General features: G+C 58.9%; 37 protein-coding genes, 4 tRNA genes and 1 riboswitch. Of the genes, 12 read left to right on the forward strand and 29 right to left on the reverse strand.

What is annotated here, in order from left to right; translation table 11 throughout:
• Positions 1-1,328 precede the first annotated feature (1,328 nt).
• Positions 1,329-2,150: a conserved phage C-terminal domain-containing protein gene (locus tag K419_RS0115445; RefSeq protein ID WP_026842376.1), complete on the forward strand. Its 822-nt coding sequence runs from the start codon at positions 1,329-1,331 to the stop codon at positions 2,148-2,150.
• 2,506 nt (positions 2,151-4,656) lie between these two features.
• On the opposite strand, the gene K419_RS0115450 is transcribed toward K419_RS0115445, so the two are convergent.
• The 9 genes from K419_RS0115450 to K419_RS0115490 all read right to left on the reverse strand — a co-directional run bounded on the left by K419_RS0115450 (position 4,657) and on the right by K419_RS0115490 (position 10,481).
• On the reverse strand, positions 4,657-6,153 hold the full coding sequence (locus K419_RS0115450) for a tyrosine-type recombinase/integrase (RefSeq protein WP_026842377.1): 1,497 nt from the start codon (positions 6,151-6,153) through the stop codon (positions 4,657-4,659).
• 126 nt (positions 6,154-6,279) lie between these two features.
• Positions 6,280-6,364, reverse strand: a tRNA-Leu gene (locus tag K419_RS0115455).
• 47 nt (positions 6,365-6,411) lie between these two features.
• A tRNA-His gene (locus K419_RS0115460) sits at positions 6,412-6,487 on the reverse strand.
• A gap of 12 nt (positions 6,488-6,499) precedes the next feature.
• A tRNA-Arg gene (locus K419_RS0115465) sits at positions 6,500-6,576 on the reverse strand.
• Between the two features lie 18 nt (positions 6,577-6,594).
• Positions 6,595-6,672, reverse strand: a tRNA-Pro gene (locus tag K419_RS0115470).
• A 181-nt stretch (positions 6,673-6,853) separates the two neighbouring features.
• Complete coding sequence (locus tag K419_RS0115475) at positions 6,854-7,459, reverse strand: XTP/dITP diphosphatase (RefSeq protein ID WP_026842378.1); 606 nt, start codon at positions 7,457-7,459, stop codon at positions 6,854-6,856.
• On the reverse strand, positions 7,456-8,172 hold the full coding sequence (gene rph, locus K419_RS0115480) for a ribonuclease PH (RefSeq protein WP_026842379.1): 717 nt from the start codon (positions 8,170-8,172) through the stop codon (positions 7,456-7,458). The genes K419_RS0115475 and rph overlap by 4 nt, the downstream gene beginning before the upstream one ends.
• 102 nt (positions 8,173-8,274) lie before the next feature.
• Complete coding sequence (locus tag K419_RS0115485; RefSeq protein WP_226377710.1) at positions 8,275-9,342, reverse strand: right-handed parallel beta-helix repeat-containing protein; 1,068 nt, start codon at positions 9,340-9,342, stop codon at positions 8,275-8,277.
• 68 nt (positions 9,343-9,410) lie between these two features.
• Complete coding sequence (locus K419_RS0115490) at positions 9,411-10,481, reverse strand: sensor domain-containing diguanylate cyclase (RefSeq protein ID WP_026842381.1); 1,071 nt, start codon at positions 10,479-10,481, stop codon at positions 9,411-9,413.
• Between the two features lie 236 nt (positions 10,482-10,717).
• On the opposite strand from K419_RS0115490, the gene K419_RS0115495 reads away from it, so the two are divergent.
• Together K419_RS0115495 and ygiD are read left to right on the forward strand one after the other, a co-directional pair.
• On the forward strand, positions 10,718-12,952 hold the full coding sequence (locus K419_RS0115495) for a vitamin B12-dependent ribonucleotide reductase (RefSeq protein ID WP_026842382.1): 2,235 nt from the start codon (positions 10,718-10,720) through the stop codon (positions 12,950-12,952).
• A 353-nt stretch (positions 12,953-13,305) separates the two neighbouring features.
• On the forward strand, positions 13,306-14,088 hold the full coding sequence (gene ygiD, locus K419_RS0115500; protein ID WP_026842383.1) for a 4,5-DOPA-extradiol-dioxygenase: 783 nt from the start codon (positions 13,306-13,308) through the stop codon (positions 14,086-14,088).
• Positions 14,089-14,314: 226 nt separating this feature from the next.
• Here ygiD and K419_RS0115505 read toward each other — a convergent pair whose 3' ends face one another.
• Positions 14,315-14,953 carry an NADPH-dependent F420 reductase gene (locus K419_RS0115505; RefSeq protein ID WP_026842384.1) on the reverse strand — a complete coding sequence of 213 codons (639 nt, stop codon included), beginning with the start codon at positions 14,951-14,953 and terminating at the stop codon, positions 14,315-14,317.
• A 381-nt stretch (positions 14,954-15,334) separates the two neighbouring features.
• Between K419_RS0115505 and K419_RS0115510 the strand changes: the two genes are divergently transcribed.
• The 4 genes from K419_RS0115510 (at position 15,335) to K419_RS0115520 (ending at position 18,819) form a co-directional block, all read left to right on the forward strand.
• Positions 15,335-15,694 carry a hypothetical protein gene (locus K419_RS0115510; protein ID WP_026842385.1) on the forward strand — a complete coding sequence of 120 codons (360 nt, stop codon included), beginning with the start codon at positions 15,335-15,337 and terminating at the stop codon, positions 15,692-15,694.
• Positions 15,695-15,825: 131 nt separating this feature from the next.
• A complete protein-coding gene (locus K419_RS0115515) occupies positions 15,826-17,067 on the forward strand; it encodes a DUF4403 family protein (RefSeq protein WP_226377713.1) in 1,242 nt (413 codons plus the stop codon).
• A gap of 97 nt (positions 17,068-17,164) precedes the next feature.
• On the forward strand, positions 17,165-17,407 hold the full coding sequence (locus tag K419_RS23610; protein WP_156912222.1) for a hypothetical protein: 243 nt from the start codon (positions 17,165-17,167) through the stop codon (positions 17,405-17,407).
• A gap of 272 nt (positions 17,408-17,679) precedes the next feature.
• Entirely contained in the window at positions 17,680-18,819 is a 1,140-nt protein-coding gene (locus tag K419_RS0115520; protein ID WP_226377711.1) for an SMP-30/gluconolactonase/LRE family protein, read from the forward strand.
• A gap of 73 nt (positions 18,820-18,892) precedes the next feature.
• Here K419_RS0115520 and K419_RS0115525 read toward each other — a convergent pair whose 3' ends face one another.
• The 3 genes from K419_RS0115525 to K419_RS0115540 all read right to left on the reverse strand — a co-directional run bounded on the left by K419_RS0115525 (position 18,893) and on the right by K419_RS0115540 (position 21,746).
• The gene (locus K419_RS0115525; RefSeq protein ID WP_026842388.1) at positions 18,893-19,903 is read right to left on the reverse strand and encodes a DUF3187 family protein; all 1,011 of its coding nucleotides are present in this window, start codon (positions 19,901-19,903) and stop codon (positions 18,893-18,895) included.
• Between the two features lie 99 nt (positions 19,904-20,002).
• On the reverse strand, positions 20,003-20,938 hold the full coding sequence (locus K419_RS0115530) for an aldo/keto reductase (RefSeq protein WP_026842389.1): 936 nt from the start codon (positions 20,936-20,938) through the stop codon (positions 20,003-20,005).
• Between the two features lie 286 nt (positions 20,939-21,224).
• Entirely contained in the window at positions 21,225-21,746 is a 522-nt protein-coding gene (locus K419_RS0115540) for a DUF4337 domain-containing protein (protein WP_026842390.1), read from the reverse strand.
• A gap of 347 nt (positions 21,747-22,093) precedes the next feature.
• On the opposite strand from K419_RS0115540, the gene K419_RS0115545 reads away from it, so the two are divergent.
• Positions 22,094-22,579: a ferritin-like domain-containing protein gene (locus tag K419_RS0115545; RefSeq protein ID WP_026842391.1), complete on the forward strand. Its 486-nt coding sequence runs from the start codon at positions 22,094-22,096 to the stop codon at positions 22,577-22,579.
• A 73-nt stretch (positions 22,580-22,652) separates the two neighbouring features.
• Here K419_RS0115545 and K419_RS0115550 read toward each other — a convergent pair whose 3' ends face one another.
• The 9 genes from K419_RS0115550 to K419_RS0115595 form a co-directional block, all read right to left on the reverse strand.
• Positions 22,653-22,925, reverse strand: a complete 273-nt coding sequence (locus K419_RS0115550; RefSeq protein WP_026842392.1) for a hypothetical protein — start codon at positions 22,923-22,925, stop codon at positions 22,653-22,655.
• Positions 22,926-22,953: 28 nt separating this feature from the next.
• Positions 22,954-23,142 carry a ferredoxin gene (locus K419_RS0115555; RefSeq protein WP_026842393.1) on the reverse strand — a complete coding sequence of 63 codons (189 nt, stop codon included), beginning with the start codon at positions 23,140-23,142 and terminating at the stop codon, positions 22,954-22,956.
• Positions 23,143-23,304: 162 nt separating this feature from the next.
• Entirely contained in the window at positions 23,305-23,601 is a 297-nt protein-coding gene (locus K419_RS0115560) for a DUF1540 domain-containing protein (RefSeq protein ID WP_012529616.1), read from the reverse strand.
• A gap of 168 nt (positions 23,602-23,769) precedes the next feature.
• Positions 23,770-24,063 carry a mercury methylation ferredoxin HgcB gene (gene hgcB, locus K419_RS0115565; protein ID WP_026842394.1) on the reverse strand — a complete coding sequence of 98 codons (294 nt, stop codon included), beginning with the start codon at positions 24,061-24,063 and terminating at the stop codon, positions 23,770-23,772.
• Positions 24,064-24,076: 13 nt separating this feature from the next.
• Positions 24,077-25,231, reverse strand: a complete 1,155-nt coding sequence (hgcA, locus tag K419_RS0115570) for a mercury methylation corrinoid protein HgcA (RefSeq protein WP_404813202.1) — start codon at positions 25,229-25,231, stop codon at positions 24,077-24,079.
• 197 nt (positions 25,232-25,428) lie between these two features.
• The gene (gene pyk, locus K419_RS0115580; protein WP_026842396.1) at positions 25,429-26,874 is read right to left on the reverse strand and encodes a pyruvate kinase; all 1,446 of its coding nucleotides are present in this window, start codon (positions 26,872-26,874) and stop codon (positions 25,429-25,431) included.
• A 114-nt stretch (positions 26,875-26,988) separates the two neighbouring features.
• Positions 26,989-27,585, reverse strand: a complete 597-nt coding sequence (locus K419_RS0115585) for a DNA-3-methyladenine glycosylase I (RefSeq protein ID WP_026842397.1) — start codon at positions 27,583-27,585, stop codon at positions 26,989-26,991.
• A 183-nt stretch (positions 27,586-27,768) separates the two neighbouring features.
• The gene (locus K419_RS0115590) at positions 27,769-28,470 is read right to left on the reverse strand and encodes a hypothetical protein (RefSeq protein WP_026842398.1); all 702 of its coding nucleotides are present in this window, start codon (positions 28,468-28,470) and stop codon (positions 27,769-27,771) included.
• 91 nt (positions 28,471-28,561) lie between these two features.
• Positions 28,562-28,638: riboswitch (cyclic di-GMP riboswitch) on the reverse strand.
• A gap of 231 nt (positions 28,639-28,869) precedes the next feature.
• A complete protein-coding gene (locus K419_RS0115595) occupies positions 28,870-31,203 on the reverse strand; it encodes an ATP-binding protein (RefSeq protein WP_026842399.1) in 2,334 nt (777 codons plus the stop codon).
• Between the two features lie 394 nt (positions 31,204-31,597).
• Between K419_RS0115595 and K419_RS0115600 the strand changes: the two genes are divergently transcribed.
• Both K419_RS0115600 and K419_RS0115605 read left to right on the forward strand, forming a co-directional pair.
• Complete coding sequence (locus tag K419_RS0115600; protein ID WP_226377712.1) at positions 31,598-33,415, forward strand: TonB-dependent receptor plug domain-containing protein; 1,818 nt, start codon at positions 31,598-31,600, stop codon at positions 33,413-33,415.
• Positions 33,415-34,263 carry an ABC transporter substrate-binding protein gene (locus K419_RS0115605; protein WP_026842401.1) on the forward strand — a complete coding sequence of 283 codons (849 nt, stop codon included), beginning with the start codon at positions 33,415-33,417 and terminating at the stop codon, positions 34,261-34,263. The genes K419_RS0115600 and K419_RS0115605 overlap by 1 nt, the downstream gene beginning before the upstream one ends.
• Position 34,264: 1 nt before the next feature.
• Here the strand turns inward: K419_RS0115605 and ald are convergent, their stop codons facing one another.
• Entirely contained in the window at positions 34,265-35,380 is a 1,116-nt protein-coding gene (ald, locus tag K419_RS0115610) for an alanine dehydrogenase (protein ID WP_026842402.1), read from the reverse strand.
• Positions 35,381-35,561: 181 nt separating this feature from the next.
• On the opposite strand from ald, the gene K419_RS0115615 reads away from it, so the two are divergent.
• Both K419_RS0115615 and K419_RS0115620 read left to right on the forward strand, forming a co-directional pair.
• Positions 35,562-36,035, forward strand: coding sequence for an Lrp/AsnC family transcriptional regulator (locus K419_RS0115615; protein ID WP_026842403.1), 474 nt, complete (start codon positions 35,562-35,564; stop codon positions 36,033-36,035).
• Positions 36,036-36,202: 167 nt separating this feature from the next.
• The gene (locus K419_RS0115620; RefSeq protein WP_026842404.1) at positions 36,203-37,426 is read left to right on the forward strand and encodes a zinc-dependent alcohol dehydrogenase; all 1,224 of its coding nucleotides are present in this window, start codon (positions 36,203-36,205) and stop codon (positions 37,424-37,426) included.
• Between the two features lie 75 nt (positions 37,427-37,501).
• Here the strand turns inward: K419_RS0115620 and K419_RS0115625 are convergent, their stop codons facing one another.
• The 6 genes from K419_RS0115625 to K419_RS0115655 form a co-directional block, all read right to left on the reverse strand.
• Positions 37,502-39,322: a KUP/HAK/KT family potassium transporter gene (locus K419_RS0115625; RefSeq protein ID WP_026842405.1), complete on the reverse strand. Its 1,821-nt coding sequence runs from the start codon at positions 39,320-39,322 to the stop codon at positions 37,502-37,504.
• A complete protein-coding gene (locus tag K419_RS0115630; RefSeq protein WP_026842406.1) occupies positions 39,319-40,026 on the reverse strand; it encodes a response regulator in 708 nt (235 codons plus the stop codon). Before K419_RS0115630 ends, K419_RS0115625 begins: the two co-directional genes overlap by 4 nt.
• Positions 40,023-41,093: a sensor histidine kinase gene (locus K419_RS0115635; protein WP_026842407.1), complete on the reverse strand. Its 1,071-nt coding sequence runs from the start codon at positions 41,091-41,093 to the stop codon at positions 40,023-40,025. Before K419_RS0115635 ends, K419_RS0115630 begins: the two co-directional genes overlap by 4 nt.
• Before the next feature lie 665 nt (positions 41,094-41,758).
• Positions 41,759-43,414 carry a hydroxylamine reductase gene (gene hcp, locus K419_RS0115645; protein WP_026842409.1) on the reverse strand — a complete coding sequence of 552 codons (1,656 nt, stop codon included), beginning with the start codon at positions 43,412-43,414 and terminating at the stop codon, positions 41,759-41,761.
• Between the two features lie 196 nt (positions 43,415-43,610).
• Positions 43,611-45,722: a methyl-accepting chemotaxis protein gene (locus K419_RS0115650; RefSeq protein ID WP_026842410.1), complete on the reverse strand. Its 2,112-nt coding sequence runs from the start codon at positions 45,720-45,722 to the stop codon at positions 43,611-43,613.
• A gap of 173 nt (positions 45,723-45,895) precedes the next feature.
• Positions 45,896-46,249: a hypothetical protein gene (locus K419_RS0115655; protein ID WP_012529598.1), complete on the reverse strand. Its 354-nt coding sequence runs from the start codon at positions 46,247-46,249 to the stop codon at positions 45,896-45,898.
• Positions 46,250-46,269 lie beyond the last annotated feature (20 nt).

A 46,269-nucleotide genomic window follows, 5' to 3' on the forward strand; every position in this document is an offset into this window, starting at 1 on the left:
TTGTAAAAGAGCAAAAATCACGACAACAGCAGTTCAGCAAACGTCAGCAAAGGCTGTTGCTGACATCCGCCGCTTTATTTCAACGGCCTGCTAGATTGTCTCTATGCGGGGCGGGGGTTGGTACATCGGCCTGTGCGCCTGGTGGGAGTCGGCTGAACATTTGGGATTATGTTCGGGAACCGTTTTTTCGGCGGTTGGGGGGGGAGGCCTAGTATAGTTGCGGTTTCAGCGTCGGGCCTTGTGCCTACTATTCATTTTTTGTAATTATATTATAGCGTCAGATTTGATATCTGTCAATTATAAATGTCATACTTATATATATTATACGTACAGTCACACCGCTCCATCACCAAAAGTCTCCCATCAGTTGCAGAAGACAAGGTCGCAGTAAAAATTAACTTACTGGAATGGCAAATGAAGGTCTTGCAGATAGGAGGGCAGGGAATCGAGGTATGGAGGCTCATTATGCGGGCTTTTGTCACTTCATTTTGTCTGCAGTGCTTTTCGCTGTCCCAGCATTTGCGTTTCATTCTGGTGGTGTCGGCGCCTGCGAAGGTTGCCATTCCATGCACAATTCGGTGGGTGGTTCGGTAAACGTGGTTAATGCCGCGCAGTATCACTCGGGGCCGTACCTGCTGAGGGCTCAAAATGCATCGTGTGCCTGCCTCAATTGCCACCAATCGCCCTACAACGTTGGCCCGCATTTTCTTATTTCAACAGTTGGGAATTTTTTCGTAGGGATTGATTCGGCTCCGGCCAACCTACCCCCCCAGTGGCGACTTTGGCTCGTTGAGGATGGGGGCTGGCGGAATTCCGAGATATTTTGCCTGCAAATAGCGACCGCCATGGCCACAACATCATTTGTGAGGATTTTGTATACACCCGGACGAGGTACAGAGTTTTGCGCCAGGCGACGATTACCCGGCAACTAGGTTGGCCTGCACCTCCTGTCACGCCCCCCCACGGCCATTTCCGACGACTGGCCGACGGGACATAAAAACAGCTAGGGATAATGCTGGCATCCCGCCTATCTGTCGCGCACCGGGTTCTTACGGCGAATCGCATCGACCTCACCGGTGTCCCATTCACCGATGGCAGATACTCATCAGCAGAAGTTTATCGACTCCATGGCACAGATTGCCAGCACTGGCGCAACTTTAGCATTGCGCTCCATTCGCTGCATTTACAGGCATTACAACACATATTGTTTATTTTGTCAAGCTAAGTTACTGATTTTATTATATTTTTATTGACATTCCGAAAAATATCAGTAACCATACGTCATACATTCAAATCAAATTTCCCCTCAAACATGAAAGGAGAAGAAGATGCATTGGAGAGAATTAATTGGACGGGACATCGATGGCCATTGGCAAATGGGACGCGAGATAGTCAAGTTTTGCGGTGATTATCATACAGCGTCTCTTCTATCACAACTGCTCTATTGGCGAGGAAAAACTAAAAACAAAGCGGGCTGGCTGTACAAAACCGACGAAGAATGGCTCGATGAATTATTTCTCTCAAGGGCTAAATTGGTCAAGGCCCGCAATAAACTAAGAGAAATGGGGGTGCTCGAAACCAAAACTGGCGGCAATCGGAACAAAACCCATTATCTGCTAAAAATTGATGCTCTCAAAGATCTTTTTCCACTTGCTGATACAGATAATAATAATGCTGTAAGACTTATAGTAAATTACCTGAACCATTTAACAGGATACAATTTCGAGGTATCTGATAGCAGTACTTACAATAAAATCAACCAAAGAGTTATTAGCCATGGCATAACCGCTTGTATAAACGTTGTATTTCACATGCACTGCGAATGGTCTTCATCCACGATGGAAAGAAATTTAAGACCATCTACGCTATTTGGAACAAAATTCACAGAATACTTAAGTATTTCTGATTACATTAAAAAAGAAGCTGATACAACCGCACTCATACTTGACGAAATAATGACGATAGAAAATGATTTTAATTTTTATGAATACGGAATCAGTATCATAACCGGTGAAAACTTTGTCGATATTGCCACCGACAATGAGGTAGACCCGGACATACCTCACCCCACCCACCAGGATAAATCCATTAGTAGCTATGATTATTGTTCAGGAGAATTCCTAGATGACGATTTTATAATTGGGCCTTAATGCCTAGAGTGGTTAATTGTTTCCACTGATTGGACACCAGCATTCCACACGACGGTTCACGGTAAAAATCATACTAGTTTGATATTTTTCGCAAACCAAGTTGCGTAATTCGTCAATCTGAATTGGCATTATAAACAAACTGGAATCGCATATTCCTGCAATCTATAGCAGAGAGTACTCCAGAAGATTACTGCAGATATTTCGCAGAGGAGTACAACAACACTGGCCGCTGATATTGTACACATTTATCTTTGTCGGCAAAAGCTAAACCGCAATGCCGGCAGAACATGATTTCGTCGCGAACAGCCCGGTTCTGCTTCGCCGGATTTCCAATTTTTAAAGCAAAAAACCAGTTAAGGAAAATCAACACCAGTTAAGTCAGTCTGGCCGATAAGGATAAAATCCTATAGGACAAACCTCCTTTATCGGCATAATCCTCATTATCGTGGGCGGAGGCTCTTGCGGAGCCCAGCTAATAATCAGAACAACCCAGAGACACAGACAAACCAAACAGCAAACACCAATAGCAAACACCAATAGCTCCGAGGTGGTATCATCTCGCAACGCTCGATATCGCCAACAGTTCGGCTACGCCGGATTCAGACAAAGCCAAAAAGGCCAGAAATGCCCTCTGATGGCATCAAAACAGCTCATGGCTGTATTGCACCTTGCCGTTGATTCAGAGCAACTTCTGGCCCATAGCGACGCATTGGACACCTCCAGCGATGATGCCATATCCCTCAACCTTCGATTGTCGGCATAAAAATCAAAATCTGTCGCCGCCGGGAAATTTGGTTGGCAGGCCAATCCGTTGCCTGAAATTCCTCATCAGCGGCCAATTCGCGTCACCAGAAGCACCAAAAGAACCACGGATAGCCTACGGTTTACGCTGGCTGCAAAAAAACGCTGTAGCGCAAATTTAAGCGTTTACTGAGCCGGCAAAAAAATGATCGCCGGGTTTGCGCCTTGCCGCCTTGCCGCCTTGCTGGTTTGCTGGTTTGCGAATTTGCGGACTATCTGGTTGCGAGATTTCTGGCAAGGGGGATTTTAACGTTTTGCAGGTCTGCGGGTTTCACCCGACTTGAAGTCCGGTTTTCCCCATGACGATTTCTTTGTCTAGCAAGAATAAATACAAAGTTTCTTTGTGTATGTATCGAAATAGCAAGAGTTGGGTCTGGCAAGGGTGACGAAAAACCTCGTAATTGCAAAGCAATAACGCAGGTCTTGTCAACCTCCCCATGACGATTTGCTAGTAAGAATTCTGCAAGGAACGTATTGGGAAATTCCTCGGGCAAGACTTGAAAAACAAAGCCTACCAAAAACGACCCCTCCCTTTTCGAGTCTGGGAGGGATGGCTATCTGCGAGAGGCCCAGAAACCGGGGTCTCGGAATCTGTCTCACCCCCCGCGGAGGCGGGACGGAGCTGCAATAAACTGTCGGAGACTCTCCTTAACTTCTGATGCAGCCACCCAGTCGGTGGCCACACCGGACAGATCCTGCGTCGAGTAACGCAGGCCAGCCTGTAAAAGCCTCACCATAAAGCCGCCGTTCCATATAGCCTGATTCACCATAAAGCTCGGGCCTCTAAGGGAAAGACTGGCGAGCGTGGAGCGTAATTTTTAAGAAAAAATCGTCTAAAAGTTTAGGTTAAACTCAACTTTTAGGCTTTTTTTCGTAAAAAAACAGCTCAGCGTAGCCAGTCCCGATAAATCCTCATGTTTTCGCTCGTGTTTTGACTCTAGGTTGTTGATCCTATTCGTGTTTTGACTCACCGGAGGAGTGGGCCTGGGCTGTTCACAAAGCCTGGCCAGCGACGGGCGAATCGAAGGCCCGCCAACGTAGCCCCCTGTGGGCGAGAATTCACCTCGAGTCATTTTCGGGTCTGCCTCTGTGAGTTTGCTCCATTTCGGGTTGAGCTTCTGGACGTAGCCGCCTGCTGGCGGAGTGGATCTTAGCGGTCACCTTGACAATATCGGACACTGACACTAAATAGCATCGAGCGAGGACTGGACAGAGGCCAGGAACCACAGACCGGAGATGCCCATACAGCCCAGACAGCGACCAACGGGAGCGCCCACCGGTCTGTGAATTCCGTGCCGGCGGCCAGAACGAGCGAGAGAATCAAAAGGAGGGTAAAGAGGAGGGGGCTTTAGGGCATGTCTTGGTGCCCCGCGAGGAAAAAAAGTCCTTCAATGTGCACAAAAGCTCCAGTTCGGAGCAAAAAATGGTTTTTGATGTGATCGAAATGCTAATAATAAGAAGAAAAGGGGTACATCAATAAACACATTATCCATGTTTCTCTATAAAGATGTTTTTGGTACCATTAAAATGCTGAAACGAGTACATCAAAGGCAACAAAACTGATCATTTTGCCCAAAATATAGTTTTTGATGGTATAGGCCAGATAAAACGAGCACATCAATGTGTCACAAATCGTACATTATAGCTTAAACGTTGTTTTTGATGGTACCAAGGCGTGTACTCAAACGGGAGCTTGTTGACGTTGTTATGGCTGTATTTTCCTCTCCTGCTGGGCGATGCATTCCCGTTCCTCTATTTGCTGCTGGGAGTACGAATCGTCGATTTCGTCCCAGATGTCCTCATTCACATAGCCCTGAAAAAACTCTTCCCGACGTTCCATCTCCGCTGCCCACTCGGCTTCCAGGTCAGGATCTTTAACGTGGTCAATCCAACTATCGAGCCGATTGAGCGGCTCAATGTGCGCCTGCGGTGACCGCAGACTCTCGATGTACCGCTCCGTTATTTGCAACGATGAGTGGCCCAGCAGTCTGCTAATAGTAACCGTCGGAGTTGTCTCGGCTAGCGCCGACCCGAAGACATGCCTCAAACCATGGAAAACTGCATCCAGAGATGTATCCACTGCGACCGGTTCAGGTAGAGGCTCCAATCCCTGCGCGACCAGTTCTGCATTGATTTTTGCGCGTTTGGTTACCGACTTTTTGTCCATCCGCACTCGCAACTTGGCTTCAGCGAGAATATTAAGCCAAGACTCATTTAGGGACTTCCATTGATGGGTTTGTCTTTTATTAGGAGTGGGATTGTAGAACACCCACGGGACATCTGGACGCCGGACAGCCAGCCGCTCCTCTAATATCCGTTTTATCGGCGCAGAAAGTGGAAGCACGTGCTCGCCTCCCCCAGGTTTTTTGGGCGGGGTCTTTATCTCGTTCCGCTGAAAATCTATTTGATCCCAGGTGAGGCCATAGATGCGCGATGCGCGGTAACCAGTCACGACAGCAAATCTAATAATATCGCATAGATGTAAATTTCTTTGGTGGGCGACATCCAACAGACTGTGCAGTTGCTCTTTTGTGTATGCCCTTTTAGTTTTGCTCGGTTCCGGCATCCTTTTAACGGACATATAAAGGTGATCGAGTTGCTCTTGAGGATAGGTTCCTTTGCTGACTGCGTAGCCAAGCGATTTTGTAATGTAGGTTCGGTAGCGGTTTTTGGTCGCGCCAGCTAGGCTGAGAGAGCTGAGGAATCTCGATACGACGTTAGAGTCGATGTCAGCGACCCGGTAGCTGCCGATGGGGATGCCAGGGATAATCTCAAATCGAGCGAACCTGTGAAGATTATACCGTTCTTCCGACATACTGGTAAGGTGAGAGATGGATGCAAGATAACCAACATGTTCCATATCCAACAATTCCTGATACGTCGCGTTGAGGAGCCGCTCAGCATCAGAGAGTTGTGCCTCGATAATGGCAACGTCGGGTCGCATATGAATCTTGCGAAGGGCCTTGGCTTCTGCCCTTTTTCGGGTCACGAGGATTTCTGCAACAGCAACGTTGTCCGTGTCGGCAGATTCCCGGATGCGTCTACCGACGTGGTCAGTGTAGGCAATCCAAAGCTTACCGTTGTTCCGCCAGACGCCGGCCGGGAGTTTGTCGACACCAGTCTTCTTTTTTGTTTTTTTGGGTGTTTTTAGGGTGGGGGACTTCTTTTTAGCAGAACCAATTTCGTGGGTTGAAGATGACATGATTTTACCCCTGAAAAGCAAAAAAAAAATCTACAGGAGAAAAATTGTCATAAAATTGTCATAATGTCAACGAAAGTTTCGTAGTAGATTCAAGCCATAACTTCAGCTAAACAATTGATTTCGAACTGGTGCGAGAGAGGGGACTTGAACCCCTATTCCGTGAGGAGCCAGATCCTAAGTCTGGTGCGTCTGCCAATTCCGCCACTCTCGCGAAGATAAAACAGCAAACCCCGCTATTAAACGGGGTCTGTGGTTATTTGGGGTGGATAGTGGGGATCGAACCCACGTATGAACGAGTCACAGTCGTTTGTGTTAACCGCTTCACCATATCCACCATATTCAATTTTGGTACGCCTGAGAGGGTTCGAACCTCTGACCTACGGCTTAGAAGGCCGTTGCTCTATCCAACTGAGCTACAGGCGCAGAGAAAGCTGCAATGAGTGGTCGGGGTGAGAGGATTCGAACCTCCGGCCCCCTGCTCCCAAGGCAGGTGCGCTAGCCAGGCTGCGCTACACCCCGATTCAAGAAGCACGTTTATAGCACAGCATTTACGGCTGTGCAAGCAGATTTTTCCCGTAAACAGCAAAACGAATTGACTCAAACAATACAAACACTAAAAGGCGCTTTCACAGGGATGAAAGGAATAAACCTGTTAGAGAATCTTTTTTTGTTGTCTTGATTTTCTTTGCGCCTTTTCGTCTTAGCGTGAGACGTCTTCCCGTTTTTGCAGCGCCTCTTTGAGCATCTGCATGGCGCGACCGCGGTGGCTGATGGTGTTCTTGATCTCCATCGGAAGTTCGGAGAAGGTCTGCCCGTGCTCGGGAACCAGAAAGAGCGGATCGTAGCCGAACCCCCCCTCCCCGCGCGGCGCCTCCAGTATCTCCCCCTTCAGCATGCCGTCGAAGGTCTGGCAGCTTCCGTCTGGGAGGCAAAGGGCGATGACGCAGTGGAAGGCGCCGGTGCGCTCTTCGCGCGGCACTCCGGCCATTTCCTGCAAGAGGCGCGCGTTGTTGGCGGCGTCCCCGGCCCCCTCTCCGGCAAAGCGCGCCGAGTAGACGCCGGGGCGCCCCCCAAGGTGGTCGACGCAGAGCCCGGAATCGTCGGCCAAAACCGGTTTACCGGTGAAGAGCGCGGCGGAGCGGGCCTTTTTCAGGGCGTTCGCCTCGAAGCTGTCGCCGTCCTCCTCCACCTCGGGAAGCCCCGGGAAGTCAGCCGGGGAGAGGATGGTCTCCACCACCCCCTCCAGAAGCTTCTCGAATTCGCGCAGCTTCCCCTTGTTCCCCGACGCTACCAGGAGCTCTTTCATGCCTGCAAAGCCTCCTGCTGAATCTCGAAGAGGCGGGAGAGGCCGAGCATCGCGTGGCTGCGCATGGCATCCATCTGGTCGAGCGTGAAAGGCTCCGCCTCGGCAGTCCCCTGCACCTCGACAAAGCGCATGGACGAGGTCATCACGAAGTTCATGTCGACTTCAGCGGTGGAGTCCTCGGGGTAGTCGAGGTCGAGGAAGGGAACGCCGTCGACGATCCCGACGCTTACGGCGGCGACCGCCTCCCTGAGGGGGCTCTTCTCGAGTTCGCCGGCCTTGACCAGGTTCTGCAGGGCATCCGCCAGGGCCACGTAGGCGCCGGTGATGGAGGCGGTGCGGGTGCCGCCGTCGGCCTGGATCACGTCGCAGTCGATCACGATGGAGCGCTCGCCCAGAAGCTCCAGATCGACCACCGCGCGCAGCGACCTGCCGATCAGCCTCTGGATCTCGTGGGTGCGGCCGGAGAGTTTCCCCTTGGCAGATTCGCGCTGGTTCCTGGTGTGCGTGGCGCGCGGCAGCATGCAGTACTCCGCCGTGACCCAGCCGCTTCCCTTCCCTTTCAGAAACGAAGGCACCCTCGCCTCGACCGTTGCGTTGCAGATGACTTTGGTGTCCCCAAACTCGACCAGGACAGAGCCCTCGGCGTGCTTCAGGTAATTGCGGGTGATCCTAACTTCTCTCAGGGCGTTGGCCGCGCGGCCTTCTCTGCGTATCATGATTCTCCATCCTCTCTGGGTATCAGGTTTTTAAACCAAAGCTTTTTTTGCGCTTTCCCCTGTGTCTTCCGTGAACCTCTGTGACCTCTGTGGTGAGCTTTAAGGTTTTCCCTTTGAACCTGCTTCAGGCGGTGCTGTCAGTCGCGGGGTGGAGATGACCTTCCCCGCCCCACCGTTGTCGTAGATTTTTGGCCCGGCCGCCCCCCACCAGTTGCCCGGCGCCCGGAACTCCTCCTTGCCGGCGTTGTAAAGGTCGTAGCCGTTGTCGTGGATGGCGTTGTCCCAGGCGACTGAAGAGCCGTCGAAGACCAACAGGCCGCTGTTGCCGTTACCGGTCACCTGGTTCCCCGTGACCCTTATCCGGGATGCGGTGAGCGAAATGCCGTAGTCGCTGTTGCGCGCTACCTGAACACCGGTGACCGCCCCTTCGCTCTCGTACAGGGTGATACCCCTGGCGTTGTCCGACACCGCCCCCCCCTGCAACCTGACCCGGCAACTGTCGCACGAGAAGGCGGAGCCGTTCATGGAAAGGCTTCCCTCCTGCGTATAAATGGAACTGCGCTGGGCGACGAGCCCTTTGCGGTTTCCAATCAGGTTCAGGTTGCGCAGGGTCGCCTCGCTCTCGGAGAGGTTGAGGCCGGTATCGCAGTCGCTGGTCCCGCCCCCCTCCATCACGACCAGGGCGTCCTGAAACCTCATTCCGGTCTTACTCCGCTCGGCCCGAACGCTCTTCAGCGTCAGATTGGAGAAAATGGCTTCGAGCCCGGTCTGCGCGCCGTCGATGTGGCAGTTCTCAAGGACGTTTCTCTTCTCGCTACCCAGGAGCATCACCCCCTGCCAGTCCCCTGCGGCGGACACGGCAAAGCTTGAGGTGAAGACGATGGGGGATTCCTTGGTTCCGGCAGCCGCCAACCGCCCCTGCACCACGAGCGCCGCGCCGGAAGGCTCCTTCCCCCTGAAACGCAGTACCGTCCCCGGCTCGATGGTCAGCGTCGCCTGAGGCGCAATGGTCACCGCCCCTTCCACCAGCACCACACCTTTCCAGACGGTGTCCTCGGTGAGCACGCGGTCGCCGTAGCGAAAAGTGGGGATGAACTCCGCTTCGGTTCTTGGTTGCGCCGCCCCGGCCTCGCCCGGCGCAGCGGCGGTTGTGGGCGTCGCGGCCAAAACGGGCGCGCCAAAGCAAAGGGCCCCCACTAGCAGGAGGCCCGTCAGAAAATGTATGCGATATCGGTTCATGGCGCGGGGATCTGTAGGCTTTCCTGGTGATAGACCTTGTTCTTGCCGCAGCGCTTGGCAAGGTAAAGGAGCGAATCGACGATGTTGAAGAGTTCGTCCATCTTGTCGGCATTGTCGGGGTAGCTCGCCACGCCGATGCTGACGGTCACGCCGCGGCCTGACCCGTCCACCGGCCGGTTCGCAGTGCCGGACTGCACGCTCTCGCGCAGACGCTCGGCGGCGAGGATAGCCTTGTCTAGCGTGGTCTCGGGGAGCAGCACGATGAATTCTTCCCCGCCGTAGCGGAAGGCGACGTCCACGCCGCGGATGGTCTGCAGGATGATCTCGCCCATGAGGGCCAGCAGCCTGTCGCCGGTGGCGTGGCCGTAGCTGTCGTTGTAGGACTTGAAGTCGTCCACGTCCATCATGATGATGGAAAAGGGCTTGTGGTAGCGCTTTGCACGCCCCATCTCCTGCCTGAAGTACTGCTTGAAGTAGCGGTGGTTGTGCAGCCCGGTGAGCGAGTCGGTGATCGCCAGGAGCTTGGTCCGCTTGTGCAGCGTCGCGTTGTGTATCGCCATGGCGGCGAAGGAGGCAAGGATCGAGAGCATGTTCATCTTCTCCCGGTCGAACTCCCTCGGCTTGAAATCGTCAAGGTAGAGTATGCCGACGATGCGCGACTGGAAGATGAGCGGCACGCAGACCAGAGAGCGGATACCCTCGTTGAGCGCGATCGGGTTCTTGAAGAAGGGAGTCTTCTCGGTGTCCTCGATCAAGAAGATCTCCCCCGCAGAGAGCACCTGTTCGGTAAGCCCGCCCGGGGCCACCTCCCAACGCTCCTTCTTGACGAAGTCCGCCGTCAGCCCCGAGTGGGCATGCAGGCTCAGCTCCCGCTTGGCGTCGTAATAAAGGGCGACGCTTCCGGCGGGGGTCTCGGCAAATCCCATGGCACTGTTGAGGATAGCCTGCAGCACCGTATCCAGATCGAGCGTCGAGACGACCGCCTTGGCGACCTCTATCAGGTCCTTCAGCGCCTTAACCTGCGATTCGAGCAATTCTTTTTGGGTACCGCAACTACACTCGGCCATATCAGCTCCGTCGAGAAATTTAGAAGCGGATATTAATAGCACAGCGCCGGCCATGTTGTAAATGGCATAGGGAGTTATCGGCCCCGCTGCCAGAGATTTTTCCGTCCGCCGCCTTTTAATGTTTTAGCTCTTGACTTCGTCATACATCTTGTGGTTTATTCCTGGCCGGCCACTAAATGTGGTGTCGGCGCAACCAGCATGGTGACATGATATTTATCCAAGGAGAACGAAACGTTATGAAGAAAACAGTCGAGAAGGGAGTAATACCGGGCCTGACCAAGAATGCATTGACCGTACTAGAGAAGCGCTACCTGAAGAGAGATCAGACCGGCAAGACCCTTGAGACTGCCTCAGACATGTTCCGCCGCGTGGCGACCGCCATCGCGCAGGCCGACGCCGTTTTCGACAAGAAAGCGGACATCGGCGCACTCTCCGACAAGTTCTACAACATGATGACCAACTTCGAGTTCCTCCCCAACTCCCCGACCCTGATGAACGCCGGTCGCGAACTGGGTCAGCTCTCCGCCTGCTTCGTGCTTCCGGTGGGCGACAGCATGGAGGAAATCTTCGAATCGGTCAAGTACACCGCCCTCATCCACAAGTCCGGCGGCGGCACCGGCTTCTCCTTTTCCCGCCTGCGCCCGGCCAACGACGTGGTCATGTCCACCACCGGCATCTCCAGCGGCCCCCTCTCCTTCATGAGGGTTTTCGACGTCGCCACCGAGACCATCAAGCAGGGGGGCACCCGCCGCGGCGCGAACATGGCGATCCTGCGTGTCGACCATCCGGACATCATGGACTTCATCATGTGCAAGGCGGACCAGCGCCAGTTGAACAACTTCAACATCTCCGTCGGCATCACCGAGGCGTTCATGAAGGCCGTCGACGCGGACGAGGAGTACACCCTTTACAACCCGCGCGACAAACAGCCGGCCGGTAAGCAGAACGCCCGCAAGGTGTTCAACCGCATCGTGAAGCAGGCCTGGGAAAACGGCGAGCCTGGCATCATCTTCCTGGACCGCCTGAACAAGGACAACCCGACCCCGCACATAGGCGAGATCGAATCCACCAACCCCTGCGGCGAGCAGCCGCTGCTCCCCTACGAGTCCTGCAACCTGGGCTCCATCAACCTGGGCAAGATGGTCATCCACGGCAAGGTCGATTGGGACAAGCTGAAAGAGGTCGTGCGCACCTCCGTCCACTTCCTTGACAACGTCATCGAGGTGAACAACTACCCGCTCCAGCAGATCGACGAGATGACCCGCTCCAACCGCAAGATCGGCCTGGGGGTCATGGGATGGGCGGACATGCTGATCATGCTCGGCATCCCCTACGGCTCCGAGGAGTCGGTGGAACTGGGCGAGAAGGTGATGCAGTTCATCAACGACGAAGGGCACGCGGCGTCGCGCCAGCTTGCCAAGACCCGCGGCGCCTTCCCCAACTTCAAGGGCTCCGTCTACGACAAGCCCGGCGCCGAGCCGATCCGGAACGCGACCGTCACCACCATCGCTCCGACCGGCACCATCTCCATCATCGCCAACGCCTCCTCCGGCGTCGAACCGCTCTTCGCGGTCTCCTACGTGCGCCAGGTCATGGACAAAAACATCCTGGTCGAAGTGAACCCGCTTTTCGAGAAGATCGCCAAGACCGACGGTTTCTACACCGACGAACTGATGCAGCGGATCGCCGAGCACGGCACCGTCCAGGACATAAGCGCCATCCCCGAGGCCGTCCGCGAGGTATTCGTCACCGCGCACGACATCACCCCGGAAGAGCACATCACCATGCAGGCCGCCTTCCAGCGCCACACCGACAACGCCGTCTCCAAGACCGTGAACTTCCCGTGCGAAGCCACCATCGAGGACGTCGAGAAGGTCTACCGCCTGGCCTACGAGAGCAACTGCAAGGGAGTCACCATCTACCGTGACGGTTCCCGCGACGAGCAGGTCCTCTCCGTCGGCAAGAAAGAAGAAGTAAAGGCCGCAGCACCGGTGCATGTCGAGGACAAGCGCACCGGAAAGCGCGAGCGTCCCAAGGCGCTGAAGGGTTGGACCTACCAGATGCAGACCGGCTGCGGCCCGCTCTACATCACCATCAACGAAGACAACACCGGCCTCTTCGAAGTCTTCACCACCATGGGCAAAGCCGGCGGCTGCGCCGCCTCCCAGTGCGAGGCCATCGGCCGCATGGTGTCGCTGGCCTGGAGAAGCGGCATCCAGGGGCGCCAGGTAGTGAAGCAGCTTCTCGGCATCTCCTGTCACGCGCCGAGCGGTTTCGGCGACAACAAAGTATTGTCCTGCGCCGATGCGGTCGCCAAGGCGATCCAGTCGCACCTCTCCCTGACCGGCGCAGCCGACGTCATCGAAGCCCCCGCCTTCGACAGGGGCGCCTGCCCCGAGTGCGGCGGCGTAGTAGAGCACGAAGGCGGCTGCGCCGTCTGCCGCGTCTGCGGCTACTCCGAGTGCGCATAAAGAGACAGTAGTACAACGATAGGGGGATCCCGCAGATAGCGGGATCCCCTTTTTTGTTACTGAATGCTAAAGCTGTCTCTTCGATGCTGCGGGGACGGTATTTCTTATCAAGACACTACACACATAGTTGCAGCCATTGACGATCTATTAAATATTACAAAAAATTCTAAGAGCTGACTATAGACGCTGCCGGTCCAAGTCGTTTGTTTATTTACTGTCCTCTCCCCCCTAAAGAACTCACCGTAGAAATTAGTACCCATGATTTATCTGCCATTCTTGTACGCAGTTGATTCTGTTCTATACTGGATTCCACCAATTTGAAGCTCTGTGGAAATGGGTGGAGGTAGAACGAAATGCCGGAACTGATGCCTGCAATCTTCTTCGGACATGGCAATCCGATGAACGCAATATCGACCAACAGCTACACCGAAAGCTGGCGGCGTATCGGAGCGCAGATAGCGAAGCCGAAAGCCATCCTCGCGATCTCGGCGCACTGGTATGTGCCGGAAACCAGCGTTACGATCAGCAGCATGCCGAAGACCATCCATGACTTCGGTGGCTTCCCGCCTGAATTGTACCGGGTGCAGTATCCCGCGCCAGGTGACCCTCAGCTTGCCCATCGCGTCCAGCAACTGCTCGCGCCCTTGCCTGTCAGCCTTGACGACGCCTGGGGACTCGACCACGGAACCTGGTCGGTGCTCGTGCATGTCTATCCGAAAGCCGATGTCCCTGTCGTGCAACTGAGCATCAACGAAACCGAGCCCGCTTCCTTCCACTACGAACTCGGTAAAAAACTCACGCCGCTTCGGGAGGAGGGCATCCTCATCGTCGGCAGCGGAAACCTCATCCACAATCTGCACACCTACGCCTGGGGCCGACACATGCCTGACCCTTATGTTTGGGCGGTGAATTTCGAGCTGGAGGCAAGACAGATGATGCTTGCGGGCGATTTCGAGCCGCTCGTCCGCTATGAAAAGCTCGGCCCGGAGGCAAAGCTATCCATTCCGACGCCGGACCACTACCTGCCGCTGCTTTACGTGCTCGCGACCCGGCAACAGGGCGAAAGCATCACCTTCCCGGTCGAAGGCATCGACGGCGGATCTATCTCAATGCTGTCCGTTTGTGTAGGTGGATAAGCCAGCCTGCCCTTCCTGCCCCTAAATCAACCGTCCCCCACCGTCAAATGTTCCCGGGCGAAAAAACGCACCCGTTGCCGGCCCCAGAAATAATTTGTCGGCTCCCGAAATACAAAAGTGGTTCCGGGAATAGCAATTCTGGCTCCGGGAAAATATAAAAGTGGACAGGATCAGGTTAGGTCCCAGGCAAATTCGCTCAGAGCCCCTAACCTGACCGAAGCCTCTCTTACTCTATTCTCAGTTTCTGTCTGATTTCCCGTGCAGAGGCGCTGGTCGCATATACGGGGGTCCCCACGTCAAAAAGCTTGGAACTGCGTAAACCTGGGACGACGACTGGCTCCAGGCCCGCTCTCTGAGCCAATTCAACTGCGGCATCCAGCGCTTCCTGATCGTCACTGGCTATGGGGATGCCGATCGTCTCGCCGTTTTTATTCACGGTCTTCTTCAGATCCTCGAAGTACACCGAATTGAAGGCCCGCACGATTCTCGCTCCAGGGAGAAGACGCGCCACGACGCTCCCCATGCCACCGGGATCTTGTCTTGCCTCAACCGCAATCGCCCCGTCTCTCTCCGGGTATGGGTTCGACGTGTCTATGACGATCTTCCCTTTCAGCGCCAGCCTCGTTTCGTCATCCAATTCCCGATACGCCTTCAGCGGCACAGAGAGGATGACCACGTCTCCAAACGCGATTGCTTCGTCCACCTTCCCGGCTCGCGCTGTCGGCCCGGCGGCTTCTACCAGACCCTGCAGATTTTCCGGATGCCTCGAGCTGAAGAAAACCTCGCACCCAGCCTTGGCAAGCAAAATACCCAGGTTGCCGCCGATGTTTCCGGATCCGACAATAGCTACTTTTTGAATTCTCATTTCCGCTCCTCCTCATGTTGACCACGCCTTGTCCGCTAAACGGTCGCCCCCGGTTGCTCGCAATAGGGCGACGCGCATCGCGTAGCCTTACCCACCATTTTAGTACAGCTACAAAATAGTTGCCCCAATTTATTAAACCGCTCCTATAAATCTATAGCGATGGAAGTCCAGGACGTTGAGATATTGTCTGCCGGCTGCGGAGGGTGCAATTACCGGGGAGAGAGGATGTTACAAATCGCCGCATCTGACAGAAAAACGGAAGCCATTGACAACAAAAATTGAAGGTACTACAGTGACGGCGGTTTGGCCTGTATACCGAGGAATAAGATCAATTTCCGAGCCAACGCAGCTAGATGAAACGAAAATGAGTGGGGGATGTTCATGGCAAATGTAATCAGCAAATTGGTACTCGTCGTTGTTGTCCTGCTTTGCACCGCTTTCACTTCGTTCGCTGAGGACAAACCGGTAACGGTGACTTCATACGATAAAGCTGCCACGTGGATGAAAGAAAACAACAAGTGGGGACCGGAAGCCGGTATCGTCAAATCTTTCAACCAAGACCTGGAACAGGCCAAGAAGAAAAAAAAGACCACGTGGGAAATCGGCTGGGGGTTGACTAAGTCCAAGAACGCGTACTTCCTGCAACTTACCGCCGACGATTTCACTGTCACCGAACTTTCGCCAGAAGAAGCGGCCAAACGTGGAATTCGCGAGATGCGCAAAGAACTCGTCTTCTATTAGGACATCATGACGCCAAAGGGGAACCTTATGAAACGTCTGAAGTTGTTTTCTCTTGATTCTCGTTTCCACCGGAGGGTATTGCTATTTTTAACCGACTGATACTGTCATTGTTATTTTTGGTGCTGACTTCTGTGTGTGCATCCGCGGCAGCACCACCCTCGTCGATCAACCTTACCGTTGAAACATCCGCGGCGGATCTCGCCGCCATAATCAACCAGTCTCTACCAAAGGAACTCTACAAGGGACAGGGGGGACTGGGGACATCAGTCTCTGTCCTTCGCACTGGCCCGATGGTGGTGCATGCGGCGGACAATTACCTCTACCTGACCTTGCCTGTTCAACTGACATTCAAGTACGTTATGTACGAGAGCTACCCGCTCAAGGCCGGACTCAAATTCAGGGTAAAAGTCAACGTCACTCCGGACTGGCGCCTCAGGACTGAGGTTTACTACATGGGCCTGTCTGACAATCTGGCCGATGACTTCAAGGTAGGACCGCTGTCGCTCAAGCCCAAAAGCATGGTCGACAACATCAGCCAACCGGTCCAAAAGCTTCTCGCGCCTGTAATAGACGCCAAGGTGAACGATGCCGTCCAACTGAAACCAAAGGTCGCTCGACTCTGGCAGAATGCCTTTTCCCCGACCCTCGTCAGCAAAGAATTTAATGCATGGCTAAAGCTGGCACCGGAAAGGATCGTCATGAGTCCACTTTCGGCTGCCAACAACCAGGTCCGGCTCAGCATCGGCATAGTTACCGGCGCTGAGATAGTTGTCGGGCCGAAACCCACCCCTGCTCCTGTGAAGGCGCTGCCTCAGGTGCAGCAATTACAGGCATTCGACAAGGCGTTCCGCATTCAGCTCGGCACCGACATATTCTACGCCGACCTGGTCGAAGCCCTGAAGCCGGTGCTGCTGGAAAAGACCTTCGGCGAAGACAAGAAGATCACTGTGAAGGGTTTCAACCTAAAGGGTGAGGATGGTCGGCTGGTTGTCATACTGAACGCGACCGGAGACTTCAACGGCGAATTAACCCTTCTGGCGAAGCCGGTGTACAACCCGCAGAACAACTCTCTGACCTTTGAAGACGTAGATTTCGACACCAAGGGGGCGGGAGTGCTGATTAGTGCCGGCAGTTGGCTCTTCAGCAGCACCATCAAAAAGACCATAAAGACGAAGCTCGACAGCTCCGTCAGCGAGCAGTTGGAGAAGGCTCGGGGCAAAGCTTCCTCGGCACTGGCGTCGGTGCAGATCGCCGAGCACGTAAAGCTGACCGGTGCCGTAAAGTCCTTAGGCCTCGGCGAGCCCGTAGTATTAAACGACCGCTTATCGCTCCAGGTCGTAGCACTTGGCGAGTCCAGCGTCAGCCTTAAATAGCAAATCCATTCCCCCTGCAGCTTCTCGTGAATCGGGAGTAATATAAAGAGAGGATGGTAATGGAAGTACCGAAATCCATTACCGAGGGGGAATCGTCATGAGTAAAAACGTACATCATGGACATCAACGTCATATATCCATCCCCGCGCAAGCGGAAATTCATCCGCAGCAACAAAGCTATGCGGGAGCGGACTTGACCCCGGGCAGGGACCCCGCTGAAGGCCCTGACATCGAGTTTTCGTCGCCGATTCATGAGAGATGGGCGCAGGACACCTTCGATCGCGATCCCGCCGAAGGGCCGAACCTGGCGGCACCAGCAAAGGCCGGCAGAGCACGATGAGAAGCGTAAAAAGCAAAGGGTGACAAAGGCAAAGGAGCTGACGGTATGAACCGCCGGCTCTTTTTGTATTTACCCCAATCCTTTCTCTTTGAAGGAAGAAATAGTACAGCCACGGCCACGGACGGGTAGGCAACGAAGCTGCTTGTGTTATCCTGTTGCAAGTTTGGGAGCCAAACAAGAGCAGCAAAAGGAGCGCATCGATGGCAAAAGAAGGTTCGCTATGGCCGAGGGGAGTCCTGCCCAAGACGAAGTTGAGTATTGCAATTGCAACAATGGCAAGGTGGCTTAGCCTCTGCTTACTCACAATCTCGATCTGCATCGGATGTGCGCATAAGCAAACTCTGCAGCCGGACCGGCTTAAGACAGTCCAGGCCCGGCCGAAGACAGTCCCGGACCGGCTGAAGACCGTCGCCACCTTCAAGGGAGTACAGGTCACCGGGGTTACCTCGACCAATACCGGTCGGCTTTTCGCAAACTTCCCACGGTGGCGCGAAGGGGTCCCCTTCTCCGTAGTGGAAGTGTCGCCTGACGGCTCTTTTAAACCTTACCCGGACACGGAGTGGAACCGGTGGGAAGGGTACCCGCAGCCCAACCGTTTCACATGCGTGCAATCGGTGGTGGCGCACGGCGACTCTCTCTACGTGCTTGACCCAAGCAATCCGCAGTTCGCAGGCGTGGTCGGCTCGGCAAAACTTTTCGTCTTCGATCTGAAGACGAACCAATTGAAGCGCTGGTACGAGTTCGACAGCGGAGTCGCCCCGCAAAGATCCTATCTCAACGACCTGCGCATCGACGATGCCGCCGGCAAGATCTATATCACCGACTCAGGCCTTGGGGCCATCGTCGTTGTCGACATCGCGACAGGCAACACCCGCCGAGTTCTGGCGCAACACCCTTCCACGAAGGCCGAGGAGATCACGCTCAGGATCGACGGCAAGGAGTTCCTGCGCAACGGCAGACCTCCTCGCATCCATGCCGACGGGATCGAACTCGACCGCAAAAACGGATACCTCTACTACCACGCCCTCACCGGCTACCACCTCTACCGGGTCCCCACCAAGGCGCTCGTGGCAGCATTTTACGATCCGAAGCAGGAACCCGCCCTTGAGGCGAAGGTGGAAGACCTGGGAAAGACTCCCGCTCCCGACGGGATGATGTTCGATGCGGAGGGGAACCTCTATCTGGGCGATTTGGAGCACGATGCCGTCGTCTACCGCACTCCGGCCGGCGAGATACTGACGCTGGTCCAGGACCCGCGCATTCGCTGGGCCGACACCTTCACCATCGATCCAAACGACTCCCTCATCTTCACGGCATCCAGGATTCACCAAGTACCGCAAAACGGCGGGATAGACGACATGGAGTTCCCCATCTATTCTCTGCAGTTGCCTCACTCCGCCGCGCCTCAATAAATCCAGGGGGGACGAAATCCAGGGGGACAGGCACCTTGCGGAGCCAGTCCCCCTATTAGGCAGCCCCGGCCGTTCAGAAGCGGTGGCTGAGTCCCAGGTGAAGCGCCACATCGGGAGACGCCTCGACATTGAGATCCTCGGCCAAGGCGATATCCAACGCGGTAGCCGGTGAGAAGGCATAGGTGCCGCCGAACAACAAGACCACAGCCGGGGACGTCAAAGGCTTCATGTCGCTGTCGCTATAGAAGGGAGTGTGGGAAGAGAACTCCACCTTGAGGGCGAACTTTTCCATCGGGGACCACCCTGCGCCCAGACTGCCAAACCCTACCAGATTCTCCCGCTGATCTTTCAGCACCTGCCCGTCGGTCATTGCCATACCACCCAGCGCCCCGAAAACGGTCGCATGTCCCCAAGAGAGAGCATAATCGCTGCTTCCGCTCAGCCAGAGGGCCAGGTCCGTGCTGCCGCTGCCGGTCAGCCTGGAGCTGCTGCCGGTGGGGAGCTTGAGACTCGCCCGCAGCGCCACCGCCTTGGGGTTTACGCCCCCGTCATGGTACAACTGCCAGCCGCCAGACACCCTGACATCACCGAGGCGGACGGTGGAGTTGTCCATCCTCAGCCGCTCCTGCCCTTTTTTGTCATACTCGAAGAGGAGACGGTCCTCCTTTGTCTCGGTCCGGCTCCCCTGTGGTAGGCCAAAAAATCTGTGCCACTCCTCGATGAACCCGTCGAATATGCCACCGCTGTAGGCCACCACCGGGACATCCAACCCCAGTTCCACCCCCCTGGCGATGCCATAGCGTAGCGCAAGCGTCATCCGCTCGCTCTCACCGTCAAGGATCAATTTTTCCTGCGCCGTCTCCCAGTCATAGGAAGTGTTCGCAACATCCAGGGAAAGCAGTGCCAAAGCCTTCCCGACGGGCTGAACGGTAGCACTTTCAGCTGAAGGGAGTCCGTAGATCTGGACCAATGGGGATTGATTGAAGGTGTAAAAGGGATCGATAACCAGCGGATCGGCATTGACGGGACCTGCCACAGCCCCCACTAAAAACGAGATGGCGATGAGATGCTTTACGTATTGCAATAGACATTCCCTCCTTTCCATGAATTCATAGGCTCAGCCAGCAAGCCACACACAAGGTACACGAACCGGCACCGGCAAAACAATGAAAAGTGCCGGATGTTACTTGGAAAACAGATCCTGCAGCCGCTTTGGTTCCTCCCCCAACCATTGCGGGTTAGTTGCGGTCCCGTCGAACAACGAGGTGGTCTTGAACGGCTCGTAATATCCAGTCATGGCGGCTTCGGCAGTACGAGCCAGCAGGTCGCCCACCTCAGCACCGTTGAGCGGCCGGAAGGACTCAACGGCTTGGGTCACCTGGTCCAGAATTTCCATGCTGTCGATGCCGGTTATCACGACTGAAGTGGGAAGAGTGAGCGCGTAATGAAGGCATTCGATGGCGGTAACGGTGCCGGACTTTAGCAGGATGCCGTTGGCCATCGACTTCATGCCGAGCACGCCGATCTTCTCCTTGACCAGCTCCGGAAGCACAAGCTTCTCGAAACTGCGAAAATGCGCGTCCATGACGTTGAGAGGCATCTGCACCGCGTCGAACCGGAAGTCATGCTCACCCGCGACTTTTAGCATGTGCAGATGAATCTGGGGGTCCTTGTGACCCGTGAAGCCAATGTAGCGGATCTTCCCCGCTGTTCGCGCCTCCAAAAGCGCCTGGTTCGCCCCCTCCTCGTCGAAGATGCGGTGAGGGTCCTCGAAACGGAGCACCTCGTGGTGCTGGACCAGGTCGATCATATCCACCTGGAGCCTTTTCAAGGACTGGTCGAGTTGCCGGGCAGCCTCCTTCTTGGACCGGCCATCGATCTTCGTCATGAGGAAGACCTTGTCGCGATAGCCGTCTCTTAGGGCCCGTCCCATGCGGGTCTCGCTGACGCCATCGCTGTAATCCCAGCAGTTGTCCATAAAGTTGACGCCCCGGTCGATGGCGCTGCGGACGATGCGGACGCTCTCTCCCTCAGAAACCTGGGGAAGCCCCAGGTGCCAGCCGCCTATTCCTATGGCAGATACCTTCTCGTAGGTGCTGCCCAAAGTGCGATAGATCATGGCTCCTCCAATGCTTACTGGGGCTGATAGATACTGTGCCCAACCCACCCGTAATTCTACACACTTTAAGCCATGAGGCTATGGAGCCTAATTGTCAGGAGTGGTAGACATAGGCGCGCGTAAACCGGTTATGAACAGATTATGCACGCTCTGGCGAAGGGTCTGCTTTACGATGAAAGATGAAGAAGAGAAGGAACAATTGGGGAGTATCGCAGATGGGGAGTCTACTGGCGCGAGCTTCCCTGGAGTTGCGGCAGGGAAGCTCGCGTAGATAGAAAGCTATGAGCTACATAAACAACCAGAAACCATTGGCGAACTGTACTAGACCGCAGATGCCGACTGCCATGCCTGCAACCCAGACCCACTGCTTCTTTAAAAGCGCGGCAACGGATGAAAGCAGTATAGCGATTTGCAGGAAGATCACAGCCACCCCGAATGGGCGGCCATGCCGTAGAACCTCGTCCCGTTCTTTTTCCAACAGTTGGGCGCGCTCCTGGATCTTACCCTTCTCTTTTTCATACTTGGCAATGCGGTCATTGCACGCCTTCAGTCTCGCGGCAAGCTCGGCGCCGCCGCCCCGGTTCCCCTCCCGTTCCAGTTGGCCCCGCTCGTTCTCTGCCAGGGCCTCCTTTATGCTCTTGGCCTGAAAGAAGGCCCACTGGTCCGAGGCCTGGTTCTGCATGAGCACAGACCTCGTCGAATACCCGCCTCCTTTAAAGGTGGACAGCGTTGCACAGACGGCGATCACCACGGTGCTAAGAGCCAGATAATTCAGCCACGGTTCTTTCTTCGGTTCTTCTTGCCCCACCCAGCTACCTCCACAACGGCGCATTGCGCCGTTTAATTTTCTGCGACGACAAGGAGGATAGCTTAACCACGCGGGGTTTTCCATGCCATTTTGGCTAATTAAAGGCAGTGGAGCATACCGGCGAGGCTGCGAGTGAGCTCACGCGGCTATGCAGCCGACGCTGAAGTCTTCAGCCGTTTTTTTACATTGAATGCGGACGCCGCGTGACATGCTCCGCCGTCGCCGGCCTGAGCTTCACATAGATTTTCTTCACTGCGACTACACTTAACATTCCATCTTCTGTTATAATGTATGGCAGGTGGTGACATAAACATTCGCTTCTTTCTCTGGCAAAAGGAGGACAAGTGATGAACGTATTCGATTGTGCTATCAAAAGAGAAGAGGACACTAGGACTTACTTTATGGGGCTCGTTGAAAAGGCGACCGATTCAGAGTTGAAGATCCTTTTCTCAATGCTGGCCGGCTGCGAGGATGAACATAGGAAGAGACTGCTGGACCTCAAGAAGGGTATGGAGAGCAAGACGACAGTGCTCGCAGACCTCGACGTTTCAGTCTGCAGCTACCGCCCCTTCCTTACTCAGAGCGAGCTGCTTGAGGAAAAGGACAAGGATCCGGACCTGTATCTGTTCACCGTTAAAAAGGAGGAGCAGGACATCAGCTTTTATCAAGAACTGGCAGCAAGGGCCGGGGACGAACAGACCCGCAAGAGCCTGCTCATGCTGGCAGACGAGGAACGCCGTCACCTGGAACGGATGGAGGAAATTTATGCCTTCGTGGAGACTCCAAGGACGTACCTGGAAAACGGTGAATTCAGCAATCTGAGAACACTGTAGTTTAAACAACCACTTCAACTGAAAAAGCCCGCACTAGGCGGGCTTTTTTTTCATTCATGCAGCGTAAGGGAATTCAAGGTTCTTCGGCCAAAGCGTCGTCATAGGCGCTGTCGGGATCGAATTCGGGCCGCAGGTAGCACTCCAGTTCGTCGAAGAGACGGTCGGTGGTCAGTTTCACAGCCATCAGGGTATCCAGCTCAAAGGTGATGCCGTGCTGCATGAAGCCCGCGTGCATCCGGTCCACCAGCCCCTTCAATTGTTGGATAGAGCAGTAAGTGTCCCTCAGCATCTGGTAATTGCTCTCTCCCAGTTCCTGCAACCGCTCGTCCCTCAGTTCGGTAGTCATCGCCACCCTCCCCCGGGCGCTCCCAAAACTAGCGCCAGTGTATGCAATTCACGGGACAGCTGTCTATCGCCTCTTGGATCTTTGCCTCTCCCGCGCTGTTTTGGTCAAAAACCTCCGATACCCCTGCATCGTTCAAGCGGAACACCTCCGGGACTATGCTCATACAGAGCCCGCACCCGATACATACCTGCTGGTCTACGTATACTTCCGCTGCCATCGTTATTCTCCCTTCCCCACCTGAATTACCTGCGACATGAAGATGATGATACCTGACTCAGCGCGAATGTCGATTGCTGCGGTCGGTGACGCGCAGCCTGGAAGAAGGGATGCGGGAAGGGGGCGAACCTGGTTTGGTGGGTCGCGGTGGAGTTGGTGGCGGTTATTTGGGCTTGTAGGTGAAGCAGTCCGGATGGGACTCGTGCACGCCGACATCAACGCTTTGCGCGGTGCATTCGAGGGACTGGTTGTAACTGCAATTCTCGACCTTGCAGGCGCCAATGCCACCTTGGACGTCCATCACGCCGCCCTTTTGGTTGCTGTGCATGTAGGTATCGCAATTAGGACAAGTGTCGCCGGGACCACCGACCGTTATGGCCATAGTGTGGCAGGAATTATGTTTGTTGTATGAGCAATCCGTGACGTTGCAGGATGCTATTTTGACCATGGGTTTATCCATTGTTTCCTCTCCTTTTTTCGCCGCCCCCTTCACGCATTAGGAATGTTTAACAGTTTTGAAGGGATAGTCAAGAATTGCAGACGTTAGCGAAAACGCTGCCGGCAAAGGGAAAAACATGTTAATCCGTATATTTGCATCGAAAGAATGGCCAAGGCCGCAGCGGGCGAGCTAGCCGCAGCAGCCGCTGCCGGTGAAGCCGGGAATCCTCTTCTCCCTGAGCCACTCGTTGATGAGGCCGCTGGCGCACCCCACCCCGGCATCGACGTTTATGGCCGCGGCAGGGCAGTTGAGAGCACAAGCCCCGCACTCCATGCAGGCTTCCCGGTCCGCCAACAAGGCCCGCTTTTCTTCCAGCTGAAACACCTGGTGCGGACAAACCTCGATGCATCTGCCGCACCCGACGCAAAGCTCCCGGTTCAACTCCAGCGTCGCCACCCCTTCTAGATACCTGAATCCCTTCATACGTTTTTCTCCATCATGAGAGCATTCGTCCCACGGTCACGAGGAGCAGCGCGGCCAAAATCGCCCCCCCCAGGACCGGCAGTCCCAGGCGCATCTCCTTCTTCACCCCCGATTTCGAGGTGTAGGTGGTGCAGCCGGTGAAATTGAGGGTGTAAAAGGAGGTGACGGCGGGAAAGGCGAGGAAAGCCGCCAGCGTCACCGGCAGGCTCCAGCCCTCGCCTCCTGCCGCCAGACGGAAAAGGAAGGTGTAGACTAGGCCGGCGGCGCCTCCCTTGACGGCGAAGCTTCTGGAGGGGAGCAGCGGAAGGAGCACCGGCGCCGCGGCGACCCCGGTGAAGACGGCGCCGGCATACCCGGCGACGACGGTCGCGGCCGCCCCGGGACCTGCGGCGAGCCAGGCGGCAAGGTAGAGAATGAGCGCAACCGGAAGGGAAGGTTTCAGCACCAGGACCAGTTCCACCGGGACCAGCACCAGCCGTTCGTACCAGTTGAAGCTGAGCTCGCGCATGGACGCCGTCGTCCTGCCGCCGTTGTCCAGGTACTCGGGAAGGTCGTCGGCACGGATGGCGGCATAGGCGACGTCGAAGCCGGAGCGCCGCTTCACCTGGTGGGCCGACACGCCGGGCGCTCCGAGGATCGGGAGGATGAGCCTGCGGTGCGAAACCACGCCGGAGAGAGCGGTCGCGGCGACCCGCCGTACCAGTTCGTCGGTGCCGAAGGTCCCCTTCCCAGCCGCGCACCAGACGTTGATGCCGAAGGTCTCCAGAACGAGGAGCCAGACGTTGCGCCCGGCCAGCGCCTTGCGCACCAGGTCGAAACTCATCTTGTAGTTGGCCGTGACCACGACCGGCGCTTCCGCGTCCGGCGCCCCGATGGCATAGAGGCCGGCGGGGACCAGGTAATGCATCCGGTTGATCCCCCAGCGCGCCTTGCAAGCCCCGAGGCGATCGGCTGCGGTCAAGCTGGTGGAAAGCTGCGGCACCTGGCCCTGGCCCGCCGGATACCAGCGTATGAATCCCGGGACCTTGTCGTTCACTTCTCCGCCGCCGGCGGAGGTACGCGGCCCTCAACAGGGGGGAGCGTCAGGGTCCTGGAAGGCACCCGGGGCGCATCCCGCAGCGGGCATTGGCTTAAGCACCGTGATCTTCTTGAACTGGCGCGTCTTCATGGTTCCACCTTTCTCACTTTCACGGCGGTCGGCTCGTATCAGGCAACCGATCAGCTTATCCGGGTTTGCATATATATATCTCGCAATCGGGTCCGTTGGTCAAGCGATTCCAGCACACAGGATAAAAAAAAGAAGGGACAGCAGCGCGCCATCCCCTCTTCTTCATGATCATCGCTCACAGCTATCGCGGCGCCGAATCAAAGACGCCGCTTAACCTCAGGCTCCCCCAGCCGATGCACCTTCATCAGGTTGGTGGTTCCCGCGGAAGAAAGCGGGCTTCCCATGGTTATCACCACCAGCTCCCCCTTGTTGAGCCAGCCGGTTTCCAGCACCGCCTTCTCGACGGAGATGATCTGTGATTCGGTGTCCCCCTCGATATCTACGCGCAGCGAATGCACCCCGGCATAGAGGGCGAGCACGCGCCGCACCTCTTCGGAGGGGGTTACGGCGATGATGGGCTGGGCCGGGCGGCACTTGGAAACGAGGGCCGCGGTCCCTCCGGTCTGGGTGAAGGCAAGGATCGCCGATGCCTTGACGCTTTCCGCCGCATGGCAGGCGGCAAGCCCGATCACCTCGGAGAGGTTCGGCTCCGCCTCGGCCCGGGCGATATGGCAGCTTTGCGCCATGAGCTGCGGGTCCGCTTCCACGTCACGCGCCACCTGCACCATCATGGAGACCGCCTCCACCGGATACTTGCCGGACGCGGTCTCGGCGGAAAGCATGATGGCGTCGGTGCCGTCCAGAATGGCGTTGGCGACGTCGGAGGTCTCGGCGCGGGTCGGGCGCGGGTTGTTAACCATGCTCTCCAGCATTTGGGTGGCGGTGATCACCGGCTTGCCGGCATCGTTGCAACTGCGGATGATCCGCTTCTGGATGAGCGGAACCTTCTCGGGGTTCAACTCCACCCCCAGGTCGCCGCGCGCCACCATGACCCCGTCGGAAACCTGCAAGATGGCGCCGAAGTTGGTCACGGCCTCCGGCTTTTCGATCTTGGAGATGATGCGGAGCTGGGAACCGCGGCTGTCGATGATGCTCCTCAATTCCTGGACGTCGCTTGCCTCGCGCACGAAGGAAAGGGCGACGTAGTCAAGCCGCTGCTCCATGCAGAACTCGAGGTCGTCGCGGTCCTTGCCGGTCATGGCGGGGGCGGAAACCTTGGCGCCGGGGAGGTTGATCCCCTTGCGGTCCTTGAGGAGGCCTCCAGTCACGACAAGGCAGCGCACGTCGTGCCCCTCCACCCCAAGGACCTTCAGCTCCATCAGGCCGTCGTCCAAAAGGATGCGGTCGTCGGGCTTCACGTCCCCGGGGAGCCCCTGGTAGATGGTCGGGATGAGGTTCCCCTCGCCTAGCAGCTCCCGGGTGGTGACGATCACTTCGGTCCCGGCGGTGAGCTGCATCCCGCCCCCCTTCATGAGGCCGGTGCGGATCTTCGGCCCCTGCAGGTCCCCGAGAATGGCGACAGAATGCTCATGTTGGTCGCAGAGTTTGCGGATGCTGCGGATGACGGCGGATTTGGCGGCATGGTCGCCATGGGAGAAGTTGAGGCGGAAAACGTCGACGCCGGCCTTTATCAAGGCGCCGAGCATCTCTTCGGATTCGCTGGCGGGTCCGACAGTGGCAACGATCTTTGTGTGACGGAACATGGGATCTCCTCGTAGGCGGGAATGAGCGGCCGGCAACGGCAACGGGACTGGAAACCCCTGCGCGCGCCGGCGCCTGTACAAATTACCCGAAATCCTTGCGCCGCGCAATTGCTGTTACAGGTTTTCTCCAATGTTCCCGCCGAGCTCCGCCCAGCGGAAGCACTCCACCGTGTGGTCGTTCACCATCCCCACCGCCTGCATGAAGGCGTAGCAGATGGTGCTCCCCACAAAACGAAAGCCGCGCTTTTTCAGGTCGCGGCTCAGCTGGTCGGAAACGGCGGTCGAGGCAGGGACCTCGGACAGGGTGCGCCGGGCGTTTTGCAACGGAAGGCCGTCGACGAAGCGCCAGAGGTAGGCGTCGAAGGAGTCGAACTCCTCCCGCACCGCTAGAAAGGCACGGGCATTGTCGCGGGTCGAGGCGATTTTCAGGCGGTTGCGCACGATGGACTCCTCGCTGGCAAGACAGACGAGCTCGGCGTCGGTGAAGCGCGCCACAGCCTCGGGGTCGAAAGCGGCGAAGGCGCGGCGGTATCCCTCTCGTTTGCGCAGGATGGTGATCCAGGAAAGCCCTGCCTGTGCCCCCTCCAGGGTGAGGAACTCGAAGAGGAGACGGTCGTCGTGCACCGGCACTCCCCATTCCTGGTCGTGATAGGCGCAGTAAAGCGGATCGCTCCCGGCCCAGGCACAGCGGTTGATGGAGGTTGTTTGCATGGATCTCCCGGAAGGTCAATCGACAATTGATAATTGACAATTGACGATGAAAAGCGCAAGCGAAGTGCTTCAATTGACAATGCCCCCCCGTCGTAGCAGTTTGGACTGGCGCAGAAGGCATCAAAGTGACAATGGACAAAAGGCAACAAAGCGTTGTCCTTTGTCCATTGTCAATTGCATCACTTAGTCGCGCCCGCGGCGCTCCCCGTCGGCGCGCCTGTCGTCGCGGCGGTCTTCCCTATCCTGGCGTTTCTCCTCGCGGCGCTGCTCCTTGTCGTAGCGCTTCTCCTCATGGCGCTGCTCCTTGTCGTAGCGCTTCTCCTCACGGCGCCGCTCCTTGTCGAAGTGCTTGTCCTCGCGATGCGCGGCTTTCCAGTATCCCCTGTCGGAGCGGTGCCGGCCCGGGTAGTGATCGCGGTCACGCTGGTAGACCACGTATTCCCTGGTGCGGTACTCCCTGATCCGGTCGATCCGGTGCCGGCGCATCGGGGGGGGAAGTTGGCGGTAGCTGACCGGAATCCAGCGCCCACGGCTGCTGTAGGACCTGAGCCAGCGGCCGTCCCGGAACATGTAGTAGCTGTTGTTGTAGAAGAACAGGTCATAAGGGACTCCGACCGCCACATAGAACCCCAGCGGCTCCGGATAGACGAACTCGACCTCCTCCTCGACGTCGTCGTCATAGTAAGGGGTCTGGGTCACCACGGCAGGAGGCGGGGCCACCACCACCGCGGGGGGCGGGACCACTACCACCGGGCGCGGCTGATTGCCGAGATGGATGTTGACGTCGACCCCGACGTTGGAGGAAGCATAAAGCTCCTGTGCCGACATAACCGGCAGCGCCGCGATCTGCAGCAACAGCGCCAGCGCAATGCTTTTTCTGGACATGGGTGTGATCTCCTTTTCTCTTGGATTGCCTGTTTGAAGGTAGACATTGGGGCAAAAAAAAACGGGTTGCCGGCTATCTGGTCAGAGATATTTCGGCAACCCGGCTGTCTCTGAGAGACCCTGTAGGCTTTCCGCCCCATCCTCGCGGATGGTTTAGTATTATCGTTATCTTCCTGGGGAGCGCTTGCTGTCCGCGCCGCTCCGACCTCGGCACGCAATACCGTGCCTCCCGCCGACTAGACCTTTAACCAGAAGCTGCCGAAAAAGTCAAACAAAATTAAGCATGCCGGATCAGGATACGCGTCCGCCTTTCCTGCCGCAACGGCACGGTGACGGTCACCTCGGTCCCCTTCCCCGCCGTGGCGCTTGACGATGCCGTAGCTCACGCCCCCGCCCGCGTTACCCCTGCGCTGCCAGTTCCTTCAGGAGCCGGAACAGTTCATGGGCGTCGTAGGGCTTGGGGGAGGCGGCGCAGAAGCCGTACTCCCGGTAGCGGTTCATCACGATGTCGTTGCTGTAGCCGCTGGAGACGATGAGCCGGGCCTGCGGGTCGATGGCGAGGATCTGGCGGGCCGCCTCCTTCCCGCCGCTGCCGCAGGCGACGGTCAAGTCGAGGATGGCCGCAAGAAAAGGGGTCCCGGAGCGGTAGGCATCGCCGTAAAGTGCGGCGGCTTCCTCGCCGTTGGCGCAGACGGTGACCCGGTATCCCTGGGAGGAGAGGACCTGGATGGCAAGGTTGCGGATCATCTCCTCGTCGTCCATGACCAGGACACCGCGACCCAGGATGGCGGCCGCGGTAAGCGGCTTGGCGGGCTGCTGCTGCGGCTGCGCCTCCGTGCTGAATACGGGGAGGTAGAGGGTGAAGGTGGTCCCCCTGCCGAGCGCGGTGTCGAAGGTGATAGCCCCGTCGTGCCTGGTGATGATGGAGTGCACCGTGGCAAGCCCGAGCCCCGTCCCAAGCTCGGCCTTGGTGGTGAAGTAGGGGGTGAAGATGTTGGACTTGTCCTCGTCGCGGATGCCGCACCCCTGGTCCCGGAAGCTCAACTCGACGTAGCTGCCGCAAAGCGGCGCCGGGAAACCCTCGTGGGCGGAAGCGACGCTCCTGCCGGTCACGGTCAGCATCCCCCCGTCGGGCATCGCCTGCACCGCGTTGATGCAGATGCAGTTGAAGGCCTGGCGCATCTGCCCGTCGTCCACGTACACCGGAGGGAGGTCGGCGGGAAGCTCGACGGCCGCAGTTACGTTGGAGCCGCTTGTGGCAAGCTGCACGCTTTCCTCGACTATCCTGGCGACCGGCACCGCCTTTCTCAGGGGCGCGCCCCCTTTGGCGAAGCTCAGGAGCTGGTTCGCGAAACCGGCCGCGCGCAAGGTCGCCTTCTCCGCGTGCAACAGCAAAGGGTGCGCGGCGTGGGACTGGTCCAGGTACTTCTTGGCGAAGGAGATGTAGCCAAGGACCCCGGTCAGGGCGTTGTTGAAGTTGTGTGCGATCCCCCCCGCCAGCACCCCGATGGATTCGAGCTTCTGGTTCCTGACGATCTGCTGCTGCAAAAGCTCCCGATCGGTCAGGTCTATGACGATGTCGACGGTGCGCGAGCCGGAGCGCTGGTTGCTGCAGTTCAGCTGGCGCTGCGAGCCGTCGCTGCAAAGCGCCTTCACCTCGTAGAAGGTCACCTGGTTATCCCGCTCCCAGCCGGCGATGGCGGCGCACCTTTGCGCGGCGACCCGGTCGCGGTAGCAGGGATCGGGACAGACCCGGGAGAGCCACTCGTCGACGTTGCGGGCGTCGCGGTAGCCGATCCTCTGCGCGACGAAGGCGTTCAGGTATTCGATGGCGCCGTCGTCGTCGGACCAGATGATCCCCAGCGGCAACTGCTCCACCAGGTTCTTCAGCTCCTGGCGCGCGCGGCTTCGTTCCGCGATCTCCTTTTCCAGGTCCGCGTTGATGGATACCAGCTGCCTCTTCGAGGCGATCTCGAAATCCATCGAAGCCAAGAGTTCCCTGTGCAGCCGGCGGTTCTCCTCTTCGCGCTGCCGGAGCGATTCGGCCAGCTCGTTCACCGAAGCCGACGCCCTTCCCGGCTCGTCATCGGAGGTGACCGCGATGCGGGAGACGTAATCGCCGCCGTGGACGTTCTTCAGCCCGCGCATCAGCGAGTTGAACGACGCGGTGACCCGCCGCAGCAGCAGGCAGCAGGAAAAGGAGACTAAGAGCCAGCAGCCGAAGGCGAGCAGGCACGAGTACCAGGCGAGCCTGCGTCCCGCCTGCCAGAGGTCGTCGGTGCCGCGATAAAGACGTACCTCACCGATGCGGTCTCCCGCCGCCGCCTCCAGCGACTGGTCCTGCGACAGGTGCAGCGGCAGGGTGCGCACCTGCGCCCCCTCTACGATCAGCTCCTCCCCGGCGGGGGGAAGAGCCGGAACCTTGACCTGCAACTTGCCGTTTCCCCCCACTATCTCCACGCAGCGGATCCCGGGGAGCCGCAGCGTTTCCCGCGCGTACCAGTCGAGGAGCTCCATGTTCTCCGCGTACAGGGGAAGGCGTATGGAGCTGGCCAGGGTGCGGGCCTCGAGCCGGAGCTGCTCGGAGACGTGCCGCTTGTCTTCTTTGATCTGGTAGATGACGAAGAGGGTAACGCAGAGAACGGTGATGGCCGCGGCGAAGAGCGTGAAGCGGAGCAAAAGCTTGAACTGAAAGCTGGAGCGGAAGGTCGAGAGTTTTTGAGAGAGGATCATGCCGGTCTCCGTAGGCATCTCTCGTGGGCAGGTATGATTGCCGCGTCGCCATTTTCAAAACTGAACCAAGTCGATCCCGCGGAATGCGAAACAGTCAAGGCCCAGGCAGAGGCGTCACATAACAGCTGATACAAGCACCCAAACAATACACTAAAGACGCGCGACAACGACACCAGCACAGAGATTTTAAGCAGCTGAACAAGCTATACCAGAAAAGGGTACAATAAATACAGTTAATTTAAATTTCTTTGACACAATTGTGCCGAACTGATACCAATAGCGACTGGCGAATTTGTTCTTTCCAGAAAATCTCCCTGCTGTCAATCACTCTTTGCTACAGGCCGCTCGCTTGAGACGTAACTTCATAACCAAATTACTGTTTCCATGCGCGCTGTTGTCTGCCGTCCTGGCCGCGGCTCCCGCGCTGGGATCGGGACAGGACGAATTGAGCGATTCATTCGGCCTCTCCGACCCCACTCCCGAGCTCACGCCCTTTCCCCGCCCTGCCTCCCGCATCGCCGAAAATGTCACCGTCGTCACGGCGGAAGATATCGCCCGCATCAACGCCCACACCGTCGCCGAAGTGCTGCAAACACTCCCCGGGATCCAGATGGACCAGCTGCAGACGCCGGGGTCAGTCCACTTCTTCCAGGTTCTGGGCGCATCGAGCCGGCACATCCTGGTGCTGATCGACGGCGTGGCTCAGAACTTCATCGGGTCCGAGAACGTGGCCCAGGTGGGACTCATCCCGGTGCAGATGATCGAGCGCATCGAGGTGGTGAAAGGGGGGGCTTCGGCGGCCTGGGGATCGGCGCTGGGCGGGGTGATCAACATCGTCACCAAGAGCCCTGCCGCGGACCGCGCCGGCATGGTTTCGGGGTCCACCGGCAAGAGCGCTACCCGTGACCTGCGCGCCGAGGCGACCGGCAGCGGGGAGCGCTTCGGCTACTACCTGACCGCCGGCAAGCTTAGCTCCGACGGCCTCGTGGCCGGCAACGACACCGACATGAACCACGGCTTCGGCAAGCTGAGCTACGACTTTCCCAACGGGGGGGATCTTTCCCTGAGCCTCGACGCGCGGCACAGCATGGTCGGTCTCGGGGAGTCGCGGCAGCTTGATTTCCACGACACCGGCGCCGCCACGCACACAACCGGCAACCTCTCGCTCAAATATCCCTTGGCGCAGCGCCTTGCTATGGAGGCGAACGCTCACGCGGGGAGGCGCGAAGTCGCTACCCGCGCCGCCCGCCTTACCACGGGCGTCCCTCTCAACAACGCCCGAGGGAACGAGGCTTTCCGGGGAGCCGACGCCGCGCTCAGCTGGGGAGACGCAAACCACGCCCTGAAGGGAGGAGTCGCCTACGAGGAGACCGAGGTAGGGCTCCACGAGTCGGTGCGGCGGCTCCCGCAGCAAAACTACGAGCTCGCCCTCAGACGGGAATCGGCCTACCTGAACGGCACCTACACGGTGGGGAGACTCTCCATCCTGCCGGGGGTGCGCCTGGACCGCCTGAGCCTCATGGAAGACCCGGTAAGCTACACCCTCGGGGCCACGCTGCGCCTGACGGATAACACGCTGCTGCGCGGCTACGCGGCGTACGGCTACAACATGCCCATCGTCAGCAACATCGGCATGCAGAACGGAGAGGTGCGGCGGGACCTGCAGCATGTGCGTACGGTGCAGATGGGGCTTGAGAGCGCGGACCTACCGTTTGTCTGGGTGAAGACCACCTTCTTCTACGCCGAGGTGAACGTCCAGGACTTCGACCCGCCGGCGCCGCCGCAGCTCAGCCAGCAGGTGAAGCAGGGCGCCGAGCTGGAGTTGAAGAGCTCTGCCTGGTACGGCTTCACCCTGAGCGGCTCCTACAACTTCACCGATGCCCGCGACCAAAAGACCGGAAAGGTGCTTTCCGCACTGGATGCGGGGCCGCGGCAGGCGCTGAAAATCGGGGTAAGGTACGACAGCCAACCGGCCGGGCTCTCGGCTACGCTTCTGGGGGACTGGGCGAAGCTGCACAACCCGGGGCCCTTAGGCAAGGCCAAAGGGGAGTTCTGGGACCTCCACCTGACCCAGAAGCTCTCTCCCGCCTCGGACAACTCCCCGGAGCTGTTCCTGTCCTGGCACAACATCTTCAACAGCGAGCGTTACTTCTACGACTTCCGGGCCAACCCGCCGCGCTGGTTCGAGGCAGGGGCGAGGTGGTTTTTCTGATGCGCGCCCTGGCCCTATTCCTACTGCTGGCGTTTTGCCTCCCCCCCCTCCCCTTAGCGCAGGGAGCCGAGCTGCTCATCCTGGAATCGAGCCGCAGCGCAGTCTACAGCGAGGCGCTGCGCGGCTTCCGCTCAGCCTGCAGGAGTTCCGAGCAGACCGTCGTCCTCTCAGACTACGCCGAGGTCGACGTGCAGCGACTGGTGAAGGAGGAACGCCCCAGGGTGGTGGTCGCGATCGGAGACCGGGCCCTTGCCGCCTCGCGCAAGGTCCGCGAGCTGCCGGTGGTGGCGATGCTCTCGCTCAACCTGGGGCGGCATGCCCCCGACAACATCGGCGGCATCTCCATGACCGTCGCGCCGAGGGAGTACCTGAACCTGTTCCAAAGCCTCGGAGTGAAGCGGGTCGGGCTCTTCTACGACCCGAAGAAGAGCGGGCAATACGTAAAGCGTGCGCAGCAGGAGGCCCGGCAGGAAGGGGTGACGCTGTTGGCCGAGCCGGTGCGTGACCCGCGCGACCTTCAGGCGAAACTGGAGAGGATGAAGGGGGAGATCGACGCGCTCTGGATGCTCCCGGACGCCACCGTCGCGACCACGGTGAACATGGAGGCCCTGCTCCTTTTCTCGATGACGCAGAGCGTGCCGATGGTCACCTTCACCAGCCATTACCTGAAAAACGGCGCGGCGGCGGCGCTCGACCTCGACCCGGCAGACATTGGGGTGCAGGCAGGCGAGCTAGCCTCTTCGCTGCTCAAGTGGGAAACCCACCGCGTCCCCGTCCTGGACCCGCGCAAGACGCACCTGAAGAGCAACGAAAGCGTGCTGCGCAAGCTGCGCCTGCGGAGTCCCTGATTCAGGTCAGGACGGCATGGACCGGGGTATAGGGAAACCCGAACGCCTCGGCCACGGCGCGGTAGGTCACCTGGCCCAGCGCGATGTTGATCCCCTCCTTGATGCCGGGGTTTTGGCGCGACGCCTCCTGCCACCCCTGGTCCGCGAGCGCCACGGCGAAGGGGAGCGTGGCGTTGGTGAGCGCCACCGTAGAGGTGAGCGGGACCGCCCCCGGCATGTTGGCCACGCAGTAATGGAGCACGCCGTCCAAAAGGAAAGTGGGGTCGGTGTGCGTAGTCGGGCGCGAGGTCTCGAAGCACCCTCCCTGGTCGATGGCGACGTCCACCAGCACCGCGCCCGGCTTCATGCTCTTCAGCATCTCGCGCGTCACCAGCTTGGGCGCCTTGGCGCCGTGCACCAGCACCGCGCCGATCACGGCGTCCGCCTGCGGCAGGAGTTCCCTGATGGTGGCGGGAGAGCTCATCACCGGGAAGCAGTTCTTGGGCATGGTCTCGCAGAGGTGGCGCAGGCGCTCCAGGCTCAGGTCGAGGAGATAAACCTTAGCCCCCAGCCCGCAGGCCATCTGCGCCGCATGGGTCCCCACCACGCCGCCGCCCAAAACCACGACCGTCGCCGGCGGCACGCCAGGAACCCCGCCCAGGAGGATGCCGCGCCCACCCTGGGACCGTTCCGAGTACTTGGCCGCCTGCTGGGCCGCCATGCGCCCCGCCACCTCGCTCATCGGGGTGAGCAACGGCAGCGTGTCGCCCGGCCCGGTGATGGTCTCGTAGGCGATGGCGACCGCCTTGCTCTTCATGATCGCGCGGGTGAGAGGCTCGCTGGCTGCGAAATGGAAGTAGGTAAAAAGGACCTGCCCCTCGCGGATCAGATCGTACTCGGACGGCTGCGGCTCCTTCACGTGCATCACCAGCTGTGCGCGGGCGTAGATCTCGGCCGGGGTCGCCACGATCTCGGCCCCCGCGAGCCTATAGGCGTCGTCGGAAAACCCGCTTCCCACCCCAGCCGACTGTTCCACCAGCACCGTGTGTCCGTGGTGCGCCATCACCTCGGCGCCTGCGGGGGTCATGCTTACCCGGTTCTCTTCTACCTTGATCTCCTTCAGAATGCCTACGATCATGTTAGCTCCCTTCCCCGACGAAATTAATTAGCAGTGGGCACGATGGAATTGTACCGCATGAGCTGATGCGCCGTACCCTCGATACGGCAGGAGCATAGCAGAATCCCGGCGGTTTTTCCTTGCGAATTCCACTCCTCAAAGTTTATTATTCGACAGAAAATTCGAACATCGGAGGCATTAGGTGAACAATATTGCGCCATCCGGCCTGGATCAGATAGATAAGGCCATCCTGACTGAACTGCAACGGGACGGGAAGCTTTCCAACGTGCAGCTGGCCGAAATGGTGGGGCTCTCCGAGTCTGCATGCCTGCGCCGGGTGCGCCTTCTGGAGCAGACAGGGATCATCGACCGGTACGTGATGCTGGTGGACCAGGGGGCGGTAGGCAAGCCGGGTAACGTCTTCGTGCGGGTCACGCTGGACGGCCAGCAACGGGAGAAGCTCGCAGGCTTCGAGGAAGCGATCGGGAGCGTTCCCGAGGTGATGGAATGCTACCTGATGTCGGGTGACGTCGATTACCTCTTGCGGGTCATCGTGAAGGACACCGACGACTACCTGCGGCTGCACAACAAGCTGACCGGGCTTCCCGGGGTGCTGCGGGTGCAGTCCTCCTTCGCGCTGCGCACCGTGCTCAGCAAGACGGCGCTCCCCATTTAGATACACGTTCCCTTCTCCCCTTCTCCCCTTCTCCCAGCCCCAGCCCCCAGCCCCCAGCCCCCAGCCCCTAGCCCCTGCCTTGCCCCTAGCCCCCAGCAGCGTTGCCACACCCCCTCCTCCTGCTAGACTACGGTGAATTAAAAACCACCAACCAAGGAGGAGTCGCCATGAAAGCTGTCGTTTGGCACGGAGTCGGGGACATAAGGCTCGACGAGGTTCCCGATCCGCGGATAGAAGAGCCCACCGACGCCATCGTTCGCCTCACCACCAGCGCCATCTGCGGGACCGATCTGCACATGGTGCGCGGGACCATGCCGGGGATGAAGGAAGGGACCATCCTCGGCCACGAGGGGGTGGGAATCGTCGACGAGATCGGCGCCTCGATACGGAACTTCATGCCGGGGGACCGGGTGGTGATCCCCTCCACCATCGCCTGCGGTTTCTGCTCCTACTGCCGGGCCGGGTACTACTCCCAGTGCGACAACGCGAACCCCAACGGCCCCGACGCCGGCACCTGCTTTTTCGGCGGCCCCGAGTTGAGCGGGCCGATCAACGGGCTGCAGGCGGAGAAGGCCCGGATACCGTTCGCCGGCGTCGGGCTCGTCAAAGTTCCCGACGAGGTGACGGACGAGCAGGCGCTGCTTCTCTCCGACATCCTTCCCACCGGCTACATGGCCGCGGAGCTGGCCGAGATCAAGCATGGGAACACGGTGGTTGTCTTCGGCTGCGGGCCGGTCGGGCAGTGCGCCATAGCAGCGGCGAAGCTGATGCAGGCGGGGAGGATCTTCGCGGTGGACAGCGTCCCCTTCCGGCTCGACCTGGCACAGGAGCAGGGGGCCGAGGCGATCGACTTCTCCAGGGAGGACCCGGTCGCCATGATCCGCCAGTTCACCGGCGGCATCGGCTGCGACCGCGCCATCGACGCCGTCGGCGTGGACGCGTCCGCACCCCACTCCGGCCCAGGGAGCCGGGAGTTCAGGGAGCACCTGCAGGAATTCCAGCAGGAACTCGCCCAGGTGGCGCCGCGCACCAACGTGCAGGGTGAGAACTGGCAGCCCGGCGACGCCCCCTCCATGACGCTCGTCTGGGCGGTGCAGTCGCTCGCCAAGGCGGGGACCCTCTCCATCGTCGGGGTCTATCCCCAGACGGTGAGCCTCTTCCCCATCGGCGCCGCCATGAACAAGAACCTCACCTTGAAGATGGGGAACTGCGACCACCGCAGGTTTATCCCGAAGCTGATGGAACTGGTGCAGGGAAAGGCGCTGGATCCCGCGAAGATCCTGACCCAGAAGGCCCCCTTTTTCAACGTCATCGAGGCCTATCAGGCCTTCGACCTTAGGAAGGAAGGATGGCTCAAGGTGCAGCTGCAGATGCAGGGGGCGATAGGATAGAGCGCTAGGAAGCGAGGCAGGAAAAAGCGATGGGGCAAAGGAAGGGGGCCGGTTGGAAACGGCCCCCTTTTTCAATCACATCTCCACCCGGGTCACGACCCCTTGGAGCTTCGCGGGGGGAAGGTTGTGGAACTGCACGAAGTTGGGAGTCTGCCGCTTGATGGTGGCGAAGAGCTTCCAGACCGGGTTGTCGGTGACGATATCCTCGACCCCGTAAAAGATCACCTTCTCCTGAATCCCGTTTTCCTTCAAGACCGCCTCGATATCCAGAATCTCCAGGTAGCCGGCCTTGATCTCGATGGCGTCGAGCCCTACGGAGAGGTCGCGCTTCAAGTCGACCTTCAGGCCGTACGGCTCGTCCGTGCGCAGGATCGAGATCAGGACGTTGCGCTCGTAGATGATGTTGCTGCGGATGATGCAGTGCACCAGATAAGGGGGAATCACGCTCCATTCCTTGACGAAGAAAAGGGAGGTGCCGGGTATGTTCTTTTCTTTCGCGTAGATCTGGCGGTAGGCGACGTCGAAGGTGTCGAGGTCCAGCGGCTTGAGCGCGCGGTACAGGGCGCGCTGCCCCCGGGTCCAGACCATGATGATGCAGAAGGGGATGGAGCCTAACACGATGGACCAGTAGCCGCCGTGGGGGATCTTGTTCAGGCAGGAGAGGAAGAAGATGAGGTCCACCACGGTCACCGCGACCGCCAGGGGGACCTTCCACTTCTTGGTGGTGCGGGAGAAGATCATCACCATCATGATCCCGGTGATGGTCATGGTCCCGGTGACCGCCAGCCCGTACGCCGCGGCCAGATGCTCGCTCCTTTTGAAGTACAGCATCACCACGAGGACGGCCAGCATCAGGATCCAGTTGACCGAGGAGAGGTAGATCTGCGACTTCAGGTGCGTCGAGGTGAACTCCACCCGCAAGAGGGGAAGGATGCGGGTGGTGATCCCCTGGTAGACCACGGAAAAAACGCCGCTGATCATGGCCTGCGAGGCGATGACGGTGGCGAGCACGGTGAGGATCAGGAACGGGATGTAGAGAAACGGGGCCTGGTGCTGCACCATCCCGAAGAGGTAGTTCTTCGCCTCCGGGTGGCTGAGCAGGAAGACCCCCTGGCCCAGGTAGTTGATCACCAGCGCGGCGAAGGCGAAGTACCAGGCGCGCAGAATAGGCCTGCGCCCCAGGTGCCCCATGTCGGCGTAGAGCGCCTCGCCGCCGGTGGCGCAGAGGATAACCTCGGAGAGTACGAAGAACCCTCCCAGGCCGTGATGCAGCATGAAATCCAGCGCGTAGTAAGGGTTGATGGCGCTCAAGATGGAGGGCATGGAGCTGATGGAGGCAAGGCCGGAAAAGGCGAGCGCCCCGAACCAGACCACCATGATGGGGCCGAAGGCCCCCGCTACCTTGTCGGTCCCCTTCGACTGCGCGAAGAAAAGCCCCACCGCGATCACCGCGGCGATCAGGATCAGCTCACCCTGGCCGGTATGCTCCAGGCCGGGTATCAGCTCGAGCCCTTCCACCGCGGAGAGGATGGAGATGGCCGGGGTGATCACCCCGTCGCCCAAGAGCAGGCAGGCCCCAAGGTATGAGAGGAAAACCACGAAGGCGAGCTGCCGCCCCGGCTTCAGCATCCGGACCAGGATCTCCTTGAGGACGATGGTCCCCCCCTCCCCCTTGCGGCTTAGGCTCATGGCGAGCCAGGCGTACTCGGCGCTGACCAGCAGCGTCATGGTCCAAAAGACGAGCGACAGTATCCCGAAGACGTTCCCGGGCGTTGCGGGGGTGAGGGCGAAGATCACGGTGAGGGTGTAGATCGGGCTGGTGCCGATGTCCCCGAAGACGAGCCCCATCGCCTTGACGATGCCGCTCCAGTAGGATTGGGGCGCCTCGTTTTTCATGGTTGCGCCTGCTTGAACCGGTAGCCTACCCCGGGCTCGGTGGTGATGTGCCTGGGGCGCGAGGGGTCCCGCTCGACCTTCTTCCTCAGGTTGCTGATGGTGACCCTGAGCACCTGGGGCTGATCCTGGTACGCCACCCCCCAGATCTGCTTCAGGATCTGGCTGTGGGTTATGACCTTGTCCGCGTGGGTGATGAGCAGGCGCAAGAGGTCGTACTCGGTGGGCGTCAACTGGACCTCGGCTCCCTCCACCGTCACCCGGCGCAGGTTCAGGTTCACCGTGAGGTCGCCGCTTGAGAAGACCGGCTCTGAGAGCTGCACCGCGGAACGGCGCAGGGAGGCCCTCATGCGGGCCAGCAGTTCCCCCACCCCGAAGGGCTTGGTGAGGTAGTCGTCGGCCCCGGCGTCGAGAGCCGCCACCTTGTCGTCCTCACGCTCGCGCACGGAGAGGACGATGATGGGGACCTGGGACCACTCGCGGATGCGGCGGATCACCTCGATACCCTCCAGGTCGGGAAGCCCCAGGTCCAATAGGATCAGGTCGGGCCTCAAGGCCGCGGCGGCGGATAGCCCGCCGTGCCCGGAATCGGCCTCGTGGAGGATGAATTCATCCGAGGAGAGCGCGGAATGCAGGAAGCGGCGGATGGCCGCCTCGTCGTCGATGACGAGTATGCGCTGCCCGGTCGCCTCTTGGCTCTCTTTCATGGCTCCTCTGCTCCTTGCTGCAACGGCAAAAGGATCTCGACCGCGAGCCCCCCCTCCGGGCGGTTCCTGGCCGCGATCCTTCCCCCGTGCGCCTCCACGATCCCCTTGCAGATGGAAAGCCCGAGGCCGGTTCCACCGGTTTTCTCGGGGACCTGCACCCGGTGGAATTTGTCGAAAATATGGGAGAGTTCCGCTTCCGGCGCCCCCGGGCCCCGATCGGCGACGGTCAAGGAGAGCCAGGCGCCGGTGACGCGCGCCTCCACCTCGATGCTCCCTCCCGGAGGGGCGTACTTGTTGGCGTTGTCCAAAAGGTTCACCAGTACCTGGGTCATCAGCACCAGGTCCAAGGGAACCAGGGTGAGCCCCTGCGGCAGCTCTACCTTCACGTTGCGGTCCCCAAGCCGGCTCTCCATGGCCGAGATGGCGCAGCCGATGAGTTCCTGCAGGTCGCACGGCTCGATCCTCGGGCGGAGCGCCCCCGCCTCCAGGCGGCTCAGGTCGAGGAGGTTTCCGACGAAACGGTTCAGCCGCTCCGCCTCGTCGTTTGCCGTCTCCAGCAGATCCCGGCGCGCCTCGGGGGAGAGGCGCCCCCCCTCTTCCTTCAAGGCCGAGAGCGCCCCCTTGATGGAGACGAGCGGCGTTCTCAGGTCGTGCGAGATGGAATTCAAGAGCGCCCGTTCCAGGTTCTCCCGGGCTTGGAGGATCCTCGCCTTTTCCGCCTCGTGCGAGAGCCGCTCGCGTTCCAGGGACTGCTCCCTCACCTTCGCGACCAGCGAGCTTATCATCACCCCTACCACGAAGAAGCCGAGGAAGGTAACCAGGTACTCCTTCTCCGCTACGCTGAAGGTGAGCCGAGGGGGAACAAAGAAGAAGTCAAAGGCGAGGACGCTGGAAAAGGCGGTCGCTATGGCGGGACGCCGGCCGAGCTTGGCGGCGGCCGCCACGACAGCCAAGAGGTACACCATCACCATGTTGGTCGGGATCAGGTGCGGCCGGACCAGTTCGCAAATGGCCGTGGCGCCGGCGACGAGCAGCAGGCTGATCAGGTAACCCCGTATCGCGACCACAACTTCCCCTTCTCTTCTAAAATGTATCGCTGGAAAAACCTGAAGAGCGTATCAGCTTTGCGACTGGATTTCCAGTCAAAGGAGCTGACAATGAATCGCGGTCTGTGAATGGGGGAATGCGCCTTACTGTGACAGGTGAGGTTTCTGGGGGACTTTGAGCAGCATCCAACTCTGTGTCGTCGCGTTGAAGACAGGGACCTCCCCCTTGGCGTAACGTGGAGGAGCTATCGGAGTGAGGGCATCAACCCTTTCCAGGTCCCGCTCATCCAGAAAACCTTCGCCTTGATAGACACCGCTCTCGGGGCTGAAATAAAAGACTCTCATAACGCTCACCTTGATATAGAACACGCCTGCTGTTGCACGGACTTCGCCTAGTATCAGGGTAGAGCAAAGGGTGTAAATTTTGCGTTAAAATGCGGGCCAGAGGGATAAAGATTTCGTAAAGAAACGAGGAGAGGGGGGGCCAGGAAGGGGGGGGGCGCGGGAAGAGACAAAAAAGGGTTAGCCCGCGCAGGCTAACCCTTTTCTTTGATCTCGTTGTTCTCGTTCCCAAGGTCCACCTTGGGAACGCAATGCCGAGGAAGCTCCAGCTTCCTCCGTGCCCAAAGCTGGAGCTTGGCTTGCCTTGGGTTCCCAAGCTGGAGCTTGGGAACCAGGGAAAGAGACTAGGCACCGAGCGCGTGTTGCAGGTCCTGTTCAGCGGTGGTGATGGGACCGAGATCGTAGTTCTGCACCAGGAAGTCGAGCACCGCCGGCGAGACGTAGGCGGGAAGCGAGGGGCCTAAGCGGACCCCCTTGATCCCCAGGTGCAAAAGGGTGAGCAGGATGACGTGCGCCTTCTGCTCGTACCAGGAGAGGATCATGGAGAGCGGCAGGTCGTTCACCTGGCACTGGAAGGCGTCCGCCAGGGCCACCGCGATCCTGATGGCGGAGTAGGCATCGTTGCACTGCCCCACGTCGAGGAGCCGCGGGATGCCTCCTATGTCGCCGAACTGAAGCCGGTTGAAGCGGTTCTTGCCGCAGGCAAGGGTGAGGATGACGCAGTCCTTGGGGACCTTCTCGGCAAGTTCGGTGAAGTAGTTGCGGCCGCTTTTGGCGCCGTCGCAGCCGCCGATCAGGAAGAAACGGCGTATAGCGCCGTTTTTGACCGCATCGATGACGGGGCCGGCCACCTTGAAGACCGCCTCGTGCCCGAAGCCGACCAGGATCTCCTGCCCCGGGTTCTCCGGCAGGTCGGGAAGCGAGAGCGCCTTGTCGATCACCGGGGTGAAGTCCCACCCCTCCACGTGCGGAACGCCGGGCCACGCCACCTCGCCCCAGGTGTAGAGGCGGTCGGTGTAGCTTGCCTCCGGCTTTTGGATGCAGTTGGTGTTGAAGATGATGGCGCCGCTGAAATCGGGAAGCTCGCGCGCCTGGTTCTGCCAGGCGGTGCCGAAGTGGCCGGCGAAATGGGAGTACTTACGGAGACCGGGGTAGCCGTTGGCGGGAAGCATCTCCCCGTGGGTGTAGACGAAGATCCCCTTCCCTTCGCTTTGCTTCAGGAGTTCCTCAAGCATCGGGAGGTCGTGGCCGGAGACCACGATCCCCTTGCCGCCGCGGGTGCCGAGGTTAACCGGCATCGGCTCCGGGGCCTGCAGGCGCTCCTCGTGTCCCTGGTACAGGAGCTCCATGGTGCGCAGGTTCATCTCGCCGCACTCAAGCGAGAGGGCGACGAAGTCCTGCAGCGTCGCCTGCGGGTTGGTGGTGGCCGCAAGCGACCGGTGGATGAAGGCGTAGATCTTCTCGTCCTCCTTCCCCATCTCGGTCGCGTGCCAGGCAAACGCCCCCATCCCCATGAGACCGTAGATCAGGATCTCGATGGTGGAGAGGATGTTCGGGTCCTGGTGCCAGGTGAGGACGCCGTACTGGCGCCCCTGGTCGATAAGCGCCTGGGTGTCGCCCGCCGGGGTCCAGGTGGCGGGGCCGTCGGTGATCTCGGGGGCTGGTCCCCCCTTTTGCCGTTGATGGGCGTCCTGGTACAGCGACTTCGCCCTTTCCTTCATCTGGAAGCATTTCTGCAGCCGCCTCGCGATGTCATCGGGGTCGAAGTTGACGTTGGTTACCCTGGTGAAAAGCCCGTCCAGCATGAAGCGGTCCACTTCCTGGTCCTTCTCCCCCAACTCGCGCGCAAGGTTAGCGTAGACCGCCGTCCCCTTGAGCCCGTGGATCATCAGGTCGAGCAGGGCCGATACCTGCGGGTCCTTGCCGCAGTTACCCATCACGTCGCAACCCACGCCGCGGGCCGCCTGTTCACACTGTCTGCAGAACATCGCCTGTGCCATGTCACATCCTCCCTTAGATTAGGTTTTTACAATCCAGAGAGTCTTGCAGAAAAGAAAGGTATTTCAAGAAAGTTTGCGCCGCAGCGATTTTTGGGGGGACGTTTACTGGAAGAGCCGTAAAGGGAGGGGATGGGAGAGGGGCGGAGGTGAGGGAGGTGGTGCAGCCGAAAGTTTCCGGGGACGTGCGCCTGGCGGGTCAGACGGTAAAGACGCCTACCCTCTCGCTCAGGCTGTGGGAGTGGTCGTTCAATTCCGAGACCCTTTCGTCCAGGCTTTTCGCCACGGTCATGTTGGCGATCGCCTGGCGTCTTACCTCTTCGATGATCTCGATGATCCGGTCGGATGCGCTCTCCTGTTCGGACGTGGCGCCGGCCACCGTTTTCAGGCTTACCAGCGTCTCCATGATCGACTGCGAGATCTTGTCCGACTCTTCTGCCTGCACCGAGACCATCTCTTTCATCGATCTGATCAGGTCGCGCATCTCGCCGGTGGCCGTGATGATCCCCTCGGAGATCTCGCGCTGCTGCACGGTGTTCTGGTTGATCTCGTTGGCCATGGCGCTTACGTGCTGCATCGCGTCGGATACCATGCCGATCCCGGTGGTCTGCTCCTTCGCGGAGCGGGCGATGACCAGTGCGTTGTCGAGCGACTGTTCCGTGCGCAGGATGATCCCCCTGAGCGCCGTCTCCGCCGCTTGAGAGTCCACCACACCGGCATCGACCTCGGCCGCGCTGCGGCGTGTAGCGGTGACCGCCGAAGAGGTAAGGCGCTGGATGGCCTGCACCATGTCCGCGATGTCGTTGGTGGAACCGGTAACCTGCTGAGCCAAAAGCCGGACCTCTTCGGCCACCACGGCGAAGCCCCTGCCGTGCTCACCCGCTTGCGCCGCGAGGATGCTGGCATTGAGCGCTAGGAGCTTGGTGCGATCGCTGATGTCGTTGATGATCTTCACCACGCGCCCTACTTCCTCGGAGACCGGCACCAACTCGTCCATCGCTTTGATGGTGGCGCTGACCTCGGTGCGTATCCGCCCCATCCCGTCTTTGGTCTGGCAGATGGCGGCAAGCCCCACCACCACCGCCTCCTCCTTGACCGCCCGCGCCAGTTCCGCCTGGGCCTCGGATCTCCCGTTGATCTCCTTGGCGACGGCGCTTACCTGCAGCGCGGAAGCGGCGACCTCTTCCGCCCTGCTGGTGACCGACGCCACGTTATCCGCCACCACCTGGAAAGAGGTGAGGTTTTTCAGCATCGCCTCCGTGGTCTGATCCGCCTTCGCGTCCAAGTGATGCGTTTTGCCGGCGATGTCTTGCATGGTCGCCGAGATCTCACCCGCGGAAGAAGAGATGTTGACCATCGAGGCCACCACCTCCTCGGTATCACAGGTGATGCTGCGGATGGCCGCGTCGAGCTTCTCGTTGGCTGTCACCGTTTCCTCCACGGCTTCAGCCTGATGCTCCGCGGTGTTCCGGATCTGTTGCGACGCCCCCTCAAGCGTACCCGCCGTGGTGGCGAGATGTCCCGATACCACCGAGATGTCGGTAATGGTCCCCTGGAGGTTCTCGGCAAAGCGGTTGAAGGCAAGGCAGAAGCTTCCCACCTCGTCGTCGGTTTGCACCGGCAGCCGCTTGGTCAGGTCGCCGCGCCCCGAGGCGATGTCGTTCAGCATGTCCCCCACCGAGCGCAGCGGCCGCATGATGCTGTTGAAGAGAAACCGCCCCCCCACGGCCAGCAGCAGGGAGACCGCGACCACAACCGCCACCAGCACGTTCTGCGAAAGCCGCTTCAGGCCGGCCGCCTCCGCCTGGTTCTTCTTGTAGGACGCGGTTATCTGGTCACCCAGCGCCGTCAACTGGGCGAGAAGCGGTTCGGCGTACTGATAGTCCATCTCTTCCATCATCTTCGGCAGGGCCGGGTCGCCGTACGGCAGTGCCATGATGGTAAGCGTCGTCCCGCGCGTTTTATCGTACAGCTCGTGAACCTGCGCAATGACAGCGCGTTCCGCGGGTACAAACAGCGGGAAGGCGTCGATCTGGGCGAAAATTGCTTTGACCCTTTTGTCCTGCTCCTCGAAGTGGTTCTTATAGCTGGAGCTGCCGGTGATGATATAGTCATTGCCCGGCATGACGGACTTATAGGCTGCCAGTTCAAGAGTGGAGACAAGATGAAGTTTAGTAGCTTCCTGAGTGAGGAATTGCAGTTGGTGGTTCAGGCGGCTCTGGGTGACCAGAGAAACCGCTCCCAGCATGAGGACCAGCAGGCAAACGATGAAAACACCTATCTTGAACTTGGCTCTGATTGATACGCCCATCAGGTCGGAACTCCTTAGCGGGGATGGTCGGGAAATTGGGCAGTGCGGCGTGCAACACCTCACCAAGAGTTATCGGCATCTAACCTCAATTCTGTAGTTCTCTAATACGTCTTGAAAAAAAATGAAAGCAAGGATTTGGGAGGATGTCTTCAGAGAGAGCGATTTCGTCGCCGTTACCGCCAGGCAGTGCAGTAGCCCCAGTAGCTGCCGGCGCCGACCACCAAAAGCAGCAGGACGTGTTTTATCACCAGCATCCTGCGCCGCGTCCGTTCAGCTTCGGGGCCGTAAAAATTGTTGACGTAGGTGAAGCTGCGCATCCCGCCGGTGGCGAAGATGGCGGCGGCAGCCCCCACCGTGTTCCAGAAGAAGAACCGCTCGATACCGGAGAGGATCACGGTCACCTCGGGGATCCCTCCCCGGAAACCGTGCAGCAGGTAGATCGCTATCAACGCCGAGAGCCAGTAGCCCGTGGCGAAATCGTGGATGAAGCCGTTCAGCACGATGGCTGCCTTCTTGATCGAATCCATGTTGCTCCAGAATCTTGTCC

Origin of the sequence: Citrifermentans bremense R1, assembly GCF_000426865.1 — a bacterium.
In the GTDB taxonomy this organism is placed as follows: domain Bacteria; phylum Desulfobacterota; class Desulfuromonadia; order Geobacterales; family Geobacteraceae; genus Geomonas; species Geomonas bremensis.

What these genes read in the sequence shown, in the direction of transcription:
- K419_RS0115445 (WP_026842376.1), top strand. Translation starts at nt 1,329, where the DNA reads ATGCATTGGAGAGAATTAATTGGACGGGACATCGATGGCCATTGGCAA.
- K419_RS0115450 (WP_026842377.1), bottom strand. Translation starts at nt 6,153, where the DNA reads ATGTCATCTTCAACCCACGAAATTGGTTCTGCTAAAAAGAAGTCCCCC.
- K419_RS0115475 (WP_026842378.1), bottom strand. Translation starts at nt 7,459, where the DNA reads ATGAAAGAGCTCCTGGTAGCGTCGGGGAACAAGGGGAAGCTGCGCGAA.
- K419_RS0115490 (WP_026842381.1), bottom strand. Translation starts at nt 10,481, where the DNA reads ATGGCCGAGTGTAGTTGCGGTACCCAAAAAGAATTGCTCGAATCGCAG.
- K419_RS0115495 (WP_026842382.1), top strand. Translation starts at nt 10,718, where the DNA reads ATGAAGAAAACAGTCGAGAAGGGAGTAATACCGGGCCTGACCAAGAAT.
- ygiD (WP_026842383.1), top strand. Translation starts at nt 13,306, where the DNA reads ATGCCGGAACTGATGCCTGCAATCTTCTTCGGACATGGCAATCCGATG.
- K419_RS0115505 (WP_026842384.1), bottom strand. Translation starts at nt 14,953, where the DNA reads ATGAGAATTCAAAAAGTAGCTATTGTCGGATCCGGAAACATCGGCGGC.
- K419_RS0115510 (WP_026842385.1), top strand. Translation starts at nt 15,335, where the DNA reads ATGGCAAATGTAATCAGCAAATTGGTACTCGTCGTTGTTGTCCTGCTT.
- K419_RS23610 (WP_156912222.1), top strand. Translation starts at nt 17,165, where the DNA reads ATGAGTAAAAACGTACATCATGGACATCAACGTCATATATCCATCCCC.
- K419_RS0115520 (WP_226377711.1), top strand. Translation starts at nt 17,680, where the DNA reads ATGGCAAGGTGGCTTAGCCTCTGCTTACTCACAATCTCGATCTGCATC.
- K419_RS0115530 (WP_026842389.1), bottom strand. Translation starts at nt 20,938, where the DNA reads ATGATCTATCGCACTTTGGGCAGCACCTACGAGAAGGTATCTGCCATA.
- K419_RS0115545 (WP_026842391.1), top strand. Translation starts at nt 22,094, where the DNA reads ATGAACGTATTCGATTGTGCTATCAAAAGAGAAGAGGACACTAGGACT.
- K419_RS0115550 (WP_026842392.1), bottom strand. Translation starts at nt 22,925, where the DNA reads ATGACTACCGAACTGAGGGACGAGCGGTTGCAGGAACTGGGAGAGAGC.
- K419_RS0115555 (WP_026842393.1), bottom strand. Translation starts at nt 23,142, where the DNA reads ATGGCAGCGGAAGTATACGTAGACCAGCAGGTATGTATCGGGTGCGGG.
- K419_RS0115560 (WP_012529616.1), bottom strand. Translation starts at nt 23,601, where the DNA reads ATGGATAAACCCATGGTCAAAATAGCATCCTGCAACGTCACGGATTGC.
- hgcB (WP_026842394.1), bottom strand. Translation starts at nt 24,063, where the DNA reads ATGAAGGGATTCAGGTATCTAGAAGGGGTGGCGACGCTGGAGTTGAAC.
- pyk (WP_026842396.1), bottom strand. Translation starts at nt 26,874, where the DNA reads ATGTTCCGTCACACAAAGATCGTTGCCACTGTCGGACCCGCCAGCGAA.
- K419_RS0115585 (WP_026842397.1), bottom strand. Translation starts at nt 27,585, where the DNA reads ATGCAAACAACCTCCATCAACCGCTGTGCCTGGGCCGGGAGCGATCCG.
- K419_RS0115590 (WP_026842398.1), bottom strand. Translation starts at nt 28,470, where the DNA reads ATGTCCAGAAAAAGCATTGCGCTGGCGCTGTTGCTGCAGATCGCGGCG.
- K419_RS0115595 (WP_026842399.1), bottom strand. Translation starts at nt 31,203, where the DNA reads ATGATCCTCTCTCAAAAACTCTCGACCTTCCGCTCCAGCTTTCAGTTC.
- K419_RS0115605 (WP_026842401.1), top strand. Translation starts at nt 33,415, where the DNA reads ATGCGCGCCCTGGCCCTATTCCTACTGCTGGCGTTTTGCCTCCCCCCC.
- ald (WP_026842402.1), bottom strand. Translation starts at nt 35,380, where the DNA reads ATGATCGTAGGCATTCTGAAGGAGATCAAGGTAGAAGAGAACCGGGTA.
- K419_RS0115620 (WP_026842404.1), top strand. Translation starts at nt 36,203, where the DNA reads ATGAAAGCTGTCGTTTGGCACGGAGTCGGGGACATAAGGCTCGACGAG.
- K419_RS0115625 (WP_026842405.1), bottom strand. Translation starts at nt 39,322, where the DNA reads ATGAAAAACGAGGCGCCCCAATCCTACTGGAGCGGCATCGTCAAGGCG.
- K419_RS0115630 (WP_026842406.1), bottom strand. Translation starts at nt 40,026, where the DNA reads ATGAAAGAGAGCCAAGAGGCGACCGGGCAGCGCATACTCGTCATCGAC.
- hcp (WP_026842409.1), bottom strand. Translation starts at nt 43,414, where the DNA reads ATGGCACAGGCGATGTTCTGCAGACAGTGTGAACAGGCGGCCCGCGGC.
- K419_RS0115650 (WP_026842410.1), bottom strand. Translation starts at nt 45,722, where the DNA reads ATGGGCGTATCAATCAGAGCCAAGTTCAAGATAGGTGTTTTCATCGTT.
- K419_RS0115655 (WP_012529598.1), bottom strand. Translation starts at nt 46,249, where the DNA reads ATGGATTCGATCAAGAAGGCAGCCATCGTGCTGAACGGCTTCATCCAC.